The sequence below is a fragment of the Agrococcus sp. SGAir0287 genome (genome assembly GCF_005484985.1).
Lineage (GTDB): Bacteria > Actinomycetota > Actinomycetes > Actinomycetales > Microbacteriaceae > Agrococcus.
The window spans coordinates 1,342,570-1,397,215 of sequence record NZ_CP027942.1 but is presented as its reverse complement, the minus strand read 5'-3'; the positions used below and the strand labels follow the sequence as shown (position 1 = coordinate 1,397,215).

Below are 54,646 nucleotides of genomic sequence, written 5' to 3'. Positions count from 1 at the left end.
CCCTTCGTGCGTCGCGAGATCGAGCGCATCTCCGCCGAGATGGGCCTCGACGCGCCGCTCACGGACGCCATGACCGACCCCATCGTGCTCGATCCGCGGCACTTCGGCACCGTCGGCGAGCCGCACGGCGCGCTCTACGGCGCGACGCATCCGCTGTGGATGAGCGGCCCGCTGCATCGCCCCGGGCACCATGACCTCCGCAGGCCGTGGCTCTGGCGGGTCGGCGCGTCCGTGCACCCCGGCGGCGGCATCCCCGCCGTGCTCGGCGGCGCGATGATGGTCGCCTCGAAGCTGCTCGCGCGGCACCCGGCGTCGCGCTGACGGGCGCGTTGCGGCGACGCCGCTTGGCGCGTCGCGCGATGCATCTCTACGTTCGAACGCATGTTCGAACGACGGGCGAGCGGAGGTCCCCGGTGCCCGAGCTGAGGGTGCACGCGAGCGAGTGGATCGTCGTCGTGCATCGCATCACGTACGCGGTGATCCGCCGGGTCACGATCGGCGGCGACGACGACTTCTGGCGCGTCGTGACGGGCGAGGACGACCGCTCGCGTCGACGACTCGTCGGCTACTGGGGCACGTTCGAGGAGGCCTCGCACAACGCCCTCGCGTTCGTCGAGCAGCAGCTGCCCGGCGCATGGATGGCGACCGGCACGTCGACGTCGCACGAGAGGCGAGCGATGACGCCGCAGAAGCCGCTGCCCGCGCGCGACGTCGACCGTGCTCCGTGGACGGGGTGGCGGACGATCCCGCGCGGCGTCGACACCGTGTGGGAGACGCCGCACCGCCGCCGGCGCGACGGCTGAGGCGGCCGCGGGTCAGCGGACCTGCTCGGCGTGCCTGCCGATGATGCCGTTCGGCGAGCTGGCGATGTGCACCGCGGGCAGCGACGGGCCGTCGTCCGTGACGCGGCGGCAGCCGATCGCGGCGAGCACGATCCCGACGGGCGCGAGCGCCATGAGCCCGATCACGAGCGCGAGCTCGGCGCCCGAGCCGGCCGTGCCGAGGAAGTACGCGGCCGTCGCGTCCTGCGAGGTCCCCCGCACCGCCTCCGCCGTGGCGCCGACGCGCGCGCCGAGCACGCCGAGCGCCGCCATGGCGGCGACGAGGCCGCCGACGAGCATGGCGAGTCCGACGGCGATGCGTCGACCCGTGCCCGGCATGGTCTCGCCGCGTCGGCCCGATCCGTCGGTCGTCCGCTCGACGACCAGCGCCGAGGCGTCGAGCGTCGTGCGCTGGATGCCGATCTCGGTGGGCGTGCGGGCCATGATCGCTCCTTCGTCGGTGGTCGCCCCCGTACGACGCGCTCCTGGGTACACGGCGAGCATGAGCACGGCAGGACCGCCTGCGCCGGGCCGGACAGGACGCGCGGCCCGCCGGTCACCGTCCAGCGGGACGCGGCAGGATCGACGCATGCACGTGCCGAACGGGTTCGTCCCTCCTCCGCCATGGGAGCCCGAGCGCGAGCAGCGGGCGCGGCTCGCACGCATGCCCCTGCCCGTGCTCGGGTTCGTCGAGCAGCCGACGCTCGAGGACGTCTCCCTCTGGAGCATCGAGTCGGCGGACGTCGCCGGCGAGCGCGTGCGGATGGCGGTGTCGATCTCCTCGACCCTCTGGCGGCATCCGGACGACCGCGGCGACCCGCGCAACCTCGCGATCCTCGACGATGCGACGGCGGCGGCGCTCGAGTCGTCCGACGACCGATCCCTCCCGCCGTGGCTGCGCGAGGCGCGTCAGCGCATCCGGCTGCCGCTGCTGTGGGAGGCGGTGCGCACCACCTGGATGCCTGCGGAGCACCGCCGACCGATCCGGGACACGCTCGTCGAGCACCTGCAGCACGTCGTGCGCGATCGTGTGCCGGGCGCGCACGAGCCCCGGCAGGACCGGCCCGACGTCGCCGCCGCCGGCCTGAGCGCCGTCGAGGTCGAGGTCGACGGACGCCTGCTGCCCGGTCGCCGCCTGGACGGCGAGCACGCCATCGGCATCGGCGTCGACCTCGGCGAGGCGCAGCTCACGGTCGCCGTGCTGCGCGAGCACCTGTCATTCGTGCGCCTGGCCTTCGCCACGCGCTGGAGGCCGCAGACGATCAGCGACGACGCGTGAACCGCTGATGCACGACGCCGGTGGGCGAGGCGACCGACTCGATCGCGAACTGCTCCTCGACGCCCTCCAGGCCCTCCCAGAGCCGCACGCCGCGCCCCAGCACGATCGGCACCAGCACGAGATGCATCTCGTCGACGAGACCAGCCTCGAGGAAGCTCCGCACGGTCGTCGGTCCGCCGCCGAGACGGACGTCCAACCCGCCCGCGAGCTCGCGCGCGAGGTCGAGCGCATCCGCCGGAGCCAGATCGCGGAAGTGGAACGTCGTCTCGCCCAGCACGAGGTCCGGCCGCTCGTGATGCGTCAGCACGACGACGGGCGTGCGGAACGGCGGCTCGTCACCCCACCAGCCGCGCCACTCCTCGTCCGGCCACGGCCCGACGTGCGGACCGAACTTGCCTCGGCCCATGATCTCCGCGCCGATGTCGAGGTTCGTCGTCGCCGCGAGCGCGTCGTCGACGCCCACCGTGCCGGATCCCTCAGCCTCCGACTCGTGCCCTGACGCCGTCACGAACGTCCTGGTCGGGAAGAACCACTGCATGAGGCGGCCACCGGCATGCCCGAAGGGCGCCTCGACGGTGCGCCGCTCGCCGGTCGCGAACCCATCGAGCGAGACGGCGAGGTTGTGGACGCGGAGCCTGGTCACGCGCCCACGGTAGCGCTCGACGTCGCGCGGCGGAGCGGTGGCGGCATGCGACCCCGCCCGCACGCGCTATCCTGAATCCGGCTCATCTTTGGAGGCTTCTCGTGCGCATCCGCACCGCATCGATCGGCGAGGTCCGTCGCTGCGCCGCGCTCGTCGCGGAGGCGCTGCTCGACGACCCGGTCGGCGTGCGCGCCGTGCGCGCCCGCCACGGACGCCTGCGCCGGATGCGGGCGCTCTACGAGGCGGAGCTCCGGCTCGGCGCCTTCGCCCACGGCCGCGTCGACGTCGCGGAGGTGGACGGCGCGATCGTCGGCGTCGCCGCCTGGGTCGCCCCGATGGCGTCGCCCGACCTCGTCGCCGCGCTCCGCCAGGCGCCCCGCTACGCGTTCGCCGTCGGGCCGCTGCACGCCGCCGGCGCCCTGCGCGCGCAGCGCATCCGACGCGCCGCACGGCCCGACGCAGCGCACTGGATGCTCGCCGACGTCGCCGTCGCCGAGCACGCGCGCGGCCTCGGCATCGGCGGTGCGCTCGTCGAGCACGGACTGGCGCTCGTCGACGGCGACGCCTACCTCGAGGCGACGACGGCCGCGAGCAGGCGCCTCTACGAGCGGCACGGCTTCGTCGCCCGAGCGAGCATCGGCCTCGCGCCCGGCGGCTATCCCGTCGCGATGTGGCGCGACGCGCGGCCGCTGCCCGCACCCGCGCTGCGCTAGCCTCCCGCCCCCGGACGCGCGGCGCGCGGCTGCGGCCCGGGCGATCGGCGCGGCGCCCGACGCGGCGCGCGCTCGAAGCCCCCGGCGTACACGAGCCGCGCGACACGGTAGCGATGACCCCGCCATGGCTCGAGGAATGCGACGAGCTCGGCGTCGTCGAAGGCGCGACCCGCCAGCGTGCGGCCGACGACCGTCGCAAGATGGAAGTCGCCGATCGACACGGCATCCGCATCGCCGAGCACCCGCTGCCGCACCTCGGCCGACGTCCAGGGCCCGATGCCCGGCAGCGATCGCAGCGCGCGATCGACGTCGGCGAGAGCGCGACCCTCCTCGACGAGCCGCTGCAGGCTGCGCTCGCGCGCCGCAGCCCAGCGGATCGCCGCCGCGCGTCCGAGGTCGACGTCGAACGCGCGCCACTCCCCCTGCTCGACGCCCAGCCACGCCGCGCCCGAGGGGAACATGCGCATGCCCGCGGGCGCCGGCTCGGGGGCCGGCTCGCCGAGCCGGCGCACGAGCCGCGTCCACGACGTGAACGCGACGAGCGCCTCGACGCGCTGCTCGAGGATCGCTCCGACCATGCCGTGCAGCATGTCGCCGCTGCCCGCGATGCGCAGGCCGGGATGCATGCGGTGGGCGACCGCGAGGTAGGGATGCGCGGGCACGAAGCCGCTGGGATCGTCGTGGTCGCCGAGCAGCGCGGGCGCCTGCGCGACCGCGTGCGCCGCCCCGTCGCCCCAGGCGAGGCACCGCACCGCATCCGCGACGTGGTCGAACCGCGCGACGGCATCGCCGACGGGCGTGCGGATCGTGCGCCAGATCGCGCCGTCGCTGGCCCGCTGCTGCGTCGGGTCCGCGCCGCCCTGCTGCGCGCGACCGAGGGTCAGACGCACCGAGGTCGGATGCCGCGGCACCCACTCGAGCCGCGCGTCCGGCGTCGGCAGCACGGTGGGCAGGTCGAGCGCGGGCACGCTGCGACCCTACGGGCGACCACCCCGCGACCCCGCGCCGATCGCATCGAACCGCCATGATCGGGTGCGTCGGCCATCGGCCGCGCGACGATCGACGACGAAGGGAGGCCGCTCGTGATCGCCACGCTCAACCGCATCGTCGACCTCGTCGAGGATCGCATCGGCGACGACGTCGACCTCGACGCGCTCGCGCGCGAGGCCGGCACCACCGGCTACCACCTGCGGCGCATGTTCTCGTCGCTCGCGGGCATGCCGCTGTCCGAGTACGTGCGTCGTCGGCGCATGACGCTCGCAGCCGCCGAGGTGCTCGGCGACGCGAGCCTGCTCGACGTCGCCGTGCGGCACGGCTACGGCTCCACCGAGGCCTTCGCCCGCGCGTTCCGCGCCGTGCACGGCGTCGCACCCGCCGACGCGCGGCGCGACGGCGGCCCCCTTCGTCCGCAACCGCTCGTCAGGTTCCGCCTGACCGTCGAAGGGAGCACGTCCATGGACGTCCGCATCGCCGACCACCCGCCCATCCGCCTCGTCGGGCACGCCGCACGCGTCCCGCTCATCCACGAGGGCGCGAACCCGCACATCGTCGCCCACGTGCAGTCCCTGCCGGCCGAGGAGCATGCGCGCCTGCGCGCGCTGAGTGCCGCCGAGCCGGCCGGCATCCTGCAGGTGAGCGCCGACGTGGATCCCGACGGACGCGAGGGCACGGAGCTCACCTATCTGCACGGCGTCGCCATCCCCGCGGACGCCGCCGCGCCGGCCGACCTCGACGTCATCGACGTGCCGGGCGGCGAGTGGGCCGTGTTCCGCACCTCGGGTCCGCATCCCGAGGCGCTCCAGACGACCTGGGCCGCGACCGCCACCGAGTGGCTGCCGTCGAACCCGTGGCGCCTGCGACCGGGGCCGTCGATCGTGGCGGTGCTCGAGCGCTCGGAGGACTTCCGGACGGCGACGTGCGAGCTCTGGCTGCCCGTGGAGCGCGCCTGACGCGCCGCGCCGTCGCCGCGACGCCACCACCGGATGGCTTGCCATGATGGTGCCGTGACGACGGCACGCGCGCCCCTGCCCGAGGCGATGGGATGGGGCAGGCGCGTCACGGTGGCGCCGATGGCGGGCGGCGCGACGACGCCCGGACTCGTCGCCGCCGCCGAGCGGCACGGCGCGTTCGCGCAGCTCGCCGCCGGCTACCTCGACGCGGCGACGCTGCGCGACCGCATCCGGCGGACGCGCGCGCTGGGCGCCTCCCGCTTCGGCGTCAACCTGTTCGCGCCGCATCCGCATGCCATCGCCCCCGACCGCTACGCCGCGTACTGGAGCGAGATCGCGGGCGACGCGCGGCGCGTCCTGCCGGACGCGACGATGCCGCCGCTCATGGAGGACGACGACGACTGGCACGCCAAGGTCGACGTCGTTCTCGCCGAGCGCGTGCCGGTGGTGAGCATCACGTTCGGGCTTCCCGATCCGGCATCCCTCGCCCGACTCCGGGATGCCGGGGTCGTGACCGTGCAGACGGTCACCACGGCAGCCGAGGCCGCGGCCGCGGCGCGAGCCGGGGTCGACGCGCTCGTCGTGCAGGCTGCGGCCGCCGGCGGGCACTCGGGCGTGTGGGCGCCGGACGTCGTGCCCGCCGACGTTCCGCTGCCGCAGCTGGTCGGCGAGGTCCGCGCCGCCACGACGCTGCCGATCGTCGCGGCGGGCGGCATCGCCTCGCGAGGGGATGCGCGCGCTGCGCTCGAGGCCGGCGCGGACGCCGTCGCCGTCGGCACCGCCGCGCTGCGTGCCGACGAGGTCGGCACGTCCGCCACGTATCGCGCGGCGCTCGCGGGCGACGGCGTCGATCGCACCGCGCTCACGCGGGCCTTCACGGGTCGCTACGCACGCGCCCTCGTCACGCCGTTCGTGACCGCGCACGCCGACGCCCCCTCCGGCTACCCGGCGCTGCACCACCTCACGCGTCCCATGCGCGCCGCCGCCGCGACCGCGGGCGACGCCTCGCTCCTGCACCTGTGGGCGGGCACGGGCTGGCGTTCGGCGCGCGAGGCGCCCATCGCGACGATCCTCGACGACCTGGAGCCCTGACGATGCGCTACGTCTTCGACGCGGCGCTCTTCCGCTGGGCTGCGCGGCGCGAGCTGTGGACCTTCGTGCGCGTGCCCGACGAGGCGAGCGCCGAGATCCGCGAGGTCGTCGGCCGCATGGGCGGCTTCGCATCGGTGCGGGTCGACGCGAGGATCGGCGCGACGCGATTCCGCACGTCGATCTTCGGCGGCGCGGACGGCGCGTTCGTGCTGCCCGTCAAGCGCGCGGTACGCGACGCCGAGGGCCTCGTCGTCGACCGCCTCGTCCGCGACGTGGAGATCGAGCTCGTCGACCACTGATCGCGCAACGTGCGCGTGCGGTCGTCAGTCGCCGTGGTTGATGAGCCCGAGCCACTGCCCGAACGGCGCCTCGATGGGCTCGTCCGGCCATCCCGCCTGCCCTGCCTGCATGTCGCTGTCGCGCTCGGCCATGGGACGCTCCCCTCGTGCGGCCGCTCGCCGTCCGGGTCGCGGATCGGGGCGGGATGAGGCGAGCCGACGATCATCGGCCCGCTCCCCCAGCATGCGCCTCGGGCGGCGTCCCATGCACCGATGCGCGCGGAAAGATCGCGAGTTCTTGAGCGTGACGACGAGGATCCCGCTTCGACGAGCAGCCCGAGCCGCATGCGCGGCGTTCGTCTTCGCCAGGCGCGCGTGTCGGATGCGTCCTGCGCGCTCGTCGCGCCGTTGACCTCGATACCCCCTAGGGGTATTCTTCGACGCACGCCATCGTCGAGCGATCCGGAGGGACCATGGACCACGACGCGCACACGACCCACCACGTCGCGTCGCACGACCGTGCGGCCACGAGCGAGCACGACGCCGGCCACCAGCACGGCGGCCACGGCGGCCACGGCGGCCACGGCGGCCACGGCGGCCACGGCGGCCACGGCGATCACGCCGCGCAGTTCCGCTCGCGGTTCTGGATCGCCCTCGCGCTCACGGTGCCCACCGTCGCGCTGTCGGGCATGGTCGCCTCGATCGTCGGCTACCGGGTGCCCGACGTGCCCGGTGCATCGTGGGTCTCGCCGGTGCTCGGCACGATCCTGTACGCTTGGGACGGGTGGCCGTTCCTGCGCGGCGCCGTCGACGAGGTCCGCGCACGCCGCCCGGGCATGATGCTGCTCGTCGCGCTCGCGATCACCGTCGCGTTCGTCGCCTCCTGGGCGGCGACGCTCGGCCTCGCTCCCCATCACCTCGACTTCTGGTGGGAGCTCGCGCTGCTCGTCACGATCATGCTGCTCGGCCACTGGCTCGAGATGCGCTCGCTCGCCGCGACGAGCTCCGCGCTCGACGCGCTCGCGGCCCTGCTGCCGGACGCTGCCGAGCGCGTCACCGAGCACGGCGTGGAGCGCGTCGCGCCCTCCGAGCTCCGCGTCGGCGACGTCGTCGTCGTGCGGCCGGGCGCGGCGCTGCCGGCCGACGGCCGCGTCGTCGACGGTGCGGCCGCGATCGACGAGTCGATGGTCACGGGCGAGTCCCGCTCCGTGCAGCGCGGCGTCGGCGACGCGGTGACCGCGGGCACGGTCGCGACGGACTCGAGCCTCAGGATCGCGGTGACCGCGATCGGTGACGACACGGCGCTCGCCGGCATCGCGAGGCTCGTCGCCGAGGCGCAGTCGTCGACCTCCCGCGCGCAGCGCCTCGCCGACCGCGCGGCGGGCTGGCTCTTCTGGTTCGCGCTGGCCGCCGCGGTCGTCACCGCGACCGCATGGCTGCTCGTCGGCACGCCCGAGGATGCGGTCGTGCGCACCGTCACGGTGCTCGTCATCGCGTGCCCGCATGCGCTCGGCCTCGCCATCCCGCTCGTCGTCGCGATCTCGACGGAGCGGGCCGCGCGCGGCGGCGTGCTCGTGCGCGATCGGCTCGCGCTCGAGCGCATGCGGCTCGTCGACGTCGTCGTGCTCGACAAGACCGGCACCCTCACGCGCGGCGAGCCCGCGGTGCTCGACGCGACGGGGGTGGGCGATGCGGAGGCGGACGCGGTGCTCGCGCTCGCCGCCGCGGCGGAGGCCGACTCCGAGCATCCGCTCGCGCGCGCGATCGTGCGCGCCGCCGACGAGCGCGGGCTGCGTCGCGAGCAGGCGGTCGACGCCTCGTCCTCCCCCGCGGTCGGCGTCGCCGCGACCGTCGCCGGCGCGCGCGTGCGGGTGGGCGGGCCGCGCATGCTCGAGGAGCACGGCCTGGCTGCGACGGATGCTGCGTCCGCGTGGTCGCGCGAGGGCTCGACCGTGCTCCACGTCGTGCGCGACGACCAGGTGATCGGCGCGCTGCGCCTCGCCGACGAGATCCGTCCGGAGTCGGCCGACGCCATCCGCGCCCTGCATGCGCTCGGCGTCGAGGTCGTGATGCTCACGGGCGATGCCGAGCCCGTCGCGCGCAGCGTGGCGGCATCGCTCGGCATCGATCGGTTCGTCGCCGGCGTGCGACCCGAGGACAAGGCGCAGCACGTCGCAGCGCTCCAGGCCGACGGTCGCACCGTCGCGATGGTGGGCGACGGCGTCAACGACGCACCCGCGCTCGCACGCGCCGACGTCGGCATCGCCATCGGCGCGGGCACCGACGTGGCGATCGCGTCGGCCGGCGTCGTGCTCGCCGGCTCCGATCCGCGCTCGGTCGTGTCGGTGATCGAGCTCTCGCGGGCCGGCGCCGCGAAGATGCGGCAGAACCTCTGGTGGGCCGCTGGCTACAACCTGCTCTCGGTGCCGCTGGCCGCGGGCGTGCTCGCTCCGATCGGAGTCGTGCTGCCGATGTCGGTCGGCGCCCTCCTCATGTCCGTCTCCACGATCGTCGTCGCCGCCAACGCGCAGCTGCTGCGCAGGCTCGACCTGCGCCCCGACCGCAGCGTCGACGCCGTGCTCGCCGACCGCCGACCGACCACCACCTCGCAGGGAGCATCATGACCCGCCGACTCGTCTCCATCGCCGCCGGCCTCGCGGTCGCGGGCCTCGCCCTCGCCGGCTGCGCGTCCTCGGACGCCGGATCCGGCCACGACGGCCACGCCTCCCCCACGGCGACCACCCACGCCTCGTCGGCGGACGTCATGTTCGCGAGCATGATGATCCCGCACCACGAGCAGGCCGTGGAGATGGCCGACATCGTGCTCGCGAAGCCCGACCTCGACCCGCGGGTCGCGGAGCTCGCGAGTCGCATCCGCGACGCGCAGGCGCCCGAGATCGCCACGATGCAGGCATGGCTCGAGGCGTGGGGCGCGGATGCCGACGCGCACGAGGGCATGGACCACGGCGACGACGGCATGCTGGGCGACGACGAGATCGCGGCGCTCGAGGCAGCCGACGGCGCCACGGCGTCCCGGCTCTTCCTCGAGGGCATGATCGCGCACCACGAGGGCGCGATCGCCATGGCCGAGCAGCAGCTCGCGGACGGATCCGATCCGGACGCCCTGGCCCTCGCCGCGTTGATCGTCGAGACGCAGCAGGCGGAGGTCGACGAGATGCGCGAGCTGCTCGCGGCGCTCTAGCCGCTCAGCCGATGCGCAGGCGCAGCACGACGCGGTCGCCGAGCTCGACGCCCTCGGCGCGCCGCACCGCGTCCTTCAGCGGCACGAGGTAGTCGCCCTCGCGAGGGAACAGCGAGGTCGTGAAGGCCGTCTCGCCGAGCCACCCGCGCACGGGGATGACGCCCCACCCGTACGACACGATGGCGCGCAGCTCGCGGATGGCCTCGGCCTCCGCGTCGGGCACGCGCACGAAGTGGTACGGCGCGGGGCCGCGCCACTCGATCACGTCGCCCTCGATGGTCACGTCCATGCCGCCTCCTGTGCGCGGCATCCTCGCACGAGCCTGCGACGCTCAGTCGGCGAGTGCCGCGTCGATGCCGGCACCGATGTCGTCGACGTGGCTCAGCTCGAGGCGCTGCCCGTCGATGAAGATCGTCGGCGTGCTCTGCACGCCGAGCGCGACGCCCGCCTCGTAGTCCGCCTCGATGCGGTCGCCCGTCGCAGGATCCGCGATCGCGGCGTCGTACGCGGCCATGTCGAGGCCGAGCTCCTCGGCGAAGCCGCGGAACGTCGCGGCGGCGTCGTCGGTGCCCGCCCAGTCGCTGTGCGTCTCGAACAGGCGCTGGTACATGGCCTCGAACTCGCCCTGCTGCGCGGCGGCCTCGGCGGCGAGCGCGGCCGGGAAGGCGTTCTGGTGCGACGCGAGCGGGAAGTACCGCACGGCGAACGTGACCTCGCCCGCATGCTCGGCCCGCAGCGACTCCATCTCGGGGTAGACGAGCGCGCACGACGGGCACTCGAAGTCGAGGAACTCGACCACGACGGGCGCGCCCTCGCCCGCGTCGTCGAGGACGTGGGTCGTCGCGTCGAGCGTGTCGGCGGCCGTGACGTCCCCGTCGGGGCCCGCGGCACCGGGCTGCTCCCACGGACGCACGACGAGCGCGATCGTGATGCCGACGATGACGACGGCAGCGGCGACGATGCCGAGGATGTTCCAGGTCTTGGCGGTCATGGTGCGGCGGCCTCTCGGTCGTCGTGGGGCAGGGATGCTGCCAGCCTAGGCAGCGCGGCCATGCAACGCCCATGAGCCGCTCGCACCGTGTCGGCGCCCCCTCGTAGGGTCGTGCCATGCACGGCATCGTCCCCCCGTTCCTGCTCGAGAGGCTCGGCGACCACCCCACCGCCTCGGTCGCTCGCTGCGCACAGCGCACCCTCACGCTCGACGAGGCGCTCCGCGACGCGCGTCGCACGACGAGCCCGCGCGCGGCCTCCGGCGCCCGCGGGCTCGTGGCGGACGGCGCACCCGCCCCGCGCCGCACGATCGCGGACGCGCAGCGCACCATGCGCCTGCCGGGCACGACGGTGCGCAACGAGGGCGACGCGCCGACGGGCGACGTCGCGGTCGACGAGGCGTACGACGGGCTCGGCATCACCTGGACGCTGCTGCACGACGCCTTCGGGCGCGACTCCCTCGACGGCGCGGGCATGCCGCTGCTCGCGACGGTCCACTACGGCGAGGCGTACGACAACGCGTTCTGGAACGGCGAGCGCATGGTCTTCGGCGATGGCGACGGCGAGGTCTTCCTCGGCTTCACGTCAGCGGTCGACGTCATCGGCCACGAGCTCGCCCACGGGCTCGTGCAGGCGACGACCGACCTCGTGTACCAAGGCCAGTCGGGTGCGCTCAACGAGTCGGTCGCCGACGTCATCGGCTCGCTCGCGAAGCAGCACGCGCTCGGCCAGCGGGCCGACGAGGCCGACTGGCTCGTGGGCGCTGGGCTCTTCGCCGAGGGCGTGCAGGGCGTCGCGCTGCGATCGCTCGCAGCGCCGGGCACCGCCTACGACGACGACGTGCTCGGCACCGACCCCCAGCCGGCGACGATGGCCGACTACGTCGTGACGACGAGCGACAACGGCGGCGTGCACATCAACTCCGGCATCCCGAACCACGCGTTCTACCTGGCGGCGACGGCGATCGGCGGGTTCGCGTGGGAGCACGCGGGCCTCGTGTGGCTCGACGTGCTCACGAACGGCTCCATCGACGAGCGCGCCGACTTCCTCGCGTTCGCGACGGCGACGGTCGCTGCTGCGGAGGCTCGCTTCGGTGCCGACTCCGTCGAGCGTCGCGCGATCGCCGACGCGTGGGATGCCGTGGGCGTCACCGGCGAGGATGCTGCCGTGCCGTCCGCACCCCAGGAGCGCGCGGAGGTCGTGCGCGTCGAGCGCTCCGGCGGGATGCTGGGGCGCGAGCGCGTCGGCGTCCTCCCGGAGTCGGCGCTGCCGAGCCGCGATCAGCGCGCGCTCGAGTCCCTCATCGAGACCGGCACGCTCGCCGAGCTCTCGGCGCAGGAGGATGCGCGCGTGCGCGACGGGTACGTCTGGCGCGTCACGATCGAGACCCGGATCGACGTGACGCTCGTCGAGCCTGCGCTGCCCGACGACGTGCTCGTCCTGCTGCACCGCATCCTCGAGCTCGGCGAGCGACGCTGACGGCGTCGCCGCCTGCGCTCACACGACGGCGGCGATCGCGTCGACCACGGCGCGGATGGCCGGGACGCGGTCCGCTCCCGCACGGTGGCGGATGCTGAGGACGCGTCCCGATCCGTCGGCGAGCGGCAGCGCGGCGACGCCCTCGCGACGATGCGCCGCCATCGCCATGGAGGGCAGCAGCGCCACCGCGCCCGTGCGCGCGACGAACGACTGCGCGGCGACGAGGTCGTCGGTGGAGTGCTGGACGTCGGGCGCGAAGCCCGCCCGATCGGCGAGGAGCTCGAGGTGCTGTCGGCAGCGAGGGCATCCCGCGACCCAGCGCTCCTGCGCGAGGTCGGCGAGCGCGATCGCGTCGCCGGCGGCGAGCGCGTGATCGCTCGGCACCACCACCATGCTGGGGTCGTCGCCGAGCGGCACGCGCTCGAGGCCGACGTCGTCGTGCGACTCGGCGTACTCGAAGACCACGGCGAGGTCGACGTCGTTGCCGGCGACCGCCGCGAGCGCCTCGGGCGGCTCGGCCTCGACGACGCGCACCTGCACCTGCGGCGCGTCCCGCAGGAGCCTGGCGATCGCACGCGGCACGAGGTCGGCCATCGCCGACGGGAACGCGGCGAGCGTCACGGTGCCTCCGCCGGCGACAAGCTCGGCGAGCTCCGCCTCGGCCTGCCGCAGCGAGGCGTCGATCGCGTCGGCGCGCGCGAGCAGCCGCTCCCCTGCCTCCGTGAGCGTCACGCCCGTCGGTCCGCGCAGCAGCAGCGCCGTGCCGAGCTCGCCCTCGAGCGTGCGGAGGTGCTGGCTGACGGCCGGCTGCGTCCATCCCAGCGAGCGGGCGCCGCCGGAGACGGAGCCGGCGCGTGCGACGGCGCGGAAGATGAGCACGCGACGAGGATCGAGGTCCATGCTAGAAGCATACGTTATGGATCGTCGTAGCAATACAAGCCTAGCCAATGGCGCTCATGCCTGCTGCGATGGAGGCATGGACACGATCGGCCTCATCGGCGGCATGAGCTGGCACTCGACGCTCGACTACTACCGTGCCATCAACGCGCGCGTCGCGGAAGCGCTCGGCGGCCACCACTCCGCGCGCATCCTCCTCACGAGCCTCGACTTCGACGCCGTCCGCGACTGCCAGGTGCGCGAGGACTGGGATGCCGCGGGCGCGATGCTCGCCGAGGAGGCGCGCCGGCTCGAGACGGCGGGCGCCGATCGCATCGCCCTCTGCACGAACCTCATGCACAAGGTCGCTCCCGCGGTCGAGGCCGCGATCGACGTGCCGCTCGACCACATCGGCGATGCCGTCGCGCTCGCAGCGCGCGAGCGCGGCATCGCGCGGCTCGGCATCCTCGGCACCGACTGGGTCATGCGCGAGCGCTTCTACGCCGACCGGCTCGCTGCCCACGGCGTCGACGCCGTCGTGCCCGGGCCGGAGGATCGCGCCATCGTCGACCGCATCGTGTGGGACGAGCTGACGCGCGGCATCGTGCGCGATGCGTCGCGCGACGCGTATCGCGGCGTCGTCGAGCGGCTCGTGGCGCAGGGCGCCGAGGGCGTCGTGCTCGCCTGCACCGAGATCCAGCTGCTGCTCGGCCCGGGCGACGTCGCCGTGCCCGTCATCGACTCTATGGCCGCGCACGCGGACGCCATCGCGACGCGCGCCCTGCAGGTCGTCGTCGCCTGAGCACGGCTCGAGGCGACCGCGACACGCCCTCGTGCCGAGCACCCGCGCGCCCTACCCTGGCTGCATGAGCGAGTCGGTCGAGATCCTCGACGCACCCCAGCAGGGCCGGTTCGAGCTGCGCGTCGACGGCGAGCTCGTGAGCTTCGTCGACTACGCCGACATCGACGGTCGCCGCGTCTTCCCGCACACGCAGACCTTCTCGGAGTTCGGCGGACGCGGCTACGGCACGCGCGTCGTGCGCGCGGCGCTCGACGAGGCGGTCGCCGAGGGTCGTCAGATCGTGCCCTCGTGCCCGTTCGTGCGAGCGGTCGTCGAGCAGCACCCGGATGCGTACGGCGCGCTGCTCGCCTGACCCACCGGACAGCCCTGGACCGCCGGACGCACCTGACCCATCGGACTGCGGCAGCGGCGAAGGCTACACCCGCCGCACGGCGGTTGCAGCGGAGCGCGTGGAGGCGCAGAGTCGCTTCCGTGCAGCACTCCACCGGCTCCCGCGCGCGCTGGCTGGGCCTCGTCGCCATCAGCCTCGCGGTCGCGATCATCATCGTCGACTCCACGATCGTCAACGTCGCGATCCCCTCGATCGTCGACGATCTCGGCATCGGCTCGACCCAGGTCCAGTGGGTGCAGGAGAGCTACACCCTCGTGTTCGCCGCGCTGCTGCTCGTGTTCGGCGCGCTCGCCGACCGCGTCGGCCGACGCCGCATGGTGCTCGTCGGCGTCTTGATCTTCGTCGCCGCGTCCATCCTCGCCGCCTCCGCCCCCACGGGCGATCTGCTCATCGCCGCCCGCGTCGTGCAGGGCGTCGGCGGCGCCATGATCCTGCCGACGACGCTCTCGCTCATCAACGCGGGCTTCCGCGGTCGCGATCGCGGCATCGCCTTCGCGGTGTGGGGCTCGACGATCGGCGGCATGGCGGCTGTCGGCCCGCTGCTCGGCGGCTGGCTCACGACGTCGTTCTCGTGGCGCTGGGCCTTCGGCGTGAACGTGCCGATCGGCGCGCTCATCGTCGTCGGGCTCCTGCTGTTCGTGGCGGAGTCACGGGATGCGGACGCCCGCGGCATCGACGTCGTCGGCGCCCTGCTCGCGGTCGTCACTACGGGCACGCTCGTCTTCGGGCTCATCGAGGGCCGCAGCTACGGATGGTGGACGGCGACGGACGCCGTGCCCTCGTGGTGGGCCCCGAGCCTCTCGCCCGTGCCGATCGCCTTCGCGGTCACCCTCGTCGCTGGCGGCGCCTTCGTGTGGTGGGGCGTGCGTCGCGATCGCCTGGGCCTCCCGGCGATGCTCGACGTCGCGCTGCTGCGCATCCCCTCGTTCCGCGATGGCAACGTCGCGGCGATGATCGTGGCGCTCGGCGAGTTCGGCATCATCCTGTCGCTGCCGCTGTGGCTGCAGGGGGTGCTCGGGTACGACGCGCTGCAGACGGGGCTCGTGCTGCTCGCGCTCGCGATTGGCTCGTTCGTCGCGAGTGGCTTCGCGGGTGCCATGGGCGGCAGGCTCTCGGCCGTCGCGATCGTCCGCGCCGGTCTCGTGGCGGAGGTCGTCGGCCTCGCGGCCGTCGCCCTCGCCATCGGGCCGGACGCCTCGTGGATCGCCATCGTGCCCGGCCTCTTCGTCTACGGCTTCGGCGTGGGCCTCGCGACGGCGCAGCTGACGAACGTCGTGCTGCGCGACGTGCCCGTCGCGCTGAGCGGCCAGGGCTCGGGCACGCAGAGCACGTCGCGCCAGATCGGCTCGGCCCTCGGCATCGCGCTGCTCGGCACCATCCTCTTCACGAGCGCCTCCGGCATCCTCGACGCCCGGCTCGCCGAACGCTCCGTGCCCGACGAGGCGCGGCAGCAGATCGTCGCGACGGTCGTCGACTCGAGCGGCACGGCCATCCCGGCGCTCGCGGCGCAGGACGCGCAGGCGGGCGAGGACGCGCGCATCGCGTTCAGCGACGCCACGCGCCTCGCGGCGCTCACCGCGGCCGGCTTCGTCGCCCTCGGCCTGCTCTCGACCCTGCGCCTGCGGTCCCGGCCCGCTGACGGCGAGGACTCGGACGCGCCCGCGGCGCGCGAGGCACCGCCCGCCTGACGCGACCGCGTTCAGGCCTCGCCGAACCCGTCCTCGACGAGCGCGGCGATCGCATCGACCGCCTCCTGCGCCTGCGTCCCCGTCGCCGACACCGTGAGCGTGGCGCCGCGGTCGAGCCCGAGCCCGAGGATGCGCAGCATGCTGCGAGCGTCGACGCCGTTCACGAGCACGGTCGCGTCGAAGGTCGCGGCGAGCTGCACGAGCTCGGCGGCCGGGCGCGCATGCAGGCCGGATGCGTTGCGCAGCGTCAGGGTGCGCGAGGGCCCCTCGGGCGTCGATGGCGCGCTCGAAGGGGCGCCTGCGGGCTCGGAGGACGCCCCGCCTGCCGACTCCGCCGCGCGCACCACCGCGTCCAGGTCCTCGCCGGACTGCGCGGCGACGGCCGCCGCGACCGAGCCCTCGACGATCGGGGCGTCGGCGATCCGCACGCGCTCGCGCGCGTCGTCGTCGAGCAGGTCGAGGGCCGTCTCGGCCGTGAGCACCGCCGAGCCGAGATCGCACAGCACGACGACGCCGTCGCCCGACTCGGCGCGCGCGAGCGCCGCGGTCACGAGGTCGAAGCTCGTGCCGACGCCGCCGTCGTCGGTGCCGCCGGCGGGCTCGATGGCGACGTCGGCGGCCATCTGGCCGGCGAGCTCCACGATCCCGGCCGCGATGCTCGCCGAGTGGGAGACGACGACGAGCCCGACGCTCACGCGTCGGCCGCCGCGCGGAGGATGAGCGCCGTCGACTCGCTGCCCGGATCCCGATGCCCGATCGCCCGCTCGCCCAGGTACGACGCGCGACCCTTGCGGGCGACGAGCGGCTCGGTCGCCGCGGCGCCCGCCTCGGCGGCGTCGGCGGCGGCGGCGAGCGCCGCGACCGGGTCGGGGGCCGCCCCCGCCGCCTCCACCGCCGGGGTCCACGCGTCGATCATCGTCTTGTCGCCCGGCTCGGCCTTGCCGCGCGCGACGATGCCGTCGCGAGCGGCCGCGAGGACGTCGACGAGTGAGTCGTCGAGCGTCGCCGCGTCGCCCGCCGCCATCGACGCCTTGAGGAAGGCGGTGCCGTAGAGCGGCCCGCTCGCACCGCCGACCGTCGAGATGAGCGTCGTCGCGACGAGCTTGAGGATCGCGCCGGGCGTCGCGTCGGCGTCGAGGTCGGCGAGCCTCGCCCGCACGGCCGTGAAGCCGCGGTCGAGGTTCTCGCCGTGGTCGCCGTCGCCGATGTCGCGGTCGAGGTGCGTCAGCTCCGCCTTCCGCTCGGCGACGCGATCGGCGACGAGCTCGATCCAGCGGCGCGTCCAGGCTGCGTCGAGCGCCATCAGCGACCCCAGCGCAGCGCGGGCGTCTGCACCGGCGCGTCCCACAGCTCGAGCATGGCGTCGTCGAGGCGCAGCACCGAGATCGAGCAGCCCTGCATCTCGAGACTCGTGACGTAGCTGCCGACGAGCGTGCGGGCGACCTCGATGCCGTGGCCCGCGAGCACCTCGGCGGCGCGCCGGAACACGACGTACAGCTCGACGAGCGGCGTGCCTCCCATGCCGTTGACGAAGAGCAGCACGCGGTCGCCCGACGCGAAGGGCAGGTCCTCGAGGATCGGCTCGAGCAGCCGGTCGACGATGGCGTCGGCGGGCTCCATCGCGATGCGCTCGCGGCCCGGCTCGCCATGGATGCCGATGCCGATCTCGATCTCGCCGTCGCCCAGCTCGAACGAGGGCTCCCCCGCATGCGGCACGGTGCACGGCGACAGCGACATGCCCATCGAGCGGACGTTCGCATTGACGGCGCGCGCGATCGCGGCGACCTCGGCGAGCGAGTCGCCGCGCTCGGCGGCGGCGCCCGCGATCTTCTCGACGAGCAGCGTGCCCGCGACGCCGCGGCGCCCCGCCGTGTACAGCGAGTCCTTCACGGCGACGTCGTCGTCGATCACGACCGACTCGACCTCGATGCCCTCGGCGAGCGCCAGGTCGGCGGCGGTCTCGAAGTTGAGCACGTCGCCCGTGTAGTTCTTCACGATGTGCAGCACGCCTGCGCCGCCGTCGACCGCCTTCGTCGCCGCGACGATCGGGTCGGGCGTCGGCGACGTGAAGACGGCGCCCGGCACGGCGGCGTCGAGCATCCCGTGGCCGACGAAGCCGCCGTGCAGCGGCTCGTGGCCGGAGCCGCCGCCCGAGACGAGGCCGACCTTGCCCGCGACGGGCGCGTCGCCGCGCGCGATGACGTAGGGCGGATCCTGGATGACGCGGAGCTCGGGGTGGGCGGCGGCGATGCCTGCGACCGCCTCGTCCACCACCTTCGAGGGGTCGTTGATGAGCTTCTTCATGGTCTCCCACTTCCATCGGGGGCGGACGTCAGGGCCAACCTACGCCCGGATGCTCGCACGCATCCAGGGAACCGGTTCCATCCCCGTCGTGTCGCCACTGTCGCCGAGCAAGGCTCAGGCATAGGCTGGCGCCACCCTCGCTGGGGAGGGTCCCGGGCCCACGCCCGCGTCGATGTGGAAAGCAGGTACCTGTTGGACAATCTCGGTTTGGTCTTCCTGTCGGAGACCGTGGGCACGGCGATGCTGCTGCTCCTCGGCGCCGGCGTCGTCGCCAACGTCGTCCTCGCGAAGACGAAGGGCTTCGGCGGCGGCTTCCTCATGATCAACTTCGGCTGGGGCCTCGCGGTCTTCTCGGGCGTGCTCGTCTCGGGCTACTCGGGCGCGCAGCTGAACCCCGCCGTCACCATCGGCCTCATCACGAACGACCTCGCCACCGGCACCGAGGTGCGCTGGGGCTTCTACCTGATCTCGGTGCTCGGCCAGCTCGTCGGCGCGTTCATCGGCGCCGTGCTCGCGTGGGCCGCGTACAAGCAGCACTTCGACGCCGAGGAGGACCCCGGCGCCAAGCTCGGCACGTTCTCGACCGGGCCCGGCATCCGCTCGTACGGCTGGAACCTCGTCACGGAGATCATCGCGACCTTCGTGCTCGTGTTCGTCATCCTCTCGTTCGGCCTCAACGGCGGCGGTGGCGACGCGAACGTCGTCGGCCCGCTCGGCGCCCTCGCGGTCGCGTTCCTCGTCGTCGCGATCGGCGCCTCGCTCGGCGGTCCGACGGGCTACGCCATCAACCCGGCCCGCGACCTCATGCCCCGCCTCGCGCACGCCGTCCTGCCCATCAAGGGCAAGGGCGACAGCGACTGGGGCTACGCGTGGGTGCCGGTCGTCGGCCCCCTCATCGGCGGCGCCCTCGCCGGCCTCCTCGCCCCCGTGCTGCTCGCGAGCGGCATGGCGGCCTGACCTACTCGGCGATGGAGGGGGCGCCGCCCCCTCCATCGCCACCCCATGGGCCGCGCACAGCGACCACCCCTAGCCTCCGGGCACACCCACCACGAAGGAGTGACAATGGCCGACGACTACGTCATCGCGATCGATCAGGGCACCACCTCGACGCGCGCCATCCTGTTCGACCACGCCGGGAGCATCGTCTCCACGGGCCAGCTGGAGCACGAGCAGATCTTCCCCCAGGCCGGATGGGTCGAGCACGACCCCAAGGAGATCTGGAACAACACGCGCGAGGTCATCGGCCAGGCGCTCTCGAAGGCCAACGTCACCCGCCACAACGTGAAGGCCATCGGCATCACGAACCAGCGCGAGACGGCGGTCGTCTGGGACAGGACCACGGGCGAGCCGGTCTACAACGCGATCGTCTGGCAGGACACGCGCACCCAGAAGATCGTCGACCGCCTCGCGAACGGCGACGTCGAGCGCTACAAGGCCAAGGTCGGCCTGCCGCTCGCGACCTACTTCTCGGGCACGAAGATCGTGTGGATCCTCGAGAACGTCGAGGGCGCGCGCGAGAAGGCCGAGGCCGGCGACCTGCTGTTCGGCACGACCGACACGTGGGTGCTGTGGAACCTCACGGGCGGAGTCGACGGCGGCGTGCACGCGACCGACGTCACGAACGCCTCCCGCACGCTGTTCATGGACCTCGAGTCGCTCACGTGGGACGAGTCGATCCTCGCCGACTTCGGCGTGCCCGCCTCGATGCTGCCCGAGATCCGGTCGTCGTCGGGCGAGTTCGGCATCGCGAGCGACGCGAGTCTGCTGCGCGAGACGCCCATCACGGGCATCCTCGGCGACCAGCAGGCCGCGACGTTCGGCCAGGCGGCGTTCGACAAGGGCGAGGCGAAGAACACCTACGGCACGGGCAACTTCCTCATCTTCAACACGGGCGAGGAGATCGTCCACTCGAAGAACGGCCTGCTGACGACCGTCGGCTACAAGATCGGCGACGAGCCCACGCACTACGCGCTCGAGGGTTCGATCGCGGTCACGGGCTCCCTCATCCAGTGGCTGCGCGACAACCTGGGCCTCATCCAGGACGCGCCGAGCGTCGAGACGCTCGCGAAGACGGTCGAGGACAACGGCGGCGCGTACTTCGTACCGGCGTTCTCGGGCCTCTTCGCGCCGTACTGGCGGCCGGACGCGCGCGGCGCGCTCGTGGGCCTGACGCGCTACGTGAACAAGGGGCACATCGCCCGCGCAGCGCTCGAGGCGACGGCGTTCCAGACGGCCGAGGTCGTCGACGCGGTGAACGCCGACTCCGGCGTCGACCTCACGGAGCTGAAGGTCGACGGCGGCATGATCGCGAACGACACGCTCATGCAGTTCCAGGCCGACATCCTGCAGGTGCCGGTCGTCCGCCCGGTGGTCGCCGAGACCACCGCGCTCGGCGCCGCATACGCCGCGGGCCTCGCCGTCGGGTTCTGGGGCAGCCTCGACGAGCTGCGCAAGAACTGGCAGGAGGACAGCCGCTGGACTCCGAACCTCGACCAGGAGGAGCGCGACCGGACGTACCGCAACTGGAAGAAGGCCGTGCAGAAGACCCTCGACTGGGTCGACGACGACGTGCGCTAGCCGCGCGTCGCACGCGGTGAGAGGGGGTCGGCATCGCCGGCCCCCTCTCGCATGCTCGGGGGCTACGACCAGGCGGGGTCGAGCAGCCAGATCGCGATCGTCGTGATCGCGACCCAGCAGATCGTGAGCTTCGCGTAGGCGACGACGAGCAGCGCCGTCGCGAACCAGTCCTCGTCCGGGTCGAGGCGCGATCGCGCCGTCGGCTGCTTCGCGAGGTGCAGCAGCACGATCGCGACGGGGTCGAGCATGCACGCGGTGAGGATGCCGGCGAGCCGGATGCGCTCGCGCTCGCTCCGTACCGGCACGCTCGGATCGGGCGCCTCGAGCGGCAGCAGCACGCGCGCCCAGCCGTCGATCCACCACGCGAACACGACGAGCGCGACCCCGACGCCGACGATGACGAGGCTCGCGATGGCCTCGTCGTCGATCGTGAGCATCGCCGCCTGCCCGCCGTCCTGCTGCGCGAGGCGCTCGCGCACGAGCGGCAGCACGCGGCCGAAGAAGGCCAGGCCCGCGAGGCAGCCGCCCATGAGGGTCGTGAGCACCGTGAGCGGATGCCGCATGCGCAGCAGCAGCATGACGGCGACCCACGTGATGAAGCCGGCGAACTCGACGGCGGAGACCGCCCCGATGCGGAGCCGGCCGAAGAGGTCGGTCGAGACCATGACGGTGCCGGCCAACGCGACGATCGCGTGGAGGCACAGCGCCCACGCGGCGAGCAGGCGCGCGTCGCGCGAGGCCGGCGCGAGCGCGATGGCGAGCACCATGAGCACGATGCCGAGCAGCCGCAGCGCGAGCAGCGCCTCGAAGGCGGGCGGCTGCTCGAGCAGCAGCGTGATGCCGTATGCGACGAGCACGGCTCCGGCGGTGAGCGCCGAGACGAGCAGCGACCGCGTGCCGTGGTCGCCCCAGCGCACGGCGACGCGACGCCAGGGCTCGACGGTGTCGCGCGACCCCAGCCGCGCATCGACGGTGCGATCCTCGAGCAGCGTCGCCATGGGGCCGGCGCCCAGCGCCTGCTCCGCGACGCGCCGCTCCACGGTCAGTCGCCGTCCCGCGAGCGTGCGGCCGCCTGCTGCCAGCGCTCGAGCGTGGCCGACGCCGCGCCGGAGTCGATCGCCTGCGCCGCCACCTCGAGCGTCTCCGCGAGTCGCTCGCGCATCGGGCGATCGCTCTGCCGCGGGTCGGCGTGCACGCGCCAGGCGGCGAGCGCCGCGGCGGCGTTGAGCAGCACGATGTCGCGCACGGGCCCCGTCTCCCCCGCGACCGTCCGCCGCACGACGTCGGCGTTCGCGACGGCGTCGCCGCCGACGAGGTCGGCCATCGAGGCGAGCGGGATGCCGATCTCGCGCGGGTCGACGTCGTGCTCGACGACGTCGCCGCGCACGACCTCCCACAGCTCCGAGTGCCCCGTCGTCGTGAGCTCGTCGAGGCCGTCCTCGCCGCGGAAGACGAACGCCGTGCCGCCGCGGGTCGCGTAGACGCCGACGAAGTTCTGGATGCGCGAGCGATCGGCGACGCCGCACGCCGTGACCTCCGGCCGCGCGGGGTGCACGAGCGGGCCGAGCTGGTTGAACACCGTCGACACGCCGAGCGCCGCGCGGACGGGGCCGGCGTGTCGGAATCCCGGGTGGAACCGCATCGCCCATGCGAACGAGATGCCCGCCTCGTCGAGGATCGCGCGCACGACCTGCGGGTCCTCGTCGGCGGGGATGACGCCGAGCTCGCCGAGCACGTCGGACGCGCCGGTGCGGGACGAGACGGCGCGATTGCCGTGCTTCAGCACGGGCACGCCCGCGGCGGCGCACACGATGCTCGCCATCGTCGAGACGTTGACGGTGCCGTGGCGGTCGCCGCCCGTGCCGACGATGTCGAGCACGAGCGAGTCCCCGGCCAGCGGCACGGCGTGCGCGAGGATCGCGTCGCGGAAGCCGACGAGCTCGTCCACCGACTCGCGCTTGGCCCGCAGCGCGACGAGGAAGGCGCCGAGCTGGGCCGGGTCCGCGAGCCCGGAGACCACCTGGTCCATGGCCCATTCCGCCTGCCCGATCGTGAGATCCTCGGGGACGAGCAGCGTCTCGAGGACGCCTGGCCAGGACTTGGGCTCCATGGCCGACAGCCTATCGACGCCACGCCTGCACCCCGAGGCCGAGAGCGACCTCGAAACCGCCTAGGATGGACCTGTGACCAGCACCTCCCTCTCCCACCCCGGGGCGACGCAGCTCGTGCGTCGACCCAACAGCGTCGCGGTCGGGACCATCGTCTGGCTGGGCAGCGAGGTCATGTTCTTCGCCGGCCTGTTCGCGATGTACTTCACGCTCCGCTCGACGACCGGCGACCTGTTCCAGACGGAGTCGTCGCTGCTGAACGTGCCGTTCGCCACCGTGAACACGTCGATCCTGGTGCTGTCGTCGGTGACCTGCCAGTTCGGCGTCTTCGCGGCCGAGCGCCTGCAGAAGACGCGCACGGGCTCGCTGTGGAACGTCAAGCAGTGGGGCATGGTCGAGTGGTTCTTCCTCACCTACGTCATGGGCGCGATGTTCATCATCGGCCAGGTCTTCGAGTACGCGGTGCTCGTGCACGAGGGCGTGACCCTCGCGACGAGCGCGTACGGCTCGGCGTTCTACATCACGACCGGCTTCCACGGCCTCCACGTGACGGGCGGCCTCATCGCCTTCCTGTTCGTGATCGGCCGCGCATACGCGGTGAAGCACTTCGGTCACAAGGAGGCGACCAGCGCCATCGTCGTGTCGTACTACTGGCACTTCGTGGACGTGGTCTGGATCGCGCTCTACCTCATCATCTACTGGCTCCGCTAGGAAGGGCGCTTCTCTTGGCACACCGCAGCAAGAAGACCGGCAGGCGACACCCGCTCGCGAGCCTCGGTCTCCTCGTGCTCGGCCTCGTCGCGGCCGGCGGCGTCTCGACGGTCGTCGGGCAGGTCGCATCCGCAGACGCGTCGACGCAGGCGCCGACGCAGCTCACGGTCGACGACGGCGAGCAGCTCTTCCAGGCGAACTGCGCCACCTGCCACGGCGTCAACGCCGAGGGCACGAACGACGGCCCGAGCCTCATCGGCGTCGGCGCGGCCTCCGTCGACTTCCAGGTCATGACGGGCCGCATGCCGCTGGCCTACTCGGGTCCGCAGGGCATGGCGCGCGCGCCGCAGTTCTCGCAGGAGCAGTCGGACGCGATGGGCGCGTACATCGCCGAGCTCGCGCCCGGTCCCGAGGTGCCGAGCGAGGAGATGCTCGACACGACGAACGCCAACGTCGCGAACGGCGGCGAGATCTTCCGCATCAACTGCGCCATGTGCCACAACGTGGCCGGCGCCGGCGGTGCGCTCACGGAGGGCAAGTTCGCCCCCGACCTGCACGACATCGACGCCGCGCACATCTACGAGGCCATGCTCACCGGCCCGCAGAACATGCCGGTGTTCAACGACGACAACATCTCGCCCGAGGAGAAGGCGGACATCATCGCCTACCTCCACTTCCTCGACGAGAACCCGAGCGTCGGCGGCTTCGACCTGGGCTCGCTGGGCCCCGTCTCCGAGGGTCTGTTCATCTGGATCTTCGGTCTCGGCGGCATCGTGGCGATCACGGTCTGGCTGACGGCGAAGCCCAACTGATGGCCGAGGAGACGAAGATGCAGGACGTCGAGCTCCACCGCGACGCCGAGCTGGAGCGATCGAGCGAGTTCGAGAACCCGGGGCTGCCGCCGCACCGCAAGCGCCAGACGGACCTCCACCCCGAGAAGGAGAAGCGCGCGGAGCGCGTCGTCTTCACGTGGTTCCTCGTGTCGGCGCTCGGCTCGATCCTCGCCGTCGCCGCCTACGTCGCCGTGCCGATCACGCCGGGCGACCTGACGAGTACGAGGTTCAACAACCTGTTCCTCGGCCTCGGCATCGCGCTCGCGCTCCTCGCGATCGGCATCGGCGCCGTGCACTGGTCGAAGCAGCTCATGAGCGACGAGGAGCACGTCGAGCTCCGCCACCCCACCCGCGGCACGGAGACGACGCGCGCGAAGGCCGTCGAGGTCTTCACGCTCGGCGACCAGGAGTCCGGCTTCACGCGTCGCTCGCTCATCCGCAACTCGCTCATCGGCGCGATCGCGCTCGCCCCGCTGCCCGCGGTCGTGCTCTTCCGCGACCTCGGCCCGGCCGACCAGGTGCCGACCGACGTCTTCGCCCACACGATGTGGGAGACGGGCACGCGTCTGTGCCTCGACCCCACCGGCACGCCCATCCGCGCCGAGGACGTGTCCTACGGCTCCGCCTTCCACGTGATCCCCGAGGGTCTCGAGGAGTCGGAGCACCCCCTCGACGAGAAGGCGCTGGCGGCCGTGCTGCTCATGCGCCTCCCCGCCGACCAGCTCAACGAGTCCCCCGAGCGTGCAGGGTGGTCGTACGACGGCATCGTCGCGTACTCCAAGATCTGCACCCACGTCGGCTGCCCCGTCGCCCTGTACGAGCAGCAGACGCACCACCTGCTGTGCCCGTGCCACCAGTCGACCTTCGACGTGAAGAACCACTGCCAGGTGATCTTCGGCCCGGCCAAGCGCCCCCTGCCCCAGCTGCCGATCACGGTCGACGACGAGGGCTACCTCATCGCACAGCGCGACTTCACGGAGCCCATCGGGCCCTCGTACTTCGAGCGTCTCCACGACGTCGACGAGGACGGCCACGTGCAGGTCGCCGGCACCACCACGGAGCAGCGAGCATGACCGCGATCGCACCCGCGCCGCAGGCGCCCAAGCAGCGCAGGACCGTCACGTCCTGGGCGGCGAACTACCTCGACGAGCGCACGAGCATCTCGGGCGTCACGGCCTACCTCGGCCGCAAGATCTTCCCCGACCACTGGTCGTTCATGCTCGGCGAGGTCGCCCTCTACTCGTTCGTCGTGATCCTGCTCTCGGGCACGTTCCTGACGTTCTTCTTCGACCCGTCGATGGGGCACACGACGTACGAGGGCTCGTACGTGCCGCTCAAGGGCATCGAGATGTCGATCGCCTACGCGTCGGCGCTCGACATCTCGTTCGACATCCGAGGCGGCCTGCTCATGCGTCAGGTGCACCACTGGGCGGCGCTGCTGTTCGTCGCCTCGATCGGCCTGCACATGCTGCGCGTGTTCTTCACGGGCGCGTTCCGCAAGCCGCGCGAGCTCAACTGGGTCATCGGCTTCCTGCTCTTCATCCTCGCGATGGCCGAGGGCTTCACGGGCTACTCGCTCCCCGACGACCTGCTCTCGGGCAACGGCCTCGCGATCATCAACGGCATGGTGAAGGCCATCCCGCTCGTGGGCGGCTGGATCTCGTACCTGCTCTTCGGCGGCATGTTCCCCGGCGTCGACGTCATCCCGAGACTCTTCGTGCTGCACATCATGCTGCTGCCCGCGATCCTCATCGTGCTGCTCGGATTGCACATGGTCCTGCTCGTGCTCAACAAGCACACGCAGTTCGCGGGCCCGGGCAAGACGAACGAGAACGTCGTCGGCGTGCCGATCATGCCGGTGTTCGCGGCCAAGGCCGGTGGCTTCTTCTTCCTCGTCTTCGGCGTCATCACGGCGATCGCGGCGACGTTCACGATCAACCCGATCTGGAACTACGGTCCCTACGACCCCTCGCCCGTCTCCGCCGGCACGCAGCCGGACTGGTACATCGGCTTCGCCGACGGCGCCCTGCGCCTCGCGCCGGGATGGGAGTCCGAGCTCTTCGGGCTGACGTTCTCGTGGAACATCCTGCTGCCGATGGCGGTCCTCGGGCTCTTCATCGTGCTCGTGATGTTCTACCCCTTCATCGAGGCGTGGGTGACGCAGGACAAGCGGGAGCACCACCTCGCCGACCGTCCGCGCAACGCGCCGACGCGCACCGCGATCGGTGCTGCCGGCGTCACCTTCTACGCCGTCATGTGGGCGGGCGCCTCGTCCGACCTCATCGCGACGCACTTCCACCTCAACGTGTTCCAGGTGACGTGGGTGCTGCAGGCGCTCCTGCTCCTCGGCCCGATCATCGCGTTCTGGACGACGAAGCGGATCGCGCTCGCGCTGCAGAAGAAGGATCGCGAGATCCTGCTGCACGGCTTCGAGTCCGGCCGCATCGTGCGCCGCCCCGGCGGAGAGTACGTCGAGGTGCACCAGGGTCTCGACGAGTACGAGTCGTGGCGCCTCAAGGCGTTCGAATCGCCGGAGCCCGCCAAGGTGCGCCCCGACGAGCGCGGACGCATCACGCCGGGCACGCACGTGCGCGCGGCGCTGTCGCGCTGGTTCTTCGAGGACCGCATCGAGCCGGTCACGAGGGCCGAGCTCGAGCGCGTGTCGCACCACTGAGCGCGGCATCCATGCTGGGCTTCGGGCTCCACACCTTCGGCGACGTCCTGGGTGCGGAGCCCGAGGCGCATCCGCGCACGATCCGCGAGGTCGTCGCCGAGGGCGTGCTCGCGGACGCCAGCGGCGTCGACTTCCTCGGCCTCGGCGAGCACCATCGCGCGGACTTCGCGCTCACTGCACCCGAGGTCGTACTCGGCGCCCTCGCGACCGCGACGCAGCGCATCCGGCTCGGCACCGCGGTCACGGTGCTGTCCTCCGCCGATCCCGTCCGGGTCTTCGAGCAGTTCGCGACGATCGACGGCCTCTCGAACGGGCGTGCCGAGCTCATCGTCGGGCGCGGCTCCTTCGTCGAGTCGTTCCCACTGTTCGGCTTCCGCCTCGAGGACTACGAGACCCTGTTCGAGGAGCGGCTCGAGCTGCTCGCCGCGCTCGTCGCCGAGGAGCCCGTGACGTGGAGCGGCACGCTGCGCTCCGCGCTCGCCGACCAGCAGGTGTGGCCGCGATCGCAGGCGCACGCGAACGGCGGTCGGATCCCCGTGTGGGTCGGGGTCGGTGGCACGCCGCAGTCGGTCGTGCGCGCTGCACGCCACGGCTTCGACCTCATGCTCGCCGTCATCGGCGGCAGCCCGCGGGCGTTCGCACGGTTCGCGAGCCTGTACCGGGAGGCGATGACGCGGTTCGGCCACGACGGCGGACGCGTCGGGCTGCACTCCCCCGGGCTCATCGCGGACACGGACGCCGAGGCGCGCGAGCTGCTACGGCCGCACTGGATCGTGCAGCGCAACCGCATCGGCGCCGAGCGCGGCTGGGGCCCCGCCTCCGCGCGGGAGTTCGACGATGCCGCGAGCGACGAGGGAGCCCTGTTCGTCGGCTCACCCGAGACCGTCGCCGCGAAGATCGTGCGCGCCGTCCGCGACCTCGGGCTGGATCGCTTCGACCTCAAGTACGCGTCCGGCACGCCGCATGCGGCCAACCTGCGCACGATCGAGCTCTTCGGCACCGAGGTCATCCCGCGCGTGCGCGACGCCCTCGGCCAGTCGGCTCCGGCCCCCTAGACGGGCAGCGGCTCGCCGCACTCGCGGCACGTCGCAGCCGCCGGCACGACCATGAAGCAGGCCGTGCAGGTGACCTCGCGCATGCCGCCGGTGGGGGCCGGCCGCGCGGCGCGCGCGGGCTCGCGACGCGTCGTGGTTCGCTGGCGCGCGGGGGGCCGTGCCGCCGACGTCCTGGGCGTCAGCTGCGGGCGGCCGCCGTCGGCGGGCAGCGTGGCGCCGAACGCGCGGTAGCAGGCGAGGCGATCCTCGGCGGCCTGACGCTCGCGCGCCTGGACGGTGGCGCCCGGCGCAGCACCGGGGTGGTCGCCGACCGAGAGGTCGGCGCGGACGCACAGGGATGCGAGCCGCGGCTCGCCTCTGGACTCGGCGTCGGCGGCGACCTTGCCGAGCACGGTCCCCATCCACTCGTCGGCGTCCTGCCGGGTCGAGATGCCGGTCGCCGACTGGATGCGCCCGGCGAGCTGCTCCTCGGTGATCCACGCACCGTACTCGCCGGCGACCTCGACGAGCACCTCGCGCGCGGCGGGCCACCAGGCCCGCACGGCGTCGGACTGCGACACGTACCTGCCGTTGGCGAGGTCGGGCATGGGCGGCTCCTCCTTGGCGGTCGACCGTCCACCAGGCTACGTCACGCCGCGGGCGCCTGGCGCCGCGGGGTCAGTCGCGCGGACCCGAGAACGGCGCGAGGGCGTCGCGCAGCGCGGCGAGCGCCTCGACCGACATGCCCGTCGCGGCCATCACCTGCTCCGGCACGGTCAGCGCACGTGCCCGCAGCGCCGTCCCCGCGTCCGTGAGGCCGATGTCGAGCACGCGCTCGTCCGAGGCGCTCCGCACGCGCGACAGGAGCCCCTGCGCCTCCAGGCGCCGCACGAGCGGCGAGAGGGTCGCAGGCTCGAGCGCGACGGCTGCCGCGAGATCGCGGAGCGAGCGGGGCGACCGCTCCCAGAGCGCGAGCATGACGAGGTACTGCGGATGCGTGAGGCCGAGCGGCTCGAGGATGGGCCGGTAGATCGCGACGACGTTGCGGGCCGCGGTCACGATCGCGAAGCACACCTGCTCGTCGAGCCGCAGGAGGTCGTCCCGGACGTCCATGCGCACGCTCCCCTCATTCGTGAGTACACTGATCATCATGGCACGAAGGGAATCGCTGCGGACGCGCATCCGCGCCGCGGGCGGCTTCTACCGCTGGTGGAACGCCCGACTCGTCCGCCTCGCCGGGCCCGCGCAGCTCGGCGCATGGGGCGAGGACCGCGAGGGTCGAGCGACGGCGCGCGGCTGCCCCGAGTGCGGCGCCGCCTGGGACGCGCACGAGACCCTCCACGTGCTCGGCCGCGCGAAGCTCGTCTGCCCCGTCGACGCCGCGTAGCCCGCGCACTGCGCTGGTAGCGTCGAGCGGGTGCTCGGACCCGACGACCCCCTCCCCGCACTCCCCGACCGCATCCTCGTCGCCGGCGTCTCCGGCACCGGGAAGACCACCCTCGCCCGTCGCATCGCCGACGCGCTGGACCTCGAGCACGTCGAGATCGACGGCCTCCACTGGGGCGCGGGCTGGACGCCGCGCCCGTCGTTCGTCGCCGACGTCGAGGCGCTCGTGGTGCGCGACCGATGGGTGACCGAGTGGCAGTACCGCGAGGTGCGCGAGCGCCTCGCCGAGCGCGCGCAGCTCATGGTGTGGCTCGATCCGCCCGTCCGCGTCTCGATGGCACGCGTCCTGCGACGGACGCTGCGACGTCGCCTGCGTCGCGAGCGGCTGTGGAACGGCAACGTCGAGCCGCCGCTGCGCACGTTCCTCACCGACCCCGATCACGTGGTGCGGTGGGCCTGGCGCACGCGCCGCACGTACCGCGACCTGCCGGCGCTCGCCGCCGAGCGCCATCCGCACCTCGTGCTCGTGCGGCTGCACAGCCAGGCGGAGGTCGACCGCTGGATGCGCGCCCTGTCGGCAGCTGCGACCCGCTGACCGGGCCCGGGACGACGAACGCCCCGACCGATGCGGTCGGGGCGTTCGTCGTCGTGAGGCTCAGCGGCCGAAGTTGCCGCGGTAGTACTCGTACACCCAGCCGACGAGCATGATGACGACGAGCGCAGCGCCGATCGGCAGCATGAAGACCGAGATCGCCAGGCCCATGAAGGTCAGCATGAGCGCGGCGGCGAGCATGATCGGCCACCACGACCACGGCGAGAAGTGCCCGATCTCGGGGTCGCCGTCGTCGATGAGCGCCGTCTGGTCGTCCTCGGGCAGCGTGCCGCCGGAGGTGCGGTGCACGAGTCCCATGTAGGCGGCGATGAAGGCGGCGAGGATGGCGCACAGGCCCATTCCCAGCGTGCCCACCCACTCGACCTCGCCGGCGTAGGCCAGCGTGTGCCAGATCGTGTAGGCGACGGAGCAGAGCAGGAAGAAGACCGAGAGCGTCCAGAGGATCGCGATGTTGGCGCGCATCGGCTACTTCACCTTGCCTTCGGAGATGTCGATCACGGGTCGCTCCGGGGCGTCCTTGAACGGGCCCACGCCCACCTGCGGACCCACCTCGGGGTGGTGCAGGTCGAACGCCGGCGACTCGCTGCGGATGCGCGGGATCGACGTGAAGTTGTGCCGCGGCGGCGGGCAGCTCGTTGCCCACTCGAGCGAGCGGCCCGAGCCCCACGGGTCGTCGACCGTGACCTTCTCGCCGTGTCGGGCGGTGATGTACACGTTCCAGAGGAACGGCACCATCGAGAAGGCGAGGATGAACGCGCCGACCGTCGACACCTGGTTCATCCAGGTGAAGCCGTCCTCCGGCAGGTAGCTGTAGTAGCGGCGCGGCATGCCGACGACGCCCAGCCAGTGCTGGATGAGGAAGGTCATGTGGAAGCCGATGAACAGGAACCAGAAGTGCACGTGGCCGAGGCGGTCGTTGAGCATCTTGCCGGTCCACTTCGGCCACCAGAAGTAGAAGCCGGCGAACATGGCGAACACGACCGTGCCGAAGACGACGTAGTGGAAGTGCGCGACGACGAAGTAGCCGTCGGACAGGTGGAAGTCGAGCGGCGGCGACGCGAGGATGACGCCCGTGAGGCCACCGAAGACGAAGGTCACGAGGAAGCCGATCGACCACACCATCGGTGCGTCCCACGTGATGGAGCCGCGCCACATCGTGCCGATCCAGTTGAAGATCTTCACGCCCGTCGGCACCGCGATGAGCATCGTCATGAGCGCGAACCACGGCAGGAGCACGGATCCCGTCACGTACATGTGGTGCGCCCAGACCGCGACGGAGAGGGCTGCGATCGCGATCGTCGCGTAGACGAGCGTCTTGTAGCCGAAGATCGGCTTCCGCGAGAAGACCGGCAGGACCTCGGAGATGATGCCGAAGAAGGGCAGCGCGATGATGTACACCTCGGGGTGGCCGAAGAACCAGAACAGGTGCTGCCACAGCAGCACGCCGCCGTTCGACGGGTCGTAGATGTGCGCGCCGAAGAGGCGGTCGGCGGCCATGCCGAACATCGCGGCCGCGAGCACCGGGAAGGCGATGATCACGAGGATCGACGTGATGAGCACGTTCCAGGTGAAGATCGGCATGCGGAACATCGTCATGCCCGGCGCGCGCATCGTCATGATCGTCGTGATGAAGTTCACGCCGCCGAGGATCGTGCCGAAGCCCGACAACGCCAATCCGAGGAACCAGAGGTTCGCTCCCGCGCCTGGCGAGAAGGTCTCGTCGCTCAGTGGCGCGTACGCCGTCCAGCCGAACGAGGCGGCACCCTGGGGCGTGAGGAAGCCGGCGACGGCCATGAGCGAGCCGAACGAGTACAGCCAGTAGGCGAACGCGTTGAGGCGCGGGAAGGCGACGTCGGGCGAGCCGATCTGGATCGGCATGAGCACGTTGGCGAAGCCGGCGAACAGCGGCGTCGCGAACATGAGCAGCATGATCGTGCCGTGCATCGTGAAGAGCTGGTTGTACTGCTCCTTCGTGGGCACGATCTCGAGGCCGGGCTCGAAGAGCTGCGCACGGATGAGCAGCGCCATCACGCCGCCGATGCAGAAGTAGATGAACGACGTGATCAGGTACATGTACCCGATGGTCTTGGCGTCGGTGGAGGTGATCCACTTGACGAGCACGTTGCCCTTGCGCTCGAACCCCTCGGAGCCCATGCGCTCCTCTTGCACGGTTGCGGTGGCCATCACTCGCCTTCCTGATCAGCGGGGGCCTCGGGCGTGGAATCCTCGCCGCCCACCTGGTTCGCCGGGTTCGTGACCGGGTTGAGACCCTGGCCGAACTGCTCGATCGCGGCTTCGTCCGCGAGCACGTTGCCCTCGGCGTCGAGGCTCTCGAGGTACGCGTCGTACTCGGCCTGCGAGACGACCTCGACCTGGAAGAGCATGAGCGAGTGGTACTCGCCGCAGAGCTCGGCGCACTTGCCCTGGAAGACGCCCTCGACGTCGCCCGTCTCGAAGTAGAAGTGGTTCGTCACGCCCGGCAGCGTGTCCTTCTTGTAGAGGAAGTCGACGATCCAGAAGGAGTGCGCGACGTCGCGCGACTCGAGCGTGATCTCGACCGACGAGTTCACCGGGAGGTAGAGCGTGGGGAGCTGCTCGGTGTCGACGCCGCCGCCCTCGAGCTCCTGGCCCTGGATGCCCTGGAAGTACACCGCCTGCTCAGGCGTGCCGTCCGCGCCCTGCTGGGTCTCGTACATGAAGTCCCAGGCCCAGCGCTTGGCGAAGACCGTGATCGACACGTCGGGGTCGTCGATCGGCTCCTCGATCGCGGCCTGGTCGCGCGCGGTGAAGGCGAAGAAGCCGACGACGAGGATCACGGGCACGACCGTGAAGAAGACCTCGATCGGCATGTTGTAGCGCAGCTGCACGGGGAAGCCCGTCTGACCCTTGCGGCGACGGTAGGCGATGCCCGCCCAGAGCATGAGGCCCCACGTGATGACGCCGACCGCGAGGAGGACGATCCAGGACGTCACCCACAGGCCGACGATGCGGTCGACGTGGTTCGTGACGCCGGGGGTCGAGGGCAGCCAGCCCTGCAGCTGCTCCTGCGTGCAGCCCGCGAGCGCGAGCGAGAGCACGCCGACCACGGGGATCGCGAGCCATCGAGAGGGGCGACGAGTGCGCAAGTCAGCTTCCTTACGTATGCCTGCTGTGCACCTCGATCCTAGTACGCGCCCAGGAAGCGCCGAGGACCGGCTGATGGGTGTCGCCCGGCCCGCTGGACGACACGGGCAGCGCCGCTCGGCGTGTCGTCCCCCGCCGTGCACGACGAGGGCCCCGGCGCGTGCGCCGGGGCCCTCGTGGATGCGTCAGTGGAAGCTGTCGCCGCACGCGCACGAGCCTTGCGCGTTCGGGTTGTCGAGCGTGAAGCCCTGCTTCTGGATCGAGTCCTCGAAGTCGATCGTCGCGCCGTCGAGGTAGGGCACGCTCATACGGTCGACGATGACCTCGACGCCGTCGAAGACGCGCACCGCGTCGCCGTCGAGGTACCGCTCGTCGAAGTAGAGCTGGTAGATGAGGCCCGAGCATCCGCCGGGCTGCACTGCGACGCGCAGCCGCAGGTCGTCGCGGCCCTCCTGCTCGAGCAGTCGACGCACCTTGTCGGCGGCGGCGTCGGTGAGCGCGACGCCGTGCTCCTGCTCGACGGCATCCTGCGTGGTCGTGGTGTCGGTCATGCTGCTCCCCTCCACGAGTGCGAACGCACCGTGCGCCTCGATCATTCCACCGTGCGGGCGCTCACGCGAGCGAGCAGCGCCGCCTCGGCGAGGATCGCCTTGCGCAGCACGCCGAGGTGCTGCGACTCGTTGGGGCTGTGCGCCATCGTCTCGGGGTCCTCGACGCCCGTGACGAGGATCTGCGCGGCCGGGAACTGCTCGACGAGCTGCGCGATGAACGGGATGGACCCGCCGATCCCCTGCAGCACGGGCTCCGCACCCCACGCCTCGGCCATCGCCGCCTGCGCGTCGCTCGCAGCCCAGCCGTCGACGTCGACGAGCACGGGCTCGCCGAGGTCGACGTCGGACACGTCGAGACGTGCGCCGAACGGCGCGTGGCGCTCGAGGTGCGCGCGGATGGCATCGAAGGCCGACTGCGCGGACTGGCCGGGCGCGATGCGGGCCGAGACGCGCACGGCGACCTCGGGCAGCAGCGTGTTCGAGGCGTCGGCGACGCTCGGCGCATCCATGCCGGTGATCGTGATCGAGGGCTGGAACCACTGGCGCGACAGCACGCTGCCCGTGCCGATCGACTGCACGCCGTCGAGCAGCGCCGCCTCCTCGCGCAGCTGCTCCTCGGAGCGCTCGGGCGTCGGGCCGTCGTGGCTCGTCAGCCCCTCGACCGCGACGGAGCCCTCGGCGTCCCACAGCGTGTCGAGGAGGCGGATCGCGGCGAGCATCGCGTCGGGCACCGCGCCGCCGTACATGCCCGAGTGGCTCGCGTGCTCGAGCGTGCGCACCGCGAGGCGGAAGGTGACGTTGCCGCGCAGCGCGACGGTGAGCGAGGGGACCTCGGTCGACCAGTTGTCGGAGTCGGCGACGACGATGACGTCGGCGGCGAGCGTCTCGGCGTGCGTCCGCAGGAAGCGACCGAACGAGCGCGAGCCGAACTCCTCCTCGCCCTCGACGAAGACGACGATGCCGAGGTCGGGGTCCGGGTGCGTCTCGGCGAACGCGCGCAGCGCCGCGACGTGCGTCATGACGCCGGCCTTGTCGTCGGAGGCGCCGCGACCGTAGAGCCGCTCCCCCGCCTCGGTCGGCTCGAACGGCGGCGTGCGCCACAGCGCCTCGTCGCCCCACGGCTGCACGTCGTGGTGCGCGTAGAGCAGCACCGTGGGGGCTCCGTTCCGGGGCGCACGGCGCGCGAGGACCGCCGGCTGGCCCTCGCGGCCCTGCTCGTCGTCGACCTGCTCGATGCGCACCTCGTCGAACAGCCCCGTGCCGGCGACGAGCTCGCGCACGGCGGCGGCGCTCGCCGCGACGTGCGCGCGGTCGTACGCGGCCCACGAGACGCTCGGGATGCGCACGAGGTCCTTGAGGTCGCCGACCGCGCGGTCGAAGCCTGCGTCGACGGCGGAGCGGAGCTGGTCGAGATGTGCGGGAGCCATGCATCCGATCCTAGGAGCGGGCCTCGGCGGTACGATGGGGGCTTCCGCAACGACGTCAGGATCCGCACGTGCCGCTCTTCTCGAAGCCCAAGGACGTGGTCGTGCCCCAGGAGCCCGTGAAGACCACGGGCAAGGGCACCGCCACCCCCAAGCGCAGCCAGCAGGTCGCGCGCAACCAGCGCCCGCTGGTGCCGACGGACCGCAAGGAGGCCAAGCGCGAGTCCCGCGAGCAGATGGCCCGGCTCCGCGAGGAGCAGCGTCGCGGCTTCGAGCGCGGCGACGAGCGCTACCTGCCCGCACGCGACAAGGGCGAGGTCCGTCGCTACGCGCGCGACTACGTCGACGCGCGCCTCAACGTCGCGATGCTCATGATCCCCGCGATGATCGTCGTCATCATCCTCACGTTCTTCGAGTCGGTCGACGTGCGGCTCATCGCCAACGTCGTGCTGTGGGCGTTCATCGCCGTGGCCGTGCTCGACTGCCTCCTGCTGGGCTTCCTGCTGAAGCGCCGCATCACGGCGAAGTTCGGCCCGGGGCACACGAAGGGCGTCGCCTGGTACGCGTCGATGCGCGCCGCGCAGCTGCCCTTCATGCGCATGCCGAAGCCGCAGGTGCGGCTGTTCCAGTTCCCCGAGTGATCGGACGCTGACGCGTGAGGGCGCCCGCCGCGACGGCGGGCGCCCTTCGTCGTCGCGGCGGCGCGCGACGCGTCAGGCGGTCGCGACGACGCGGCCGCCCGCGACGACCGTGCGCCGCTCCGGCAGCCGCACGAGCGCATCCATCGCGTGCTCGGCGTCGACGAGCACGACGTCGGCGCGCGCCCCCACGACGAGGTCGTGCACGTCGCGACCGACCGCCCATGCGCCGTCGCTCGTCGCGAGCCGCACGGCGGCGAGCAGGTCCTCGTCGCGCACGAGGCTCGAGGCGCGCGCGTACTGCCTGGCGATGCTCAGGGTGTCGCCGTCGCCGTAGGGGCTCCAGAGGTCGCGGATGCCGTCGGTGCCGAGCCCGAGCCGCACGCCCGCATCGGCGAGCTCGTGCATGGGCAGCTGCGGCAGGCGCAGCGGCGCGACGCTCGTCATCGCGACACCCTGCTCCCCCATGCGGCGGAGCAGCTCGGCTCGCCGCTCGGGTTGCAGCTGCGCGACGGCGAAGCCGTGGGCGATGACGACGCGGCCCTGCAGGCCCAGGCGCTCGACGCGCTCGAGCACGAGCTCGATCTGGAAGGCGCCGAGCTCGGCCGGGTCGTGGAGGTGGATGTCGACGCCGACGCCGAGGTCGGCCGCGAGGCCGAGCACGAGATCGACCTGGCCGACGGGATCGCGGTCGATCGAGGCGGGGTCGAGGCCTCCGACGTGCACGGCGCCCGCCTCGACGGCGTCGCGCAGCAGCCGATCGACGCCGGGGCGCCGCAGGACGCCGTCCTGCGGGAAGGCCACGATCTGCACGTCGAGGGCGCCGCCGTAGGCGGCAGCCGCCTCCTGGACGGCCTCGATGCCCGCCAGGCCGATGCCGAGGTCGACGTCGACGTGGCTGCGGATCGCCGTCGTGCCGTGCCGCACGAGCTCGCGCAGCACGCGCGCCGTGATCTCGGCGGACGGGATGCCGAGCTCGCCGCGCCGCTCCCGCTCGTGCCGGATGCGGCCGTCGGTGCCGCCCTCGCCGCCGTAGGACTGCCACGGCAGCCCCCACCACGACTTGTCGACGTGCGCGTGCGCGTTCACGATGCCCGGCAGCGCGCACAGCCCCTCGCCGTCGATGACGACGCCCTCGTGGCGCGGTGCCGTGCCATGCGGGTGGAGGGCAGCGATCGTCGTGCCCTCGACGTCGAGGTCGACGGCGTCGCCGCCCCACGGGCGCACGTTCGCGAGCCTCGTGATCGGCATCGTCTCGTGCTGCTGCATGCGCGCGCTCCCTCCCGGCGTCATCCCGCCCGACTCCGTCGCGGGTGCGACATCCAGCGTAGGAGCCAGCCGTCGCGACGCTGCCCGCCGTCGTCAAGGGTCTGCGCCGAGCGGCCGGGCCGCGCGTACGGTCGCCCGATGGTGTCCCTGCGCTCCCCCTCCCGCTCGCCCCGCGTCGCCGTCGTCGCCGGCGGATCCCGTGGGCTCGGCCTGCTCATCGCGCTCGAGCTCGTGCGCCGCGGCTGGAGCGTCGCGGTCTGCGCGCGCGGCGAGGTCGACGTCGAGCACGCCCTCCGTCGGCTCGAGCGCGCTGCGCGTGGCCGGGCACGGATGCACGGCAGCGTGTGCGACGTCGCGTCCGCATCGGCCACGCGCTCCTGGATCGAGTCGGTCGAGCACGATCTCGGGCCGATCGACGCCGCGTTCGCGGTCGCCGGCGTCATCGACGCGGGTCCGGCCGAGACGATGCGCGTCGAGGACTTCGACCTCGCGATCGACGTCATGCTGCGCGGGCCCATCCATGTCGCCTGGGCGGTCCTGCCGGGCATGCGGCGTCGCCGGCGCGGCCGCATCGGCATCGTGTCGAGCATCGGCGGCGCCGTCTCGGTGCCTCACCTGCTCCCCTACGCGGCGGCGAAGGCCGGAGCGATCGGCTTCGCCGAGGGGCTCGCGACGGAGCTCGCCGGCACCGGCGTCACGGCGACGACGATCGTGCCCGGGCTGATGCGCACCGGCGGGCACGAGGCCGCGCGCTTCCGCGGACGCGCGTCGCGCGAGGCCGCCTGGTTCACCGCCGCCGCCTCCCTGCCGCTCCTCTCCACGTCAGCGCCGCGCGCGGCGCGCCGGATGGTCGACGGGGTCCTGGCCGGCCGTACGCACGTACGGCTGCCGTGGTGGACGCATGTCGCGATGCGGGTGCACGGCGTCGCGCCCGCGACGACGGTGCGCGTCGCCGGACTCGTCGGTCGTCTGCTGCCGGGCGCGGGGTCGCGGCCCGACGCGCCGACGCCCGGTCGCCGCGTCTCTGCCGCACGCCGCACGGCTGCGCTCACCGTGCTCGGCGCGCGGGCTGCGCGACGGCACGGCACGCGCGAGCGCTGAGCACGGCGTCGAGCGCGCCTAGGTGCGATGCAGCTCGGGCTTCAGCACGACCTTGATGCAGCCGTCCTCCTTGCGCTGGAACGTCCGGTAGGCGCCCGGCGCCTCGTCGAGCGGCAGGCGATGCGTCGCGAGCGACTCGAGGCCCAGCACGTCGCCGTCCTCCTCGACGATCGGCAGCAGATCGTCGACCCATCGCTGCACGTCGCACTGCCCCATGCGCAGCTGCAGGCCCTTGTCGAACATGACGCGCATCGGCATCGGGTCCGCGGCGCCGCCGTAGACGCCGGAGATCGAGACCGTCCCGCCGCGGCGCACCGCGTCGATCGCGAGCATGAGCGCTGCGAGCCGGTCGATGCCGCCCTGCTCGATCGCCGCCTGCGCGATCGGCTTCGGCAGCCGGCTCGCGACGCTGATGGCGGCCGAGGCGACGGGGTTGCCGTGCGCCTCCATGCCGACGGCCTCGACGACCGCATCCGGACCGCGTCCGTCGGTCGCGTCGCGCATCGCCTGCGCGGCGTCCTCGACGTCGACGGCCGTCGCGCCCCACTCCTCGGCGAGCGCGCGCCGCTCGGGCTGCGGATCGACGCCGATCACGCGGATGCCGCGTCGCCGTGCAAGGCGCACGACGAGCTGTCCGACGGGCCCGAGGCCCACGACGCCGAGCGTGCCACCGTCGGCGACGTCCGCGTACTGCAGCGCCTGGTAGGCGGTCGGCAGGATGTCCGAGAGGTACAGGTATCGCTCGTCGGGATGCTCGGTGCCGACGACGATCGGCCCGACGTCGGCGAACGGCACGCGCAGTCGCTCCGCCTGCCCGCCCGGCACGGCGCCGTACATCGACGTGTAGCCGAACAGCGACGCCCCTGTGCCCTGCTCGCGGTTCTGCGTCGTCTCGCACTGCGAGAAGCGCTGCCGCTCGCACATCCAGCAGCTGCCGCAGGCGATGACGAACGGCACGACGACGCGGTCGCCCACCTGCAGCCTCGTCACGCCGTCGCCGACCTCCTCGACGACGCCCATCGTCTCGTGCCCGAGGACGTCGCCGGGGCGCAGGTACGGCGCGAGGACGCGGTAGAGGTGGAGGTCGGACCCGCAGATCGCGGTCGACGTGACGCGGACGATCGCGTCGGTCGGCTGCTCGATGCGGGGGTCATCGACCTCCGCGATCCGGACGTCCTCGATGCCGTGCCAGGTGAGTGCTCGCATGGCGGCGAGGCTAGGGACGGCCGCGCCGACGGACGACCCCGTCGACAGCGGTGCCCCGGATGTGCGACGCGGGAGGGCTCAATCCCTGCCCTGCCACGTGCAGATGCACGCCTTGTTGCCCTCGGCGTCCGCGAGCACCCAGAACGACGGCGCGGCGCCGTCGTCGACGAGGGTGCCGCCCGCCGCGAGCGCCGCCGCGATGCGCTCCTGGGCCACGTCATGCGGCACCGACACGTCGAGGTGGAAGCGCTGTCGATCCGGTGCCGTGGCGTCGGAGTGCTGGAACCAGAGCGACGGCCCGCGGCCGGCGGGGTCGGTGACGTCGTCGTCGCTCGCGTCGTAGCCGAGCACGGCCTGCCAGAAGGGCAGCACGGCCGACGTCGCCGGCGTGTCGAGCGCGAGCTCGAGGAGCTGCGGCGCCGTCGGCTCCGCAGCGGCACCGGCCGCGGCGGCGAGCTCGGAGATGCGGCGGGCGAGCCGCACGTCGCGCTGCGTGACGCCGCGCACGTCGTGGCTCACGAGCGTCACGGTCACGTGGGGGTAGCGCAGGTCGACGTCGGGGTGGTGGTCGGCCTCGTCGGCGACGCGGGCGATCTCGCCGACGAGGCGGGCGCCGGTGGAGAGGTCGCCGGTGGCGAAGCGCGCCACGAGCCTGCCGAGCACGAGCCGCCAGTCGCCGAGCCCCTCCTCGAGCACCTGCTGGCCGGTCAGGGTCGTGCGGTCCTCGTCGGACACGATGCCTCCTCGGGTCGGATGGGATGCGGTCCCCTTCCTACTCGCGACCCCGACGCCGCACCAGGGCGCGCGGGCCCGAGCGATCAGCGCCAGCGGTCGAGGAGGCTGCCGAGCACGGCGTGCGCGAACGGCGCGATCGCCACGACCATGAGCACGGTGCCGAAGCCGACGCCGTCGCCCTGCAGCACGGCCCCACCGACGAGCAGGCCCGCGAACAGCACCGCCGACACGATGCGACCCTGGCCGCGGTCGACGCGCTCGAGCCTGCGCTCGAGCCGCGGCGTCGCGACCTGCAGCCGCCCCTCCTCGATGCGCGTCACCGCGGCGTCGATGCGCTGCGGCAGCCCCGCGGCGACGCGTGCGGCGTCGATCGTCTGCCGCGCGACGTCCTGCACGACGTTGCCGCGCTCCTCCTGCAGCAGTCGCGACGCGAAGGGCTCGACGGCGTCCCAGATGTTGAAGGCGGGATCGAGCGACGAGCACACGCCCGACGTCAGCGACATGGCACGGATGACGAGCAGCATGTCCTCGGGCAGCTGGAACGGCAGCGTGCGCAGCAGCTCCTGGAACTCGATCGCGAAGGCGCGGAACTCACGCGGGTCGACCTCGCGGAGCTCGGCGAAGCCCATGCCGCCGAAGCGCGCGAACGCCTGCGTCATGGCACGCTCGAGCTCGGCCGTGTCGGCCGACGGCAGCAGGACGCCGATGTCGCGGATGCCGTCCACGAGGCCCTTGCCGTCGCGCGACGCCGCCGCGATGAGCATGCGCCGCAGGCCGCGCCTCGTCGTCGGCGGGACCGCGCCCATCATCCCGAAGTCGATGAACGTCAGCCGCCAGCGCGGCCGGCCCTCGGCGTCCGTGCCGCCGAGCGGCGTGACGAAGACGTTGCCCGGGTGCGGATCGGCGTGGAACCAGCCGTGCGTGAACAGCTGCGCGAACATGGTGGTGGCGAAGCGGTGCGCGACGTCGGCCGGCGCGATGCCGACAGCCTGCAGCGCCGCGTGGTCGGTGATCTTGATCGCCGTCACGTCCTGCAGCGTCAGCACGCGCCGCGCCGTGCGCTCCCACACCACCTCCGGCGCACCGACGCCGTCGTCGGCGGCGAAGAGCTCGGCGAAGCGCTCCGCCGACTGCGCCTCGTGGAGGTAGTCGATCTCCTCGTCGCTCGTGCGCGCGAACTCCTCGACGAGCGCGGGCATGTCGGCCCGGTCCGAGACGAGGCGGAAGCGGCTGAGCCAGCCGCCCACGCGCCGCAGCGCGGCGAGGTCGGTCGCGACGACGTTGGCGATGCCGGGCCGCTGCACCTTCACGACCGCCTCGCGGAAGCCCGCGATCGCGGCGTCGGCATCGGTGAGCGTCGCGCGATGCGCCTGCCCGAGCGACGCGGCGGCGATCGGCGCGTCCTCGACGTCGGCGAACGCGCGGGCGAGCGGCATCCCGAGCTCGCCCTCCGCCTCGGCGCGGATGTCGGGGCCGGGCACCGCCGGCACCTCGTCCTGCAGCCCCTCGAGCTCCTTCGTGATCTCCGGCGGCAGCACGTCGAGGCGCGAGGACATGAACTGCCCGACCTTGATCATGAGTCCACCGAGCTCGATGGCGAAGTCGTGGAAGCTGCGGGCGAAGCGCGTCATGCGCCGCGATCGGCTGCGCGCGGCGAGCCGCGCGAGGCCGATGCGGGGCATGGCGATCTCGAACCACCACGTCACCGCGAGGTGCCGGGCGGCGAAGCGCAGGATGCGGCGGTACCGGGCGCGGGAGGGCGTGGACGCATCCATCGCACCTCCCCGCGCCCCGGTCGCGCCGGGCGTCGTGCTCAGGTCCGCGCTCAGTCGCGAGCGAGGATCGCGTAGAGCCTACGGCGCGCGTCCTCGAGGATGTCGACGGCCTCCTGCACCTGCTGCGGCGTGCCGGTGCGTCCCACCTGCGCCGCAGCCTGCGCGAGCTCGAAGCCCGCCTTGGGCAGTGCCGAGAAGCCGGGACCCTCGCGCTCATCCGTGGCCTCGAACGGCGCGGGCTGCTCGGTCGCGGCGTCGGCCACGACACGACCCTCGTCGGTGAGGGCGTAGGTCTTGCGACCGCCGGCCTCCTCGGCCGCGATGAGACCCTCGTCGGCGAGCAGCTGCAGCGTCGGGTAGACCGAGCCGGGGCTCGGGCGCCACGCGCCGCCGGAGCGCTGCTCGATCTCGGTGATGAGCTGGTAGCCGTGCATCGGGCGCTCGCGCAGCAGCGCGAGCACCGCCTGGCGCACGTCGCCGCGTCCCATGCGCGAGCCTGGCGCCTTGCGCTCGAACTGGCTGCGGAGATGCTCCATCGCCTCCCACATGCCGCCGTGGCGGCCCATGCGGAAGTCGCGGCCTCCGCCGAAGCCGTACCGACCCTGATCTTGGTAGCCGTGCATGATCGTCCCCTCCCGCCGACCTCGTGCGTCGCGAGCCGCGACAGTCGGCGATGCATCGACGATATGTCGTCGAGGGCGCTCGGCGACAGGGGGTTCGCCCTGGGCGGAGGAATGCGATCGGCAGGATGCGGACGAGGCGCTGGCGCCGTCGGACGGTCACCAGGATCATGGGCGCATGGCCGAGCACCGGATCTTCCGCATGCCGTTCGCGAGCGTGTACCCGCACTACGTCGCGAAGGTGGAGCGCAAGGGTCGCACCGTCGCCGAGCTGCACGAGGTCATCGCGTGGCTCACCGGCTACGACGAGGCCGGGATCGCCACGGCTCTCGCCGACGAGCGATCGTTCCGCGACTTCTTCGGACTGGCGCCCGTCATGCATCCGGCCGCCGCCGCGATCACCGGCGTGATCTGCGGCGTGCGCGTCGAGGACATCGACGATCCGCTCACGCAGCAGATCCGATGGCTGGACAAGCTCGTCGACGAGCTCGCGAAGGGCCGGCCGATGGAGAAGGTGCTGCGTCAGGTGCCCGCGGCGTCCTGAGGCCCGGTCGATCCTCGGGCGACCGGTCTCCATGCTGTGAGGTCGCTCCGAAGTTCGAACATACGTTCGAATCCGGGGTATCCTGAAGTCCGAGAGGCGGTGCGGGATGCGAGCGCAGGGGGAGGTCGAGACGGCGGTCGTCGACGCGCTCGTGACCGGCGATCTCACTGCCTCGAGCCTCGTCGACGCCGAGGTGCTCGTCGCGATCGACGAGCTCGCGGCGCGTCGCCGACGCATCGACGCCGCCATCGTCGCGCTCGCCGGCGAGGCCGCAGCGCGATCGGAGGGCAGACCGGCCGAGGAGTCGCTCGTGCGACGCGCCGGCCACCGGTCGACGCCCGAGCTGCTGCAGCACCGCATCGGCGTGCGCGCTCGCGAGGCGCGCATCCTCTGCGAGGTCGCCGACGCGACGCGGGCGGGCGTGGCGCTGTCGGGCGGCGACGTGCCCGTGCCGTTCCCCGCGGTCGCGGCCGCCGTCGCCGCCGGATGGATCGCGGTGCCGCAGGCGCATGCGATCGTCGAGCGGCTGCGTGCGTCGAGCGCGCGCGTCGACGTCGAGTCGCTGCACCTGGCGGAGCGCGACCTCGTCGACCGCGCGACCGGCGGCCACGACGACGACGAGGCGGCGATGGTGCCGGAGCACCTGGGGGTGCTCGCGAGGCGCTGGCTCGCGCACCTCGACCCCGACGGCGACGAGCCGCGGCTCGCCGACCAGCTCGAGCAGCGCTTGCTGCGGCTGCGCACGCTCGCCGACGGCTCGATCGACGGGCGCTTCCGATGCACGGCCGAGCAAGGCGAGCGCATCATCACCGCCCTCGACGCGCACGTGCGGCCACGGCGCGTCTCCTTCGACGACCCGGCGACCGACGCGGCCGAGGCGTCCGAGGAGGCGAGCGACGCGCGCACCCTCGACCAGCGGCGCATGGATGCGCTCGTGGCGATGGTCTCCCGGCATGCGGAGCTCGCGTCGCCGCGCGTCGCGGGCGAGGCGCCGACGCTCACGATCGCCGTGCACGAGGACGCACTGCACGGCCGGCCCCGCACGCCCGACGACGGGCCCATCGCGGTGCGCAGTGGCGAGGCGATGCCGACGGCCGCTGCCGCCCGCATCCTCTGCGACGGCTTCGTGCAGGCGCTCGTGCTCGACGACCGCGGCGAGCCGCTGCGGCAGGGGCGTCGTCAGCGCCTCTTCACCCTCGCGCAGCGTCGGGCGATCGTCGCTCGCGATCGGCACTGCCGCGCACCCGGCTGCACCGCGCCGCCGGGCTGGTGCGAGACGCACCACGTCACGCGCTGGGCCGATGGCGGCCGCACCGACGTCGAGGACGGCATCCTGCTCTGCCAGCACCACCACACCGAGGTGCATCGCGGTGCGCTGCGCGTCGAGCCGGGCGAGCCGCCCGCGGCAGCCGGCCCACCGACGCCCGGCACCCGCCAGACGGGTCGACGGTGGCGCGTGCGATCGACGCTGCCGCGCCGACCTCGCTCGCGCGTGCCGCTCAGGACGTGACGGCGCGGGTCCTCACTCCCTCGTCGACTCGGGATCGTCCCCGAACTGCCGCAGCTCCTGCGGGCAGCGGCAGGCGGTCGCGAGCCTGGCCGCCCATGCCTCGGCCGCGGCACGATCCGGCAGGTCGAGGATCGCGTAGCCGCCCTCGAGACGCGCCGTCTGCGGATACGTGCCGGGCGTGACGGCGCCATCCGCCGCCACGCGCACCGGCGGCACCGATTCGTCGATGCCGCCCGCGAAGACGTAGACGCCCGCGGCCTTCGCGTCGCGGATCACCTGGTGCGACTCCTCGACCACGCGGTCCCACTCGCCGTCGGCGACCTGCATCTCGCCGCTCGGGAAGGAGATCAGGAAGCACGGCATGGGCGACTCCTCTCGTCATGGCGGAGCCTACGCCCGCGGCGCTTGCGAGTGGCAGGGCGCAGGAGCACGCTCGATGACGTCGACGGCTGCGAGTCCGGGTCGTCGCCGCGCAGGAGGCACCCATGACGCTCGCACTCGTCACCGGCGCCGGTCGCGGGATCGGCCGCGCGATCGTGCAGCAGCTCGTCGATCGCGAGCATCGCGTGATCGCGACCGCTCGACGCCTCGACGTCCTCGAGGGTCTCCGCTCCGAGGTCGTCGAGACCGCGCTCGTCGACCTCGACGCCGATGACGTCGGCGCGCAGACGATCCCGGCGATCGCCGAGCGGCCGCTCGACCTCCTCGTGCTGAATGCCGCTCGCTTCTCGCCGTGGGACGAGCGCGCCGCCGACGCCGATCTCGACGTCGCGCGCGGCGTGCTCGCGACGAACGTGCTCGGCTCGTGGGCGGTCGTGCAGGCGGCCCTGCCGGCGCTGCGGGCTGCGCGCGGCACCATCGTCGGCGTCGGCAGCGGCTCGGGCTCACACGGCGACCCGCAGTTCGGGCTCGCGGTCAACCCCGGTGCCGCGAGCTACGCCGTCTCGAGGGCCGCGCTGCACGCGCTGCTGCACCGACTGTCGGCGGAGCTCGCGCCCGACGGCATCCGCGTCTTCGCGACCGATCCCGGACTCACCGCCACCGCCCCGGGCATGGTCGAGATGGGCGCGCGGCCCGTGGAGGACGGCGCGCGCAGCGTCCTCGCACCGCTCGACGGGCGGGTCGAGCCCGGCACGCTCGCACGAGACGGGCGCCCGCTGCCCTGGTGACCCAGCGCCTGGCGCGCGGCAAGATGGGGGCATGGCCAAGCGCGTCCTCCACGTCGTGACCACCGTCGATCGGATCGGCGACGCCAGGCACCCGACGGGGCTGTGGCTAACGGAGCTGACGCACGCGTGGCAGGTCTTCGAGGAGGCGGGCTTCGAGCAGCTGCTCGTCTCCTCTGGCGGCAGCGCCGTGCCGCTCGACCCGCGCTCGCTCGCGTTCCCCGCGCTCGACGCGACGGCGAAGGCATGGCAGGCGGACACGGCGCGCATGGCGCTGCTCCAGCGGCCCGCAGCGCCCGCGCAGATCGACGCGGGCGACTTCGACGCCATCCTCTACGCCGGCGGCCACGGCGCCATGGTCGACCTGCCCGCCGACCCGGGCCTGCAGCGGCTCGCGGCGAGCATCTGGGAGCACGGCGGCGTCGTCGCCTCCGTCTGCCACGGCGTCTGCGGCCTGCTCGACGTGTCGCTGCCCGACGGATCGCTGCTCGTCGGCGGCCGGCGCTTGACGGGCTTCTCCTCGACGGAGGAGCGCCTGGCCCGACTGGCCGACGTCGTGCCCTTCGACGTCGAGGCCGCGCTGCGCGAGCGCGGCGCTCGCTACGCCAAGGCCGTCCTGCCGATGGTGCCGTACGTCGTCACCGACGGCCGGCTCGTGACGGGGCAGAACCCGGCTTCCGCGAACACGACGGCGAGGCGCGTCGTCGAGGTGCTCGCGGCGTCCTAGCCAGCGGCGATCCTTGCGGGAACGACGAGAGCCCCGCCGACCGGCGGGGCTCTCGTGGTTGGTGGATCTGAGGGGACTCGAACCCCTGACCCCCTGCATGCCATGCAGGTGCGCTACCAGCTGCGCCACAGACCCGTGCTGCCGAAGCAACCCTACGAGACTACACCACGTCCACGCCCCGACCGAACCACGCGGCACCGAGCAGCGGAGCCGTGTCGCCGAGCGCGGCGCGCTCGAGCCGGCCGCTCCAGCCGTCGAGGCCCGCGAGCACCGCGGGCTCGACGAGATCCCACGAGCGCGACATCGACCCGCCGATCACGAGCACCTCGGCGTCGAACCGCTCGAGCCACGGACGGATGACCTCGCCCACGGCCGCGAACCCGCTCGCGAGCACGGATGAGGCCGCGGCCTCGCCGCCGCGCGCGGCGATCGCGAGCTCATGCACGTCGCGCTCCACGCCCGTCGCAGCGATGCCCGCCGCCATGAGCGCGCGCCGCGAGACGACCTCCTCGATGGGCAGGCCGCGCAGCGTCGCGAAGTGGATCTCGCCGTCGAGCGGCACCGAGTCGCCGTCGTCGACGGGCACGCCGTCGGCGACGAACGCGCTCCCGAGGCCCGTGCCGAGCGTGAGGAGCACGGCGCGGCTGGAGCCCTGGGCCGCCCCGGCGAACCACTCCCCGAGCCCGTACGCGTCGGCGTCGTTCACGAAGCGCACGTCGGCGTCGAGGGCCGCACGCAGCGCCGTGCCCACGTCGACGCCGTCGAGGCTGTCGAACTTGCCCACGTCGCGGAATCGGCCGACGCCAGAGGCGTAGTCGAACGGGCCGGGCATCGCGACGACCCAGTCGCCCTCGACGGGCCCCAGCAGCCTCGCGGCGTCGATCCACGCCCCGAGGAGCGACTCGGCCGTGCCGTGCGCGTCGGGGTGCCCGCGATGCTCGGCGAGGACGCCGTGCGACGCGAGGTCGACGAGGGCCGCGGTCACGTGCGTGCCCCCGACCTCGAGCACCGGCACGACCTGCTGCTGCGTCACCGCACGACTCCTTCTCCGTCGCTCCCGCGGCGACCAGCGTCACGATCGTAGACCGGCGCGCCTGCGACGGCCGGGCGGGCGCGCCCTCAGCGCTGCCTGCGGACCTCGTCCTCGGCGGCAGGGTCGGGGCGCTCGTCGGCGCGCAGGCCCCCGCCGGACTCGACGGCGAGCACGTCGACGACCTCGACGTCGCCCGTCGTCGCGTCGATCGCCGCCTCCTCCTCGACCTCCTCGAGCTCCTGCGGCGACGGCACGACGACCGCCGCGATCGCGGTCGTGATCGGGATGGCGAGGACGAGGCCGATGGATCCGACGAGCGTGCGCACGATCTCCTCCGCGACCTGGCCCGTCGTCCACCCGACGTTGCCCGGCGAGTCGGTCAGCACCATGATCATGAGCACGGGCAGCGCCGCGCCGACGTAGGCGAACGCGATCGTGTACACCGTCGAGGCGATGTGGTCGCGGCCGATGCGCATGGCGCGCGCGAACAGCTCGGCGCGCGACGCGAGCGGCGAGGCCGCGCGCAGCTCCCACACCGCGGACGCCTGGGTGATCGTCACGTCGTTGAGCACGCCCATGCCGGCGAGCACGAGCCCGCACAGGAAGACCTGCTGCAGGTCGAGGTCGGCACGGATGAGCAGCAGTCGCGAGTCCTCGGTCGCCGTGCCCGTGATGCTCGTGCCCTGCGTCGCGATCCAGCCGATCGCCGCGGTGAACGCGAGCCCGATGAGCGTGCCGAGCAGGGCGGTCGACGTCCTCGCCGTGAAGCCGTGCGCGACGTAGAGCACGATGAACATGACGACGGCGCTCGTCACGAGCGCCACCGGCAGCCCCGGCTGGCCCGTGAGCAGCGCCGGCAGGGTGAAGAGCAGGATCATCGCGCCCGCGCCGACGAGGCCGGCGATCGCCGCGAGCCCCCGCCAACGCGCGACGAGCGCCACGACGAGCAGGTAGGCGATCGCGAGGATCCACAACGGGATCTCGCGGGCGAAGTCGACGAAGACGTACGGGCTGCCGTACAGCGCTGCCTCGGGGATGTAGAGCACGCGCAGCTGGTCGCCAGGGCCGATCGAGTCGATGACCTCGGGGGGCACCGTGACGGTGATCGCCTCGCCGTCGAGCGTCGCGTCGACGATCTGCGACGCCGGATCGGGCGAGCCGGTCGCCTCGACCTGCAGCACCTCGGCGCCGGCGGCCGCGAACGGCAGGGACGCGGGCATCTCGTCCTCGTGCGGCCACAGCAGCGCCATGCCGACGAGGGCGACGAGGAGCAGCGGCCCGAGCAGCGCCGCGAGCACGACCCTCGTGCGCGGCGTCGTGGGCGCGACGGGCCCGTGGGCGTGTCCGTGCGGCGCGTCGTGCGCGGCACGGTCGTCGCGGCGAGTCAGCCGGTCGCGCAGCCGCTCGCGCCGACGCACCTCCGCGTCGAGCGCCGGGTCGTCGTCGTGGCCGTCGTCCTCGTGCCGCGGCCCGTGCTGCAGCCCGCCATGCCGTCCCATGCGCCTCCCGCCCATCCGCGGCGACGATACCGAAGCATCGCCGCCGCGCGGGCGAGGCACGAGCGGCGCGCGCGAGCCCGGCTCAGCCGAAGGCCTTCTCGAAGCCGAGCTGCTTCGCGATGATCGCGAGCTGCACCTCCGTCGAGCCCTCGCCGAGCGTGAGGATGCGCGCGTCGCGGTAGTGACGGGCGACGACGTTCTCGTTCATGAAGCCGTAGCCGCCCCAGATCTGCGTCGCGTCGGCGGCGTTCGCCATCGCGGCCTCCGAGCCGATGAGCTTCGCGAGCGAGGCCTGCTTCGTGAACGGCATGCCCGCGTCGATGCGTCGCGCCGCGTCGTGCATGACGGCACGAGCCGCGGCGACGCGCGACTGCATGCGGGCGATCGTGAAGGCGATGTGCTGGTTGTCGCCGATCGGGCGGTCGAACACGACGCGCTCCTTCGCGCGCGCGATGGCCTGCTCGAGGCATCCCTGCGCGGCACCGACGCAGAGCGCCGCGAACGCCACGCGTCCCTCGTCGAGCACCGAGAGGAAGTTCGCGAAGCCGCGACCCCGCTCGCCCAGGAGGTTCGCCTCCGGCACCTTCACGCCGTCGAAGACGAGCGGATGCGTGTCGGACGTGTGCCAGCCGACCTTGTCGTAGGCGGGCAGCGCCGTGAAGCCCTCGATGGGCACGGGCACGATGATCGTCGACAGCTCGGGCTTGCGCCTGCCGTCCTTCCCCTCCTTCTCGCCGGTCACGGCCGTGACCGTGACGACGTTCGTGATGGGCGTGCCGGAGTTCGTGATGAACTGCTTCGTGCCGTCGATGGTCCACCACCCGTCCTCGAGCACGGCGCGCGTCTGCGTCGCACCCGCGTCGGACCCGGCACCCGCCTCCGTGAGGCCGAAGGCGGCGAGGCCCTCGCCGCGCGCGAGGCTCGGCAGGTAGGTCCGTCGCTGCTCCTCGGTGCCGAAGCGGTAGATCGGCATCGCGCCGAGGCCGAGGCCGGCCTCGAGCGTCACGGCGATCGACTGGTCGACGCGCGCGAGCTGCTCGACGGCGACGCACAGGTGCAGATACGACTTGCCCTGGCCGCCGTACTCGGTGGGCAGCGGCAGGCCGAAGAGCCCCATGGCGCCCATCTGGCGGATGATCTCGATCGGCAGGCGACGCTGCGTGTCGTACTCGTAGCTCGCGGGCGCGACGACGTCGTCGGCGAACGCGCGCACCTCGGCGGCGAGGCGCTGCAGCTCGGGCTCGAGCAGCTCGGTGCCGTCGACCGGCAGCTCGCTGGTCGTGACCTGGTGGTCGATGGCGGTCATGATGCCTCCTCGGGTGCTCGTGGCACGTCGGTGGTGGTGTCCTGCTGGGTGCGCAGGGGGCTGGATGCGGCGCGGGCGCGCACGGTGCGCGCGTGGCGCAGGATGGGCTCGTCGACCATGCGCCCCTCGAACGAGAAGACGCCGGGCTGCGCGTCGGCGGCGGCGAGCACGCGCTGCGCCCAGGCTGCCTCGTCGGCGGAGGGTGCGAACGCCTCGCGGATCGGCGCGACGTGGGACGGATGGATGGCCGCCTTCGCGAAGAAGCCGGAGCCGGCGGCGTCGAGCGCCTCGGCGCGGCAGCCGTCGAGATCGGCGATGTCGGTGCGGATGGCGTCGATCGCGCGCTTGCCGCACGCGGCGGCCGCGAGCAGCACGTGGCTGCGCGCGTGGGTGGCGACGGCGCGGTAGGCGCCCGTCTCGTCGCGGCTCGAGGAGCCGCCGATCGACGCGACGAGGTCCTCGGCGCCCCACATGAGGGCGACGACGCTCGGGTGCGCCGCGACGTCGAGCGCGTGCACGACGCCCGCGGCGGTCTCGCACAGCGCCACGACCGCGAAGCCCTCGAGCGCGTCGAGCTGCCTCGCGGACTCCGTCTTGGCCAGCATGATCGTCGTGATGCCCGCGCTGCGCGCGGCGTCCAGGTCGGCGGCGAGCACCCCCTCGTCGATGGCGTTGACGCGCACGATCGTGCGGGCGGGATCGAGGTCGGCGCCCGCGATCGCGGCGCGCGCGGCGTCCTTCGCGGACGCCGCGACGGCGTCCTCGAGGTCGAGGATCACGGCGTCGGCGCGCTCGGCAGCCTTCGTGAAGCGATCCGGCCGGTCGCCGGGGCAGAACAGGAGCGCCGGGCCCATCTCGAAGATCACGACGCGCTCCCCTGCTCGACGTCGGCAGCGGGCCGCCCCTGCATGAGCACCGTTCGCGTCGCGATGGCGACGACCTCGCCACGCTGGTTGCGTCCGGTGTGCTCGAGCGTCACGACGCCCTGCCCGGGCCGCGACGACGAGGGTCGCGCGTCGACGACCCGCGTCTCGGCGTACAGGGTGTCGCCGTGCCGGACGGGCGCGGGGAACCGCACGTCGGCGAAGCCGAGGTTCGCGACGATCGTGCCCTGCGTGAGCTGCGCGACCGACAGCCCGACGAGGGTCGCGAGCGTGTGCATGGAGTTGACGAGGCGCTCGCCGAACTCGGTGCCCTCGGCCCACGCCGCGTCGAGATGCAGCGACTGCGTGTTCATCGTCAGCGTCGTGAAGAGCACGTTGTCGGCCTCGGTCATCGTGCGACCGGGGCGGTGCTCGTAGATCGCGTCGACCTCGAACTCGTCGAACCACAGCCCGCGCTGCCGGATGCGTCGCTCGCTCATGCCGCCTCCTCGCTCGGGGACGGCTCGACCGCCGCGACCTCGTGGCCGCGACGCACCGTCTCCCCCACGTGCACGTGGATGCGCGCGACCCCATCGGTCGGCGCCCGCAGCACGTGCTCCATCTTCATGGCCTCGACGCTCACGAGCGGCTGGCCGGCGGCGACGACGTCGCCGTCGGCGGCGTGCACCGCGACGACCGTGCCGGGCATGGGCGACGCGAGCGTCGGCGCGGCGGCGGCGCCGCCGCGGGCGCGCGCGACGGGACGCGCGCGCTCCACGAGCCGGTCGCCGTCGGCAAGGGCCAACCACACGTCGCCGTCGTCGGTCACGTGCGTCGCCACCGGTCGCGCGAGCCGCGGATGCTCGACGCTGCCGTCCGCGCGCTCGACGCGCAGGTCGACGTCGAGCGGCGGCGCGTGGCCGCCGACGAACCCGAGGGATCCCGAGCGCCGATCGCCGCCGGGCGGCAGGGTCACGACGGCCGTGCCGTCGCCGTCGGCGAGCCGGACGCTCGCGCCGCGCGCCCCCGTCGGCCGCCAGCCGTCGGCATGCCAGGCGCCGGAGCGCGCCGGTGCCGCGTCGAGCAGCACGAGCGCCGCCTGCGCGAGCGCCTCGGCGGTCGTCGGGCGGGCTGCCAGCCGCTCGGCCTCGCGGTCGATGAGGCCCGTGTCGAGGTCGCCGCGCACGACGGCCGGCTCCGCGAGCAGCGCGCGAAGGAAGGGCACGTTCGACGTGACGCCGAGCACGTGCGTCGCCGCGAGCGCCGCGTCGAGGCGCTCGATGGCGGCCGCTCGCGTGGATGCGTGCGCGACGACCTTCGCGAGCATCGGGTCGTAGCTCGACGAGACGACGGAGCCGTCCTCGATGCCGGCGTCCACGCGCACGCCGGGCGCATGCGGCCACCGGGCCAGGTGCACGTCGCCGCCGGTCGGCAGGAAGCCTGCCGCGGGATCCTCCGCGTACACGCGCGCCTCGATCGCGTGGCCCTCGAGCCGCACCTGCTCCTGGTGCAGCGCGAGCGGCTCCCCCGCGGCGATGCGCAGCTGCTGCTCGACGAGGTCGACGCCCGTCACCGCCTCCGTCACCGGGTGCTCGACCTGCAGGCGCGTGTTCATCTCCATGAAGAACGGCTCGTCGGGCCGGTCGCCCGAGACGATGAACTCGACGGTGCCCGCGCCGACGTAGCCGACCGAGCGCGCCGTCTCGCACGCCGCCTCGCCGATCGCGGCGCGCTGCTCGGGCGTGAGCAGGGCGCTCGGCGCCTCCTCGATCACCTTCTGGTGCCGACGCTGCAGCGAGCACTCGCGCTCGCCGAGGTGGATGACGCGACCGTGCGCGTCGGCGAGCACCTGCACCTCGATGTGGCGCGGGTTCGCGACGAAGCGCTCGACGAACAGGGTGTCGTCGCCGAACGCGGCGGCGGCCTCGCGCCGCGCCTGCGCGAGCGCCGCAGGGAGGTCGGCGGGATCGTCGACGCGGTGCATGCCCTTGCCGCCGCCGCCCGCCGACGGCTTCACGAGGACGGGGTAGCCGACGCGCTCGGCGCCCGCGACGAGCGCCGCGTCGTCGAGCCCCGGCTCGGCGATGCCCGGCACGGTGGCGACGCCGCGCGCCTCGACGGCCGCGCGGGCACGGATCTTGTCGCCCATGGTGTCGATGGCCTCGGGCGTCGGCCCGACGAAGACGATGCCCGCGTCGGCGCACGCGCGCGCGAAGGCGGCCGACTCGGCGAGGAACCCGTAGCCGGGATGGATGGCGTCGGCGCCGGTCTCGAGCGCCGCCGCGATCACCCTGTCGATCGCGAGGTACGAGCTGCGCGCGTCGGCGGGGCCCAGGCGCACGGCCTCGCCCGCGGCGCGCACGTGCGGCGCGTTCGCGTCCGCGTCGGAGTAGACGGCGACGGACGCGATGCCGAGCCTGTCGAGCGTGCGCGCGATGCGCACGGCGATCTCGCCCCGGTTGGCGATGAGGACCTTCTGCAGCACTGCCATCACATCCTGAACACGCCGTAGCGCACGTCGGGCATCGGCGCGCGGCCGACGACGTCGAGGGCGAGGCCGAGCACGCGGCGCGTGTCGGCGGGGTCGATGACGCCGTCGTCCCACAGCCTCGCGGTCGAGTGGTACGGCGATCCCTGCCGCTCGTACTGCTCGCGGATCGGCGCCTCGAACGCCTCCTGCTCCTGGGGGCTCCACGAGCCGCCGCGCGCCTCGACGTTCGCGCGCTGCACGGTCGAGAGCACCGATGCGGCCTGCTGGCCGCCCATGACCGACACGCGCGCGTTCGGCCACAGCCACAGGAAGCGCGGCGAGTACGCGCGGCCGCACATCGAGTAGGTGCCGGCGCCGAACGAGCCGCCGACGACGACGGTGAGCTTGGGCACGCGCGCGCACGCGACGGCGGTCACCATCTTCGCGCCGTGCTTCGCGATGCCGCCGCGCTCGTACTCGCTGCCCACCATGAAGCCGGCGATGTTCTGCAGGAACACGAGCGGGATGCCGCGCTGGTCGCACAGCTCGATGAAGTGCGCGCCCTTCTGCGCCGACTCGGAGAAGAGCACGCCGTCGTTCGCGACGATGCCGACCGGATGGCCCCAGATGCGCGCGAACCCGG

Annotated in this window: 59 protein-coding genes and 1 tRNA gene (2 of these 60 running past the window's edge); 28 read left to right on the top strand and 32 right to left on the bottom strand. The window is 73.1% G+C overall.

From position 1 onward, the window contains the following. A protein-coding gene (locus tag C1N71_RS06670; RefSeq protein ID WP_137755686.1) for a phytoene desaturase family protein crosses the window boundary here: on the top strand, window positions 1–321 show its end. The gene continues 1,101 nt to the left of window position 1, outside the view; the window shows 321 of its 1,422 coding nt (coding positions 1,102–1,422); the start codon falls outside the window, past its left edge; it ends in the stop codon at window positions 319–321. Between the two features lie 92 nt (window positions 322–413). Further along, on the top strand, window positions 414–803 hold the full coding sequence (locus C1N71_RS06665; RefSeq protein WP_137755685.1) for a hypothetical protein: 390 nt from the start codon (window positions 414–416) through the stop codon (window positions 801–803). Window positions 804–815: 12 nt separating this feature from the next. On the opposite strand, the gene C1N71_RS06660 is transcribed toward C1N71_RS06665, so the two are convergent. Next, complete coding sequence (locus tag C1N71_RS06660) at window positions 816–1,265, bottom strand: hypothetical protein (protein ID WP_137755684.1); 450 nt, start codon at window positions 1,263–1,265, stop codon at window positions 816–818. Between the two features lie 145 nt (window positions 1,266–1,410). On the opposite strand from C1N71_RS06660, the gene C1N71_RS06655 reads away from it, so the two are divergent. Beyond that, entirely contained in the window at window positions 1,411–2,100 is a 690-nt protein-coding gene (locus tag C1N71_RS06655; protein WP_137755683.1) for a hypothetical protein, read from the top strand. On the opposite strand, the gene C1N71_RS06650 is transcribed toward C1N71_RS06655, so the two are convergent. Continuing rightward, a complete protein-coding gene (locus C1N71_RS06650; protein WP_137755682.1) occupies window positions 2,084–2,743 on the bottom strand; it encodes a dihydrofolate reductase family protein in 660 nt (219 codons plus the stop codon). The genes C1N71_RS06655 and C1N71_RS06650 overlap by 17 nt on opposite strands. A gap of 101 nt (window positions 2,744–2,844) precedes the next feature. On the opposite strand from C1N71_RS06650, the gene C1N71_RS06645 reads away from it, so the two are divergent. Next, window positions 2,845–3,456 (top strand): GNAT family N-acetyltransferase, encoded by a 612-nt coding sequence (locus tag C1N71_RS06645; RefSeq protein WP_137755681.1) that lies wholly within the window; start codon window positions 2,845–2,847, stop codon window positions 3,454–3,456. Here C1N71_RS06645 and C1N71_RS06640 read toward each other — a convergent pair. Next, complete coding sequence (locus C1N71_RS06640) at window positions 3,453–4,424, bottom strand: DNA-3-methyladenine glycosylase family protein (protein ID WP_217496044.1); 972 nt, start codon at window positions 4,422–4,424, stop codon at window positions 3,453–3,455. The two genes, C1N71_RS06645 and C1N71_RS06640, sit on opposite strands and share 4 nt — an antisense overlap. A 114-nt stretch (window positions 4,425–4,538) precedes the next feature. Between C1N71_RS06640 and C1N71_RS06635 the strand changes: the two genes are divergently transcribed. From C1N71_RS06635 to C1N71_RS06615, 5 genes are all read left to right on the top strand, one after another. Next, entirely contained in the window at window positions 4,539–5,405 is an 867-nt protein-coding gene (locus C1N71_RS06635) for an AraC family transcriptional regulator (RefSeq protein WP_137755680.1), read from the top strand. A 54-nt stretch (window positions 5,406–5,459) separates the two neighbouring features. Beyond that, window positions 5,460–6,497, top strand: a complete 1,038-nt coding sequence (locus C1N71_RS06630) for a nitronate monooxygenase (RefSeq protein ID WP_254678127.1) — start codon at window positions 5,460–5,462, stop codon at window positions 6,495–6,497. A gap of 2 nt (window positions 6,498–6,499) precedes the next feature. Then, a complete protein-coding gene (locus tag C1N71_RS06625; RefSeq protein ID WP_137755679.1) occupies window positions 6,500–6,796 on the top strand; it encodes a DUF1905 domain-containing protein in 297 nt (98 codons plus the stop codon). A gap of 452 nt (window positions 6,797–7,248) precedes the next feature. Beyond that, window positions 7,249–9,399, top strand: a complete 2,151-nt coding sequence (locus C1N71_RS06620; protein ID WP_137755678.1) for a heavy metal translocating P-type ATPase — start codon at window positions 7,249–7,251, stop codon at window positions 9,397–9,399. After that, window positions 9,396–9,977: a DUF305 domain-containing protein gene (locus C1N71_RS06615; RefSeq protein ID WP_137755677.1), complete on the top strand. Its 582-nt coding sequence runs from the start codon at window positions 9,396–9,398 to the stop codon at window positions 9,975–9,977. Before C1N71_RS06620 ends, C1N71_RS06615 begins: the two co-directional genes overlap by 4 nt. 4 nt (window positions 9,978–9,981) lie before the next feature. Here C1N71_RS06615 and C1N71_RS06610 read toward each other — a convergent pair whose 3' ends face one another. Then, on the bottom strand, window positions 9,982–10,266 hold the full coding sequence (locus C1N71_RS06610; RefSeq protein ID WP_137755676.1) for a DUF1905 domain-containing protein: 285 nt from the start codon (window positions 10,264–10,266) through the stop codon (window positions 9,982–9,984). A 42-nt stretch (window positions 10,267–10,308) separates the two neighbouring features. Then, window positions 10,309–10,968 (bottom strand): DsbA family protein, encoded by a 660-nt coding sequence (locus tag C1N71_RS06605; RefSeq protein ID WP_137755675.1) that lies wholly within the window; start codon window positions 10,966–10,968, stop codon window positions 10,309–10,311. Window positions 10,969–11,084: 116 nt separating this feature from the next. Between C1N71_RS06605 and C1N71_RS06600 the strand changes: the two genes are divergently transcribed. Beyond that, a complete protein-coding gene (locus tag C1N71_RS06600) occupies window positions 11,085–12,446 on the top strand; it encodes a protealysin inhibitor emfourin (protein ID WP_137755674.1) in 1,362 nt (453 codons plus the stop codon). An 18-nt stretch (window positions 12,447–12,464) separates the two neighbouring features. Here the strand turns inward: C1N71_RS06600 and C1N71_RS06595 are convergent, their stop codons facing one another. Continuing rightward, complete coding sequence (locus C1N71_RS06595) at window positions 12,465–13,346, bottom strand: LysR family transcriptional regulator (RefSeq protein WP_137755673.1); 882 nt, start codon at window positions 13,344–13,346, stop codon at window positions 12,465–12,467. 76 nt (window positions 13,347–13,422) lie between these two features. Between C1N71_RS06595 and C1N71_RS06590 the strand changes: the two genes are divergently transcribed. From C1N71_RS06590 to C1N71_RS06580, 3 genes are all read left to right on the top strand, one after another. Continuing rightward, window positions 13,423–14,124 carry an aspartate/glutamate racemase family protein gene (locus tag C1N71_RS06590; protein WP_137755672.1) on the top strand — a complete coding sequence of 234 codons (702 nt, stop codon included), beginning with the start codon at window positions 13,423–13,425 and terminating at the stop codon, window positions 14,122–14,124. 64 nt (window positions 14,125–14,188) lie between these two features. Beyond that, on the top strand, window positions 14,189–14,476 hold the full coding sequence (locus C1N71_RS06585) for a GNAT family N-acetyltransferase (RefSeq protein ID WP_137755671.1): 288 nt from the start codon (window positions 14,189–14,191) through the stop codon (window positions 14,474–14,476). A 119-nt stretch (window positions 14,477–14,595) separates the two neighbouring features. Further along, window positions 14,596–16,203 (top strand): DHA2 family efflux MFS transporter permease subunit, encoded by a 1,608-nt coding sequence (locus tag C1N71_RS06580; protein ID WP_137755670.1) that lies wholly within the window; start codon window positions 14,596–14,598, stop codon window positions 16,201–16,203. Window positions 16,204–16,214: 11 nt separating this feature from the next. Here C1N71_RS06580 and dhaM read toward each other — a convergent pair whose 3' ends face one another. From dhaM to dhaK, 3 genes are read right to left on the bottom strand one after another with little or no spacing between them, the layout of a single operon-like run. Further along, window positions 16,215–16,898: a dihydroxyacetone kinase phosphoryl donor subunit DhaM gene (gene dhaM, locus C1N71_RS06575; protein ID WP_137755669.1), complete on the bottom strand. Its 684-nt coding sequence runs from the start codon at window positions 16,896–16,898 to the stop codon at window positions 16,215–16,217. Continuing rightward, a complete protein-coding gene (gene dhaL / locus C1N71_RS06570) occupies window positions 16,895–17,506 on the bottom strand; it encodes a dihydroxyacetone kinase subunit DhaL (protein ID WP_137755668.1) in 612 nt (203 codons plus the stop codon). Before dhaL ends, dhaM begins: the two co-directional genes overlap by 4 nt. Beyond that, complete coding sequence (gene dhaK, locus C1N71_RS06565; RefSeq protein WP_137755667.1) at window positions 17,506–18,507, bottom strand: dihydroxyacetone kinase subunit DhaK; 1,002 nt, start codon at window positions 18,505–18,507, stop codon at window positions 17,506–17,508. Before dhaK ends, dhaL begins: the two co-directional genes overlap by 1 nt. Before the next feature lie 240 nt (window positions 18,508–18,747). On the opposite strand from dhaK, the gene C1N71_RS06560 reads away from it, so the two are divergent. Together C1N71_RS06560 and glpK are read left to right on the top strand one after the other, a co-directional pair. Beyond that, entirely contained in the window at window positions 18,748–19,464 is a 717-nt protein-coding gene (locus C1N71_RS06560) for an MIP/aquaporin family protein (protein ID WP_441297174.1), read from the top strand. Between the two features lie 105 nt (window positions 19,465–19,569). Beyond that, entirely contained in the window at window positions 19,570–21,084 is a 1,515-nt protein-coding gene (gene glpK / locus C1N71_RS06555; protein WP_137755666.1) for a glycerol kinase GlpK, read from the top strand. Between the two features lie 62 nt (window positions 21,085–21,146). Here the strand turns inward: glpK and C1N71_RS06550 are convergent, their stop codons facing one another. Together C1N71_RS06550 and trpD are read right to left on the bottom strand one after the other, a co-directional pair. Continuing rightward, window positions 21,147–22,124 (bottom strand): hypothetical protein, encoded by a 978-nt coding sequence (locus C1N71_RS06550; protein WP_137755665.1) that lies wholly within the window; start codon window positions 22,122–22,124, stop codon window positions 21,147–21,149. A gap of 2 nt (window positions 22,125–22,126) precedes the next feature. Beyond that, complete coding sequence (gene trpD, locus C1N71_RS06545; protein ID WP_137755664.1) at window positions 22,127–23,194, bottom strand: anthranilate phosphoribosyltransferase; 1,068 nt, start codon at window positions 23,192–23,194, stop codon at window positions 22,127–22,129. Window positions 23,195–23,267: 73 nt separating this feature from the next. Here trpD and ctaE point away from each other — a divergent pair, with 73 nt between their 5' ends. From ctaE to C1N71_RS06520, 5 genes are read left to right on the top strand one after another with little or no spacing between them, the layout of a single operon-like run. Then, on the top strand, window positions 23,268–23,903 hold the full coding sequence (gene ctaE, locus C1N71_RS06540; RefSeq protein WP_137755663.1) for an aa3-type cytochrome oxidase subunit III: 636 nt from the start codon (window positions 23,268–23,270) through the stop codon (window positions 23,901–23,903). A gap of 14 nt (window positions 23,904–23,917) precedes the next feature. Next, window positions 23,918–24,715: a cytochrome bc1 complex diheme cytochrome c subunit gene (gene qcrC, locus C1N71_RS06535; RefSeq protein ID WP_137755662.1), complete on the top strand. Its 798-nt coding sequence runs from the start codon at window positions 23,918–23,920 to the stop codon at window positions 24,713–24,715. Window positions 24,716–24,732: 17 nt separating this feature from the next. Then, window positions 24,733–25,809 carry a cytochrome bc1 complex Rieske iron-sulfur subunit gene (qcrA, locus tag C1N71_RS06530; RefSeq protein ID WP_254678126.1) on the top strand — a complete coding sequence of 359 codons (1,077 nt, stop codon included), beginning with the start codon at window positions 24,733–24,735 and terminating at the stop codon, window positions 25,807–25,809. Continuing rightward, window positions 25,806–27,410: a cytochrome bc1 complex cytochrome b subunit gene (qcrB, locus tag C1N71_RS06525; RefSeq protein WP_137755660.1), complete on the top strand. Its 1,605-nt coding sequence runs from the start codon at window positions 25,806–25,808 to the stop codon at window positions 27,408–27,410. The genes qcrA and qcrB overlap by 4 nt, the downstream gene beginning before the upstream one ends. An 11-nt stretch (window positions 27,411–27,421) precedes the next feature. Then, on the top strand, window positions 27,422–28,465 hold the full coding sequence (locus C1N71_RS06520) for an LLM class flavin-dependent oxidoreductase (RefSeq protein WP_137755659.1): 1,044 nt from the start codon (window positions 27,422–27,424) through the stop codon (window positions 28,463–28,465). Here the strand turns inward: C1N71_RS06520 and C1N71_RS06515 are convergent. Beyond that, window positions 28,462–29,052, bottom strand: a complete 591-nt coding sequence (locus C1N71_RS06515; RefSeq protein WP_137755658.1) for a hypothetical protein — start codon at window positions 29,050–29,052, stop codon at window positions 28,462–28,464. The genes C1N71_RS06520 and C1N71_RS06515 overlap by 4 nt on opposite strands. Window positions 29,053–29,122: 70 nt before the next feature. Beyond that, entirely contained in the window at window positions 29,123–29,557 is a 435-nt protein-coding gene (locus C1N71_RS06510) for a MarR family winged helix-turn-helix transcriptional regulator (RefSeq protein WP_137755657.1), read from the bottom strand. Between the two features lie 37 nt (window positions 29,558–29,594). Here C1N71_RS06510 and C1N71_RS06505 point away from each other — a divergent pair, with 37 nt between their 5' ends. Together C1N71_RS06505 and C1N71_RS06500 are read left to right on the top strand one after the other, a co-directional pair. Beyond that, window positions 29,595–29,831 (top strand): hypothetical protein, encoded by a 237-nt coding sequence (locus C1N71_RS06505; protein WP_137755656.1) that lies wholly within the window; start codon window positions 29,595–29,597, stop codon window positions 29,829–29,831. A 30-nt stretch (window positions 29,832–29,861) separates the two neighbouring features. Continuing rightward, a complete protein-coding gene (locus C1N71_RS06500; RefSeq protein ID WP_137755655.1) occupies window positions 29,862–30,425 on the top strand; it encodes an AAA family ATPase in 564 nt (187 codons plus the stop codon). Between the two features lie 60 nt (window positions 30,426–30,485). Here C1N71_RS06500 and ctaF read toward each other — a convergent pair whose 3' ends face one another. The 5 genes from ctaF to C1N71_RS06475 form a co-directional block, all read right to left on the bottom strand. After that, the gene (ctaF, locus tag C1N71_RS06495) at window positions 30,486–30,905 is read right to left on the bottom strand and encodes an aa3-type cytochrome oxidase subunit IV (RefSeq protein WP_137755654.1); all 420 of its coding nucleotides are present in this window, start codon (window positions 30,903–30,905) and stop codon (window positions 30,486–30,488) included. Between the two features lie 3 nt (window positions 30,906–30,908). Beyond that, window positions 30,909–32,627 (bottom strand): aa3-type cytochrome oxidase subunit I, encoded by a 1,719-nt coding sequence (gene ctaD / locus C1N71_RS06490; RefSeq protein ID WP_137755653.1) that lies wholly within the window; start codon window positions 32,625–32,627, stop codon window positions 30,909–30,911. Further along, on the bottom strand, window positions 32,627–33,568 hold the full coding sequence (ctaC, locus tag C1N71_RS06485) for an aa3-type cytochrome oxidase subunit II (protein ID WP_137755652.1): 942 nt from the start codon (window positions 33,566–33,568) through the stop codon (window positions 32,627–32,629). Before ctaC ends, ctaD begins: the two co-directional genes overlap by 1 nt. A 183-nt stretch (window positions 33,569–33,751) precedes the next feature. After that, window positions 33,752–34,117: a HesB/IscA family protein gene (locus C1N71_RS06480; RefSeq protein ID WP_137755651.1), complete on the bottom strand. Its 366-nt coding sequence runs from the start codon at window positions 34,115–34,117 to the stop codon at window positions 33,752–33,754. A 41-nt stretch (window positions 34,118–34,158) separates the two neighbouring features. Beyond that, window positions 34,159–35,544, bottom strand: a complete 1,386-nt coding sequence (locus C1N71_RS06475; protein WP_137755650.1) for a dipeptidase — start codon at window positions 35,542–35,544, stop codon at window positions 34,159–34,161. Window positions 35,545–35,612: 68 nt separating this feature from the next. Between C1N71_RS06475 and C1N71_RS06470 the strand changes: the two genes are divergently transcribed. Next, the gene (locus C1N71_RS06470; protein ID WP_137755649.1) at window positions 35,613–36,182 is read left to right on the top strand and encodes a DUF3043 domain-containing protein; all 570 of its coding nucleotides are present in this window, start codon (window positions 35,613–35,615) and stop codon (window positions 36,180–36,182) included. A 72-nt stretch (window positions 36,183–36,254) separates the two neighbouring features. Here the strand turns inward: C1N71_RS06470 and C1N71_RS06465 are convergent, their stop codons facing one another. Next, the gene (locus tag C1N71_RS06465; RefSeq protein ID WP_217496043.1) at window positions 36,255–37,448 is read right to left on the bottom strand and encodes an amidohydrolase family protein; all 1,194 of its coding nucleotides are present in this window, start codon (window positions 37,446–37,448) and stop codon (window positions 36,255–36,257) included. 138 nt (window positions 37,449–37,586) lie between these two features. On the opposite strand from C1N71_RS06465, the gene C1N71_RS06460 reads away from it, so the two are divergent. Then, complete coding sequence (locus tag C1N71_RS06460; protein WP_137755648.1) at window positions 37,587–38,549, top strand: SDR family NAD(P)-dependent oxidoreductase; 963 nt, start codon at window positions 37,587–37,589, stop codon at window positions 38,547–38,549. 18 nt (window positions 38,550–38,567) lie between these two features. Here the strand turns inward: C1N71_RS06460 and C1N71_RS06455 are convergent, their stop codons facing one another. The 4 genes from C1N71_RS06455 to C1N71_RS06440 all read right to left on the bottom strand — a co-directional run bounded on the left by C1N71_RS06455 (window position 38,568) and on the right by C1N71_RS06440 (window position 42,888). Then, entirely contained in the window at window positions 38,568–39,755 is a 1,188-nt protein-coding gene (locus C1N71_RS06455; protein ID WP_137755647.1) for an alcohol dehydrogenase catalytic domain-containing protein, read from the bottom strand. Window positions 39,756–39,833: 78 nt separating this feature from the next. Beyond that, the gene (locus C1N71_RS06450; RefSeq protein ID WP_217496042.1) at window positions 39,834–40,490 is read right to left on the bottom strand and encodes a VOC family protein; all 657 of its coding nucleotides are present in this window, start codon (window positions 40,488–40,490) and stop codon (window positions 39,834–39,836) included. A gap of 83 nt (window positions 40,491–40,573) precedes the next feature. Further along, window positions 40,574–42,265, bottom strand: a complete 1,692-nt coding sequence (locus tag C1N71_RS06445) for an ABC1 kinase family protein (RefSeq protein WP_137755646.1) — start codon at window positions 42,263–42,265, stop codon at window positions 40,574–40,576. Window positions 42,266–42,315: 50 nt separating this feature from the next. Continuing rightward, the gene (locus tag C1N71_RS06440) at window positions 42,316–42,888 is read right to left on the bottom strand and encodes a PadR family transcriptional regulator (RefSeq protein WP_441297170.1); all 573 of its coding nucleotides are present in this window, start codon (window positions 42,886–42,888) and stop codon (window positions 42,316–42,318) included. A gap of 175 nt (window positions 42,889–43,063) precedes the next feature. On the opposite strand from C1N71_RS06440, the gene C1N71_RS06435 reads away from it, so the two are divergent. Next, window positions 43,064–43,429, top strand: a complete 366-nt coding sequence (locus tag C1N71_RS06435; RefSeq protein ID WP_137755645.1) for a DUF2200 domain-containing protein — start codon at window positions 43,064–43,066, stop codon at window positions 43,427–43,429. Window positions 43,430–43,535: 106 nt separating this feature from the next. After that, the gene (locus C1N71_RS06430; RefSeq protein WP_137755644.1) at window positions 43,536–44,939 is read left to right on the top strand and encodes an HNH endonuclease signature motif containing protein; all 1,404 of its coding nucleotides are present in this window, start codon (window positions 43,536–43,538) and stop codon (window positions 44,937–44,939) included. Between the two features lie 12 nt (window positions 44,940–44,951). Here the strand turns inward: C1N71_RS06430 and C1N71_RS06425 are convergent, their stop codons facing one another. Next, the gene (locus C1N71_RS06425; RefSeq protein ID WP_137755643.1) at window positions 44,952–45,302 is read right to left on the bottom strand and encodes a YciI family protein; all 351 of its coding nucleotides are present in this window, start codon (window positions 45,300–45,302) and stop codon (window positions 44,952–44,954) included. Between the two features lie 122 nt (window positions 45,303–45,424). On the opposite strand from C1N71_RS06425, the gene C1N71_RS06420 reads away from it, so the two are divergent. Beyond that, a complete protein-coding gene (locus tag C1N71_RS06420) occupies window positions 45,425–46,108 on the top strand; it encodes an SDR family NAD(P)-dependent oxidoreductase (protein WP_137755642.1) in 684 nt (227 codons plus the stop codon). Between the two features lie 31 nt (window positions 46,109–46,139). After that, window positions 46,140–46,832, top strand: a complete 693-nt coding sequence (locus C1N71_RS06415) for a type 1 glutamine amidotransferase domain-containing protein (RefSeq protein WP_137755641.1) — start codon at window positions 46,140–46,142, stop codon at window positions 46,830–46,832. Window positions 46,833–46,891: 59 nt separating this feature from the next. Here the strand turns inward: C1N71_RS06415 and C1N71_RS06410 are convergent. The 8 genes from C1N71_RS06410 to C1N71_RS06375 form a co-directional block, all read right to left on the bottom strand. Next, window positions 46,892–46,967: transfer RNA gene (locus tag C1N71_RS06410), tRNA-Ala, on the bottom strand. Between the two features lie 25 nt (window positions 46,968–46,992). Continuing rightward, the gene (locus C1N71_RS06405; RefSeq protein WP_254678125.1) at window positions 46,993–47,865 is read right to left on the bottom strand and encodes an ROK family protein; all 873 of its coding nucleotides are present in this window, start codon (window positions 47,863–47,865) and stop codon (window positions 46,993–46,995) included. Between the two features lie 86 nt (window positions 47,866–47,951). Next, window positions 47,952–49,364 carry a YibE/F family protein gene (locus tag C1N71_RS06400; RefSeq protein ID WP_175414131.1) on the bottom strand — a complete coding sequence of 471 codons (1,413 nt, stop codon included), beginning with the start codon at window positions 49,362–49,364 and terminating at the stop codon, window positions 47,952–47,954. 82 nt (window positions 49,365–49,446) lie between these two features. Beyond that, window positions 49,447–50,670 (bottom strand): acyl-CoA dehydrogenase family protein, encoded by a 1,224-nt coding sequence (locus tag C1N71_RS06395; protein WP_137755639.1) that lies wholly within the window; start codon window positions 50,668–50,670, stop codon window positions 49,447–49,449. Continuing rightward, complete coding sequence (locus tag C1N71_RS06390) at window positions 50,667–51,536, bottom strand: HpcH/HpaI aldolase/citrate lyase family protein (RefSeq protein WP_302630604.1); 870 nt, start codon at window positions 51,534–51,536, stop codon at window positions 50,667–50,669. Before C1N71_RS06390 ends, C1N71_RS06395 begins: the two co-directional genes overlap by 4 nt. Further along, window positions 51,533–52,033 (bottom strand): MaoC family dehydratase, encoded by a 501-nt coding sequence (locus C1N71_RS06385; RefSeq protein ID WP_137755638.1) that lies wholly within the window; start codon window positions 52,031–52,033, stop codon window positions 51,533–51,535. The genes C1N71_RS06390 and C1N71_RS06385 overlap by 4 nt, the downstream gene beginning before the upstream one ends. After that, a complete protein-coding gene (locus C1N71_RS06380; protein WP_137755637.1) occupies window positions 52,030–54,024 on the bottom strand; it encodes an acetyl/propionyl/methylcrotonyl-CoA carboxylase subunit alpha in 1,995 nt (664 codons plus the stop codon). The genes C1N71_RS06385 and C1N71_RS06380 overlap by 4 nt, the downstream gene beginning before the upstream one ends. Further along, on the bottom strand, window positions 54,024–54,646 hold the final stretch of the coding sequence (locus tag C1N71_RS06375; protein WP_137755636.1) for a carboxyl transferase domain-containing protein. The gene runs 985 nt beyond the window's last position; only the last 623 of its 1,608 coding nucleotides appear in the window; its start codon lies off the right edge, out of view; the stop codon is at window positions 54,024–54,026. Before C1N71_RS06375 ends, C1N71_RS06380 begins: the two co-directional genes overlap by 1 nt.

Bases quoted from the DNA above. Each gene is read 5' to 3' on its own strand.
- C1N71_RS06660 (WP_137755684.1), bottom strand. From the start codon at position 1,265: ATGGCCCGCACGCCCACCGAGATCGGCATCCAGCGCACGACGCTCGAC.
- C1N71_RS06655 (WP_137755683.1), top strand. From the start codon at position 1,411: ATGCACGTGCCGAACGGGTTCGTCCCTCCTCCGCCATGGGAGCCCGAG.
- C1N71_RS06625 (WP_137755679.1), top strand. From the start codon at position 6,500: ATGCGCTACGTCTTCGACGCGGCGCTCTTCCGCTGGGCTGCGCGGCGC.
- C1N71_RS06620 (WP_137755678.1), top strand. From the start codon at position 7,249: ATGGACCACGACGCGCACACGACCCACCACGTCGCGTCGCACGACCGT.
- C1N71_RS06615 (WP_137755677.1), top strand. From the start codon at position 9,396: ATGACCCGCCGACTCGTCTCCATCGCCGCCGGCCTCGCGGTCGCGGGC.
- C1N71_RS06610 (WP_137755676.1), bottom strand. From the start codon at position 10,266: ATGGACGTGACCATCGAGGGCGACGTGATCGAGTGGCGCGGCCCCGCG.
- C1N71_RS06605 (WP_137755675.1), bottom strand. From the start codon at position 10,968: ATGACCGCCAAGACCTGGAACATCCTCGGCATCGTCGCCGCTGCCGTC.
- C1N71_RS06600 (WP_137755674.1), top strand. From the start codon at position 11,085: ATGCACGGCATCGTCCCCCCGTTCCTGCTCGAGAGGCTCGGCGACCAC.
- C1N71_RS06595 (WP_137755673.1), bottom strand. From the start codon at position 13,346: ATGGACCTCGATCCTCGTCGCGTGCTCATCTTCCGCGCCGTCGCACGC.
- C1N71_RS06590 (WP_137755672.1), top strand. From the start codon at position 13,423: ATGGACACGATCGGCCTCATCGGCGGCATGAGCTGGCACTCGACGCTC.
- C1N71_RS06585 (WP_137755671.1), top strand. From the start codon at position 14,189: ATGAGCGAGTCGGTCGAGATCCTCGACGCACCCCAGCAGGGCCGGTTC.
- dhaL (WP_137755668.1), bottom strand. From the start codon at position 17,506: ATGGCGCTCGACGCAGCCTGGACGCGCCGCTGGATCGAGCTCGTCGCC.
- dhaK (WP_137755667.1), bottom strand. From the start codon at position 18,507: ATGAAGAAGCTCATCAACGACCCCTCGAAGGTGGTGGACGAGGCGGTC.
- C1N71_RS06560 (WP_441297174.1), top strand. From the start codon at position 18,748: ATGCTGCTGCTCCTCGGCGCCGGCGTCGTCGCCAACGTCGTCCTCGCG.
- glpK (WP_137755666.1), top strand. From the start codon at position 19,570: ATGGCCGACGACTACGTCATCGCGATCGATCAGGGCACCACCTCGACG.
- trpD (WP_137755664.1), bottom strand. From the start codon at position 23,194: ATGGAGCCCAAGTCCTGGCCAGGCGTCCTCGAGACGCTGCTCGTCCCC.
- qcrA (WP_254678126.1), top strand. From the start codon at position 24,733: ATGCAGGACGTCGAGCTCCACCGCGACGCCGAGCTGGAGCGATCGAGC.
- qcrB (WP_137755660.1), top strand. From the start codon at position 25,806: ATGACCGCGATCGCACCCGCGCCGCAGGCGCCCAAGCAGCGCAGGACC.
- C1N71_RS06520 (WP_137755659.1), top strand. From the start codon at position 27,422: ATGCTGGGCTTCGGGCTCCACACCTTCGGCGACGTCCTGGGTGCGGAG.
- C1N71_RS06515 (WP_137755658.1), bottom strand. From the start codon at position 29,052: ATGCCCGACCTCGCCAACGGCAGGTACGTGTCGCAGTCCGACGCCGTG.
- C1N71_RS06510 (WP_137755657.1), bottom strand. From the start codon at position 29,557: ATGGACGTCCGGGACGACCTCCTGCGGCTCGACGAGCAGGTGTGCTTC.
- C1N71_RS06505 (WP_137755656.1), top strand. From the start codon at position 29,595: ATGGCACGAAGGGAATCGCTGCGGACGCGCATCCGCGCCGCGGGCGGC.
- ctaF (WP_137755654.1), bottom strand. From the start codon at position 30,905: ATGCGCGCCAACATCGCGATCCTCTGGACGCTCTCGGTCTTCTTCCTG.
- ctaD (WP_137755653.1), bottom strand. From the start codon at position 32,627: ATGGCCACCGCAACCGTGCAAGAGGAGCGCATGGGCTCCGAGGGGTTC.
- C1N71_RS06480 (WP_137755651.1), bottom strand. From the start codon at position 34,117: ATGACCGACACCACGACCACGCAGGATGCCGTCGAGCAGGAGCACGGC.
- C1N71_RS06475 (WP_137755650.1), bottom strand. From the start codon at position 35,544: ATGGCTCCCGCACATCTCGACCAGCTCCGCTCCGCCGTCGACGCAGGC.
- C1N71_RS06465 (WP_217496043.1), bottom strand. From the start codon at position 37,448: ATGCAGCAGCACGAGACGATGCCGATCACGAGGCTCGCGAACGTGCGC.
- C1N71_RS06460 (WP_137755648.1), top strand. From the start codon at position 37,587: ATGGTGTCCCTGCGCTCCCCCTCCCGCTCGCCCCGCGTCGCCGTCGTC.
- C1N71_RS06455 (WP_137755647.1), bottom strand. From the start codon at position 39,755: ATGCGAGCACTCACCTGGCACGGCATCGAGGACGTCCGGATCGCGGAG.
- C1N71_RS06445 (WP_137755646.1), bottom strand. From the start codon at position 42,265: ATGGATGCGTCCACGCCCTCCCGCGCCCGGTACCGCCGCATCCTGCGC.
- C1N71_RS06440 (WP_441297170.1), bottom strand. From the start codon at position 42,888: ATGCACGGCTACCAAGATCAGGGTCGGTACGGCTTCGGCGGAGGCCGC.
- C1N71_RS06435 (WP_137755645.1), top strand. From the start codon at position 43,064: ATGGCCGAGCACCGGATCTTCCGCATGCCGTTCGCGAGCGTGTACCCG.
- C1N71_RS06430 (WP_137755644.1), top strand. From the start codon at position 43,536: ATGCGAGCGCAGGGGGAGGTCGAGACGGCGGTCGTCGACGCGCTCGTG.
- C1N71_RS06425 (WP_137755643.1), bottom strand. From the start codon at position 45,302: ATGCCGTGCTTCCTGATCTCCTTCCCGAGCGGCGAGATGCAGGTCGCC.
- C1N71_RS06420 (WP_137755642.1), top strand. From the start codon at position 45,425: ATGACGCTCGCACTCGTCACCGGCGCCGGTCGCGGGATCGGCCGCGCG.
- C1N71_RS06415 (WP_137755641.1), top strand. From the start codon at position 46,140: ATGGCCAAGCGCGTCCTCCACGTCGTGACCACCGTCGATCGGATCGGC.
- C1N71_RS06400 (WP_175414131.1), bottom strand. From the start codon at position 49,364: ATGGGACGGCATGGCGGGCTGCAGCACGGGCCGCGGCACGAGGACGAC.
- C1N71_RS06395 (WP_137755639.1), bottom strand. From the start codon at position 50,670: ATGACCGCCATCGACCACCAGGTCACGACCAGCGAGCTGCCGGTCGAC.
- C1N71_RS06385 (WP_137755638.1), bottom strand. From the start codon at position 52,033: ATGAGCGAGCGACGCATCCGGCAGCGCGGGCTGTGGTTCGACGAGTTC.
- C1N71_RS06380 (WP_137755637.1), bottom strand. From the start codon at position 54,024: ATGGCAGTGCTGCAGAAGGTCCTCATCGCCAACCGGGGCGAGATCGCC.